The sequence below is a fragment of the Pseudomonas sp. NY15437 genome (assembly GCF_048068435.1).
GTDB classification, from domain to species: domain Bacteria; phylum Pseudomonadota; class Gammaproteobacteria; order Pseudomonadales; family Pseudomonadaceae; genus Pseudomonas; species Pseudomonas nitroreducens_B.
Genome location: NZ_JBLUQC010000007.1, coordinates 216332 through 272778 on the forward strand (window position 1 = coordinate 216332; position 56447 = coordinate 272778).

Genomic DNA, 56447 nt, shown 5'->3' on the forward strand with positions numbered 1-56447 from the left:
TTGATAAGCGCCTGGCCGGCGTCGGTCACTACGACCCGCAACCGGTCACAGGGCAGCTCAGTTCTTACCCCACTCAGGCGGTTCAGAAGGGTTTGAGCGGTACGTTTGCCGTTGGCGGCGTGCAGCAGTTCGTGAGCACGCAGCGCGGTGTAGAACCTGGTCCATTCGCGGATCACTGCCGGGGGGCGCTGAGGGTCGTCCTGCAGACTCGGCAGGGAGACTGAAATCTCTACGGTAACCTTAGGGTTCGAAATGGCGCAGCCGCCGTTGGCCAATTGCACGTAGTCGTAGGTTGAGCCGAGGCTCCAGACCGTAGCCCCGGAGTAGAACGTATTTCCGTTACGGGTTGGTGCCCTCTCGCTGATGGACTGCTGAATCTCCGTGATGGTCCTCCCTGTCACGGGGTAGTGCTCCACCTTGAAGACGACCACAGGCTCGCCGGTCGGGTCTCCCTGAGCTACGACAGGTAGGCTGCAGAGGAGCAGCGCCAGCACAATCGGGCGCGCCAGCGCTCCGAACTCAGTTGCCGCCATGTGCCAACTTGATTCCCAGCTTCTTGGCCTGGCCTTCGATGTCGCGGAGTTCCTGTTTCAGCTTGTGCCGGTTACCCAGCTTCTGGTCTCGCATGTAGGTTGCGAGGCGGAAGGCAAGATCTACTGCACCCTTGTGTCCTACCTGCCAGGCCTTACGAAGCAGGTCGAGCGCCTCCTGCGGGAGATTGTCGTTCATCCTTCTCTCCGCCAGATAGACGTTTGCATCTGGATCACCGAGCGCGGCTGAGCGGGTAAGCAGATCCCAAGGGTCGATACCTTCGAGGTGATGTTGCAGCACGAACACAGCGAGATCAGTCAGGGCTAGCGGGTACCCCGCCTCGGCTGAGGCTTTGAAGTGTTCCAATGCTGCCTTGTCATTCCCTGCAGAGAGCTCATCGTGGGCGAGTGCATAAGCGCTCAGCGGGTGGGCGCTGCCAATCTGCCTGTAAATCTGCAGTGCTTTTTCCCGCAGCTCTGGCTTGCCTGTGGCCTCGTAGCCACGCGCGAGGCCGATCCCGGCATCCAACACACCTTCCTCAAGAGCATGCTCAAGGGCGGCGATGGTTGCCTCGCGCTTCTCCGGCTCCTTGGGGAAGGCGAGGCTGTACGACAGCTTGACGCTTGAAGCCCAGACCAGCAGATCCTCGCCACCGCTCGGCATGGTTTTGAGCTTCTCGGCCCAAAGGTTGCCCAGGATCGCAAGGCGATTGGTTTCCTCATCGTGGGAGAGAAGCTGTCCTGTTGTTGGCTCAATGGCGAGATTACCCATCAGTCCAACCGGGATGATGCGGTTGAATGCCACCCCGTTGACTCTCTGGCCAAGGGACCAGGTAGAGGAGAGTCCGCCTTCCAAGCGAAGCACGGCAAGTGCTGTCTTGACCTGGCAGACGTCGACGTCGGTGTGGCGCTCACCACTGGCCGGGCAGAGCCTGCAAATGATGGCCCCCCACCCTCCTTCTAGCCCCAAGTCCGCACTGGAGATGCCAAATCTGTTGATCGCCGAGCTTCCGCGGCGAATCACATCCCCCAGCGGATTCAGGCGAAGCTTGGCATGGCTGAGAACGATGTTCTGACCGTTGAGATCGGTTTCGTTGAAGACGCCGGCGAAAACTGGGACAGCGGCGTACATGAGCTGCTGCGCAATGCGAAGGTGCTCTTGCTCGACCTCCGTATCGACCTCGGCAGCAGGGTGCAGCCAGAGCCCGACAGAGACGCCTGCTGCTGAGCCGCCCTGGATCTGTTCTGGAGTCATCACTGTGCAGTGCGGGAGTCTCAGGGCCTGGGCGATCGGGTACAGGCTGGTGATGGCTTGCTCGGCGTAGGTGAGAATGATCTCCACCTCTCCCGGACGCCCGATCATGTCTCCTGCCAGACTGGCCCAAACAGCGTGATCCAGACGGATCATCGGGTCGCGTCCAATCAAAAGTACCCGGATAGGGCCCGGCGCAGATGCCATACCGGTCTTCTGGATGACACTTGCAATGAGCGCTGCCGGGGCAACAAGCGACACGGTGTCCGCGACCGTCAATTTCACTGTCGAGGTGACGCCGGCCGTCTTGGCTCTTGCGGTGATTTCGCGAATCCAGGTTTGGGTCAGGTCGCCCAGGTTCTTGCTGGCCTGCAGTACGTTCTCAAGTCCCACGTGGGCGGACTCCATCCATCGAATGCCGCCTATGGTAACGGCTCCATCGCCGCGTCCAACTGAAACACGCCCTTGCGATTACCTGCTCCGGACGTCGACAGGGTACTCGATTGCACCGAGAAGGTGGTTTGCACTTTCCTTCTTCGTTTGGCTCGTTACAGTGCCTTCATCGACAGAATTGGTGCACAACAATGATCGAAGCCGGGACGTCCCTGACCGATGCCAAGGCCCTCGAGACTCTTGAAGAAAAGTGCAAGGGTCTGATCATTCAGCTCGATGCTGAACTGAAAGAGCTAGCCGCTTTGATCGCGAGATCAAAAGCGCATATCCGGATTGATGCGCTTTATACGATCCCTCTACGCGACGTTGGCAAGGTTGATCCCAACAAAGAAATCGAGGTCACCCGGCCGGAAGGAAGCGAAGCTGTTGATCTGGTAATCCATGCACTAACTCACATACTCCTGGCCCCGGGCCAAGACCCTAAATCGACATTCAGAACTCCAGGGGCGGTTGGTCTCCCGTCCCTGGTGCTTGAAAAAATCCAAGCCACCAATCAGCTGCGCATGCAGCTGTTCGAGAACATCAAGGTCGCACCGAGAGTGATGCGTACCCGAATCTGGAAGTCTCTGGACTTCCTCTCAAGCCTTCAGGCAATGCGTGTCACTCCGGTCCTGGCAGAGCCAAAATTGATCCGGTTCTATTGGGACACTGGCTCGGTAACGACTCGGTGGGTGGCTAGAGACTTGATGCAGCATTGGGAAGACCAGCTAAAGGAATTGCGTGGCCAGGTGCCAACCGCCGATGAAGTAATCGATGGCTCAGTGGAAAAGACCCTGCTGTTTTCGCTTGAACAGATGAGAGCCAAGCTGAAGAATTTTGATGAGCGGGTAGCAATTCACCGGCCGGGGACACCGCATGTGAGGGCACGAATCACTGACCCGACTGTGGTTGACGCCAAAACGGGAGAGATCAAGCCCTATCTCGGTATGGCCGCCGTGCCGTTCGTTTACGACATCGCGCTAGAACCTCCAAAAATCTCCGCACTCTCCTCATACAGCCCTTCTGAATCAAAGCGTGCGGCCAAAGAGGACGTGTTCGAGCCAGAGCCGCTAGTAGACCGAATGAAGGTTTACCGCTACGTCGCAAGCCGCCGTGAGTACGGCCCATTTGAGAAAAAGAGCAGTGCAAGAAACGTCCGTGCGTCCAGTCCTCTACCGGGAAAATCAGTTGAGCCGAAACAGTGATACCCAAGGTCAGGACGTTCTGATCAGAGTCGCCAGCCTGACACGTGATCTTTCCTCCGATAATGATCGCTGCCGCGGCAATGCCTACCGAGATCTGCTCCAGCTAGCCGAATGCGGCAGCAGTGATGCGATGTTCCAAGTCGCCCGGTGTCTGAATCAGGGCATAGGCGTGGAGGTGGATCAGATCAAGAGTGATCAGTGGCTGCGCCGAGCCTGCACGACCAATCCGCCATCGAAAATTGCGCTCTATTCCTTCGGTATGCAGAACCTGCTTCGGAAGCGCCCAGACGCCAATCCGGAGCTTGGGTTGCAACTCATAGAGCGAGCTGCAACTGCCGGTTACGTGACCGCGGTGATTGAGTTGGTGACAGTGCTTGAGAAAGGTACTGCTGACATCCGCCCTGATATTCGCCGGGCCTACCGCCTGCTTGCTGGATCGATCACCGACCGGGCCGATATGAAGCTTCATGAGGCCTACATGAGCTTTGTCGAGCGCAATCAACCCATCGCCAGCCTTCTGGACTCCTGACTGCATGTACAATATTCAGTGTAAGCGGCTGGTCGACCAGCTCGCCTTCGGTCTCTCCCTCCAGCAAGCCGAGGCTATCGTCGCCCGTGCGTATGGGCGCGAAAGCTACGACAGCACCCATGACGCCTTCGGGCCGGGCATCCCAGGCCTGCAGGCCATCCGCACTCCTGCTGAGATCCTTCAACTTGAACGACCTCAGCAGATGGTTGAGTTCATGCGAATGGCCCTCAACCTCTCGCTGCCAGGGCCTGCCCCTGTGAATCGTCAAATAGCGCCCAAGAATCTTGTTGCGGCGATGTACAACTTCTCCAACTTTGACTCCCTGGTGGCCTACGTCCAAAGCGATCCAATCGACCCCAATGACGATAAGCCGGAAACGCTGGTCAAGTTCAGAAATCGCTACGGTTACAGCGCCAACTCGCAGGTGATCATGGGGCGCGGCTATGCAGGCCACACCCTTGTCATCCAGCCGGATGCTGTCACAGCGAGCCGATTCATTGATCAGGAAGCGGTCCTGAACAAACTGGATGGCCTCCAGGCAGTGATTGTCCGTACTCGTAAAGACGGCGACAGCTTCCTGAACCGGTACACCAGGAACCTGCTGGTAATGCGGCACGCCCCTACCGAGGACCTCAGTTCGATGATCCTCGGTGAGCGGCCAAAGGACGCCTGCCTCACTCTTTCTATCGTGCCGGCGCAGCGCTACACACTCGAACAGATCGTCGCACCTCACGTCGCTGCTCTGGCCAAGGGCTCGCCATCTGGGCGCTCCATCATCCTGGATGGCCTCGATATCGCGGATGACCAAGTCAGCTTCGAGGCGGGCCTACGATTGGCATCGAGCCAGGGCATCAACGTGGTGCTTATCACTCCAGTGGTGAAGGAGTACCAGTGGCCTCTGTTTCAGACCCGGTTGATCTTTGGGTTTGACCTGCAGATGGCGGAAACCTCCAACATGGAGGTGAATCGAGCCATCGTCCAGGCCGCTCCCTATGTGGGGCTCCGTGGTGGAAAGATGCAGTACCTGTACCACTCGGAGGAGACTGGAACGCGCTACGGGGCTATCCCGCTGATCCCTGATGAGGAACAGCCTACTCCAGTCCTCAAGCGCATCTTTGGCAGACCTGCCAGAGCCTGACTCCCAACCGCCCTCCCCCTCCGAGGGCGGTTTAGCATGCGAAACTCACCTGCCCAGAGGAACTATTCTGCAGGGTGGTTGTCTATGCCCTGTCTCGCATTTAATAGGCTCTTAACCTGATACAGACTTAATGGTCACAAATGAGCCTTGCCGCATTCTGGAACAGCTGTTCCAGGTGAGGCACTCTGAGAACCCCCCACAATTTTTGCTAAATTGATGGTGTTTTCGAGGTAAATGGCCTTCTCAGAGGCGCCTCGTTCGGTAGAATGTATTCGATAGGGCAAGCTTTTTGCCTTCCGTGTGCTTCACTTGAGGCAACGAAACCCCTTTTTGGGGAAACGCATTAGGTCCCATTCCTAAGACACCCCCCCCCTCAACATCGTCTGTGGTGCGCGCGTTTCCCCGACTTATAAATGCCCGACTCATTGAGTCGGGCATTTCATTTCTAGAGGACCGGGCGGTAACGGTCCTGCAGTTCCTGAAGGAACCCCATCTCTTTTCGGCCAGAGTCGGGCTCGACCAGCGCAATGCCCAGTCGGAACTGCTTCGTGATCGGGTCCTTGGAGCAGTTGGCCACACTCCCGTCGAAGGTCATCTCTGCGCCATCCTTCTCCACCAGCCGCAACACCACGCGGTCACCGATCCCGATCTTTTTGTCGGTCAAGACCAGGGCACCTGCATAGGAGATATCCCGCACCCGACAGTCCCCCCAACCGACCAGCAGACCGAGGACCCCTTTTATCTTGATCTCCTGCTTTCGCATCGCGTGTTCGGGGATCGCGTACCGCGTATAACGACGATTGGCTGCCGTCATTCAAACGTCCTCATTGCTTGCTACATGGGGGCATCAGCGTCCGTGAGCCACAAGGGCAATTTGACGGGTAGCTGCTTATGAACCCCATAGTAACAACGGCTTAGCGGCGTTCGAGTCGAAAGCCAGGCCCGCATTTTCCAACAAAAGGACGCTTGCCAAAGTCCAGAGCGGCTCATTCTCTGACTAGGCGTGAAGGTGGCCTACGTGCTCGATAGTCCACAGGCCTGGCTAAGCTGATGGTCTACTGATCAGTGGATTTGGAAGGCTCTGGTTTCGCTTGGAGGTGGAATGAAATCGTGCTGGGCCACCTGAAGGTCTATTTCCAGCAATTGGTTTTGAAAGGACGTTCTCAGCAGTTCCAGATAAAGTGCAGGGCGCAACCTGGAGTGATGGAGTTGATGCCGTGAAGCTGCTCGAGTCTTGGAAAAAAGGCGTTATCGACGCCGCGGTCGATCGCCACAAGAAAACCTTGCCGGCGGTTTTGGAGATGAGCGACGCATCGTATCTGGATGCCTACGACCACCTGCTCGGGATGCTCACTGGCCCGCTGACAATCCAGATCAGACGTCGGCCGCGCATTCTTGATGTGCTTCGTATCCGGGGTAGCCAGCGTGCATTTGAGAAGGCTGTCTACCACGCGCGCAAGGCTGAAGCGTTCGATCAATAATTTCGACGAAAGCCAATTTTTGGGGCACTCCGTTTCCACTATTAGGGAAACAAACTGCCTTGAGAGGCCCGTCGAATGCTTGTGGAAGCCAAAACCCACACTGCCTGGGACCTAGCTTCGCCGAGAGCGAAACGCAGCCGGTTTCGCAGCGATAGCTTCTACATCGTCATCGACGGGCTCCGGATCGATGCCGTCCGCCAGGCTGCCTCGCAGATCAAGACCGCACTCAACTCTACTGAGGGTGTACAGGTCAAAGGTCCGTTAGCGCTGAAAACTGAACGCCGGCGTTACGTCTTCCTTCGCGAGGTGGTGAACAAGGGTCAGAAGGGTCTGCGTGTGCCAGCCGCACGAAGGCTGCGCAATGTCCTCCTGGTCATGAACCCCACGTCGATCGCTGTCGCGTCTCTGATCTCGCTCCCCCTTCCGTCTGGGGTGAACGTGAAGATCGAGCCGTACCAGGCGCAATACGAATTGAAGGACCCAGCATGCACAACAGCACAGCCCAGCGACCAGTGACTGTGTCGGTTCTCTCTACCCCCGAGCCGAGCTGGTTCAAGAGCTCTTCGCTGACCGCGGGGAGCTGGGCCAGCTGGTTGATGATGGCCCATCAGTACGGCCGAGTCGTGGATCATCCAGCTGGATTCGAAGTCGACGCAGAGGCAGGTGACTTCTACATCCTCCTGGCAGGCACGATGGTTGTGTCCTCTCTCCCCTTGGACCCCGCACTAAAGCCTCTCTTCATAGATACGCTGCGCCGGGGTGACCTGATCGTTCCTTCCCGGCATTCGGAGTTGAAGTTCAGCTATGTCGTACGGGGAAGCGCCAGTCTTTTGAGGGTGTCGAAGGACAAATTCCGGGCCCTGATGAACGACATGAAGAACAGCGAAGTGGTGATGATGGCGGCCGAGATCAATTTGCTCACCAAGCACGCCACTGCAGCCTCGACTGTGCAGATGAAGGACCAGGACAAGATCTGGCGCGTAGTGGTCAACCTGGCTTCGCACCCTGAAGTAGACCATCGTCAAGGTGGGGTCGAAGTCATGGCGTCGAAGGAAGAAATCCGTCGCCTGGCCGGCGTGGAGCGTCGATCAGCGACCCGAGCATTCAACATTTTCCAGGAAAAGGGTTTGGTCGTGTTCAGCGGCTACAAGCGATTCTTTTTCCCTTCTGGCAAGGAAGGCGTCGGTGGCAAGTGAACCCAACATTTCGGTAACCAAAATCGCCGCTTACGCCGAGTCTCCTGATGACTTTATCCGCGCCGGCGGCAAGGCCTACAACCTCAAGGCAACACAATTCGGTAACCGTGCCCATGCAAGGATCGGCAGGGCACCAAGCAAGCTGGTATTTGCGATCGCAGCAGTCCTCATCATTGCAGCCCTGTTCTACTTTCGAGTGATTCCATGAGCATGCTCGCGCTTCTGATCGTCGTCACGATCGCGGTACTGCTGTACCTGGCCCTGAAAGGGAAATCCCGAGACGACATCTTCAGCACGTTCGGCCTGTCAGCCTCTGAGTACGAACTGATCAGTACCGATCTGGGGAAGGGGCACCCGCGCAAGCGCATTGGTTGGCGTGGAGTTGGAGGGGAGCCCGACGCGATTTTCCAGCACAAGCGCAGCGGGAAGCTGGTGGTCGCCGAGTTCAAAAGCCGGCGCTGGGCAAAAAGGATTCGCCCCCGCGAGTATTTCCAGGTGGTCCTCTATATCGGCATCGCCCGGGCCGAGTTCAGGACCAACAACGTGTTCGGAATCCTGGCCTTCAACGATAAGTCCTTCGAGATCGAGCACCAGTCAGAGCTGTTCTCCAGCCTGATCCAATTGCGCGGTGAGGTACTGACCTCCCTGAAAAGGAAAAGGGCGCTCAACTCGCGCCCTCTCCTTTCCCGTGCTCGCTTCTCTCTCCCCTTCAAACTCGAAAGGTTCTGAGCCATTCGGCTCAGGCCACCTCGACCAGACGGTCTACCGCCGGCAGATAGAGCGCCAGCTTCACCGGCAGAGTGATCCCTGCATCCTGAACCGCCTGCTTGTACTCGCGCATTTTCGGGGCGTAACGGTTTGCCTCCCGGCACAGGAAATGATCCAGGGGCATACCCTCAGGGCAGTCCGGGGTTTTCCAGTCGACGATCCAATAGATGCCGTCATCGACGAAGGGACGGTCCAGATAGCGATGCACCCAGCGAGAGTTTCGGTAGGAGCTGATCTGTACCTCTTGGCCACCCTCCTCCCGGGATTTCAGAATCCACCGACCGTGCTCACTGTTGATCGTCCGCTCCACCAGGTACTGGATACGCGCCACACCTGCCGGTACGTCCATTGCTGGATACCCTTCGCGTTTTAGCAGGGAGGCGATGGCTTGGGCTTTGCTGCGCACTCGCTCATTGCTCCAGGCTTCGACACCCTCTTTCGAGATCAGCTCGATGATGCGGTGGTACACGATGCCAATGGTCTTGGCCCGATAGTCGTTACCCTCCCCTTCCTTCAGTTCATCGGTGAGTTCGCTTTCGGTTGGAATCTGGTCATTGCTTGCGGCCGGAACAAAGACACCACTTGGCAGGGCCACTTGGTAGTCCGATTCCAGGCGCGCCTTGGACGGCACTTCTACCGATACGTCTGCGGTGATCGGATAGCCAGGCTCCGCATTTTCGAAGATCTCCCCAACTTCCGGCCACAAGGCACTCAGAAGCGAGCCAGGTGCTACGCGGATCGGCTTATCTGCGTCGAATTTGTCGACTGCGGCGAACAGGTAGCAGTTGCGCTTGGCCCGCGTGGTACCTACATACGCTAAGCGTGATACCTCATCGAGGATGTCCTTCTTCACCTGACGGCCGAGGAACTTGAACAAACGGCTCTCAGATGAGGTTTCGTCTTGGTCGCCCATGTTCGGGGCCAATGCGAAGGTTCCGTTGAGGTTTCGCCAGTAGAACAGCGGTGTTTCATCAGCGGCGCCGGTGCGGTTCAGGCCAGGGATGATCACTGTGTCAAATTCTAGGCCCTTGGACTTGTGCAACGTGAGGACCTGAACAACCCCGGCCTTCGGGGAGGCGTAGAGGTTGTCCAGCGCGCGGAAGAATGCTTGCGGGTCCTGCAGGGCTCCGTTGGTAGTGTGCTGTGCAAGCACCCGGAACACTGTCTCGACGTCGGCCATTTCGACAGCATCGACGGTTGCGGGCCCGCCAAGGGCAACCCAGGCGGCCTTTGCGGCCCATACCAGTTCGGTCCCTCGGGCGGATGCTTCAATACGCCCCAGGACGTCCTTCAGGCGCGCTACACGGGCCTGACCTTCTTGGGTGAGGGCAGAGGTCACCTTTTCGTCGTTCAACGCGCCACGGATCAATTTGCCGCCTTGCGCGATGACTCGGCAATCATCCCAGGAGAGGCCTACGAACGCGGCGCGAAGCATGGTCAGCCAGGAAGTGCGATCTGCTGCGTGCCAAAGGGACCGGATAAGCGCGATGACCTCAGAAACCGGGGCTGACTCCGCGATCGGGTCGATGTCCTGGCCGGCTGCCGGAATACCCGCCTCCTTCAGCACCGGCAGGATGTGTTTCAGCCCGGAGCGGCTACGAACCAGAATGGCGATGCTCTGTTCAGGGTCCTCTGCCATTGCCTGTTTGATGGTGGCTACCACCTCCTCGGCTTCACCAATGGGCCCAGTGGTTACCGGCCGAACCTGCACCCCGCCTGCCATGCTGCGGAAGGGAACCGACGGCACGAACGGGAAATCGGATTCTGCGAATACCTTCAGGTATGCCTGGTTGTTCCACTCCACCACGCCGGGTGCCGAGCGGAAGTTGACGGTCAGATGATGCACTTCGAGTACCTTCGGGCCGAACTGCTGGTTCTTCACCATGTTGATGAACAGCTGAACGGTAGCGGCGCGGAACAGGTAGATGGACTGGAAGCCGTCACCGCAGAAGAAGACGGAGCGGGCGTCGTCGTGCTCCCAGTTTTGAACCAGGAGCTCCAGAAGCATGTACTGGGACGGCGAGGTGTCCTGGAACTCATCCACCATGAGGTGGGTGATTCGGTCCTCGTCCAGCAATGCATCACCAATCTCGTCGCCAATGCCCAGGGATTGAATCGCTCTCTGGGCAACCTCTGGGAAGTCGATACTGGCGGTTGCATCGAAGGTCACCGTCAGGTTCGCGAGGAGGTAGCGCAGGATCACAGTGAAGTGCTGGCACATCTCGATGCTACCGAGTGGGTAGGTGAGGTCCGGCAGAGTCTTCAGAGTGACCAGAGCCTCGCCGTAGGCCTCTGCACCCGGGTCGTCTTTCAGGTCCTTGAGTAGGCCGTTCATGTCCTTGGTAAGCGGCTCGCCGGCAGGGAAGCCGTTCTTCACGTTCACGGACTTGCGAAGCGTGTTTTCGGAGGTGAGCGCAAACTCAGCGAAGGCGCGGAGGTAGTCCAGAGATGGCTGATCGACGGCCAGGGTGGGGCAGTTCGCGGCCCACTCGAAGCCCGCGTAGATGCCGGAGGCGTGCTTCAGGATGTCCATTGCCTGGAACAGAGGGGAGCGCTTCAGGATGGACATGGCGTTCTCTGCGTGCTCGGCAACCATCTCCGCTACGGCACTCTCCATGAGCGGGATGTCCAGGGACATGATCTCGCCGGCCCATTGATCTCGCTTGGCCAGCAGAGCGGCGAACATCGGCACCAGAGTTTCGAAGCGGTTGCGCGCGAATGTCAGCACTGCCTCAAGCGCACTCCGAAGCTCCTCGGGGGTGTCATCCGCGTTCACTGACGTGAGCGTGTCCAGAATCGCCCGGCGATAGATCAAGGCCGGGTCTTCGGTCGTTTTGCCACCGCCCAGGCCGCTCATGATCGGGGTCTTGCCGGCCAGATACGCGCAGAACGCATCGAAGGTCATGATGCGCAGGCGCGCAGGGTTCAGGATCAGGTTCCAGCCGAGGAGTTGGTCACGCTCAAGCACGAGCCGGCCCAGTTGGTAGAGGGGCTTCTCGTGGGCCTCTGTTGGTTCCTCGCCAGTTGCCGCGAGGGCCAGGGCATTGGTGACGCGCTCCAGGATCTCGCCTGCGGCTTTGGTGGTGAACGTGATGGCCAGGATTTCTTCGGGGCGCTCTACCACAGTCAGGCATGCCAGCAGGCGGAAGAGCAGCTGGGTAGTCTTGCCAGAGCCTGCAGGGGCCAGCAGCGCCATAGAGCGACGGGGATCGATGGAGTAAGCGCGGGCCGCACCGTCATGCGGATTGGTTGCTGCGATGGCCGCGAAGATGGGGTCGAGGTGGGGGAGTTCGTTGATTGCGTGGAAAGCGGTCATCGGTGTGGCTCCATTCGATTGATGAAGCCAGATTAACGACCGCTCCGTGTGCCACCACCCTCAGGGTTGAAGCCAGAACGCCAGTTCGGGGTACTCGGGAAGTGGGTTGTATGCGGACTTCCGACGGACACAGAAGCCCGCGAACGCCAATCCGTTGATGCCGACGTAGGAGTGGCCCATCAGAGCCAGCCGGATTGCTTTACCAGCACCGTCGTACTCTCGGTTCTGAATGATCTTCTCCGGGGGAATCCCAAGGGCTACACCGGCCGCGTAGCTCCAGGCCGTCACTTCCGGGTCTGACGCTTGAATAACTGCCCGGTATAGAGGGCTGTCTGGTTCAGCAGCCAGGAAGTCTGGGTCATCCAACATCCGGTTCAAGCTTGTGTAGAGATTCCCATCCATCCACTCCCGATACCTGGAGGGCGTAACCGCAAGGTGCCCGCTTTCATGAAGTAGGCGGGAAACAGGGCACCTTGGGTCCACGCGAAGCGTTCCCCTTACGATGCGGATGTGATTGACGAAGCCTTTTGCACCAGGACTGATTTCTACTGAAAGGCCGATTTCGCGTAGAAAAGAGACTGCTTTCTGAGCGTGAGGGCAGTCCATCGCAATTGGTGAGGTTTGATCCACGATTAGTCTCATTGAGGCCGTGCCTCTAAGGGCACGGCTAGCAGTCATCTGGTGAGGACGCCCAGGTATTCGTATCCGATGGGGAGGGGCGTGCCATTTTGCAGCCAGGCGGTGCCATCGGTGAAGCCCGTGCTCATCTCATCCAGCTTTTCCGACCATGCGTCACGCTGGCCTTCCCAGGCTCCTTCGCTGTTCACTCCACTACCCTTGCCCGACTTCGGCACAATCGTGTCAGTGAAGTTTGAACGGGTGTGGAAACCAAGGCTTCGGCTGTTCACCTGTGCGAGCGCGACACCGTCGATTCGATGCGCCCCTTTGGTGTTGGAGTCGATCTTCGTCGCGTAGATCGGCAGCTGCGGCTCGGTCAACGTGTCAGCGTTCAGGCTCGTCATTCGCATAGTTGCGCCGGACTTGTAGTCGAGCACCAGTTCTCGGAAGTCCTTCTCGTCGTCGGACAGGAATACCCGATCCCGACGGTCCAGCTTCACCGTAATGCTCACCAGACCGACCGAGATGTCGTGTGGCTCTTCGAATCCAACTACCTCGAATTCGTGGGTGCGCTTCATCTCCAGGCGCAGCCAGTCCAGTACCAGCGACTCTAGGCGCATGCGCTCAAGGGCTATCACTCGTTTGCCATAGCGCCAGATCAGCTTGTTGAGGAGCTGTTCTGAGGCCTGGGCCACGCTGTCACGGATCTTCTCGGCGAGTTCGGCCGAGGCCATCTTCTTCAGGGCCTTAGAGGTCCTGACCTCCGTCCAGAACAGCTCCAGCACAAGGTGAATCATGGTCCCCTGAATGCGCGGGTCCAGGCCAATGACCGGCTCTGGGAACATCTCAGCGCGGAGCCTGTTGCGGGCAAAGGACAGGAACGGAGCCTCAGCGTAGTCCTTGAAGATGCGTACGCCCCCCTTGATCCATGTGAGTTCTTCTGCAGATACCGGCCCCACGGTCTCGGGGACCACCAGGCTGCGGTCGAGATGCCCCAGCAGTTGGTCGACAAACACACCGTGAGACTGGGCAGACGGCGTAGCCGCTGGCCAGGTACCAAACAGCTCGCTGGGGCTCACCGCCGCCCCCTTGTCGTTGTGCGCCGGGCACGACACAGTTACGTCCGGGCTTATGCTGAGGAGCGCAGCTACGACCTTGCTTGCGTAGTCCAGCGCACCCTCGCTGGAGGCTACCGGGATACCCGAAGAGATCTGCAGTTCGAGCGGGAGGAATGGAGAGGGGTCAACCCGCGCCGGAAGTACAGTGCTGGAAGCTCCAATGATCCAGACCGCGTCGAATTGCAGGCCTATGGCGTCCTCGTAACCGAGGATCGAAACGGGGGCCACGTGAGAGATTCTCGGCTGGAACTGTCGAGTATCGACGACCTCTCTCAGCCACATGAACGCACGGGCGTATTCCACGCGGCCCAGCTGGGTGTCCAGGGTCCGGAATAGGGCCAGGGCCTCGTCCCATGCCTTGAGGGTCTGGAAGTTTGCTGAGTCCAACTCCTTCGTACCGGGCCAGCCCATTCCCGTCAGAGCTTGGCTGAAGTGATCTGCCCACTGAGAGGGATAGCGCTTCGATTCGCCATTGAGCTGAGCTGCGAGCATGCCGGCGAAGCGCTCACGGAAGTCCGGAATCGCGTCCCCCTTGAAGACGCCGATCGCTCGGAGGAAGTCTTCACCACCCATCGAGAGACCCAGGTTGTCACGCAGCCAGAGGTCGACGAGAGCTCGGGAGTTGCCCTCTTTCACATCCCCGGCAATCCACGGCGAACGTAGCACACGGCTAAAGGCTTCAGTGTCCGCCTCCTTCGGGGTAATTGAGAGGATATCCATCGCCGCGCGGATCATCGGGCGGCTTCCCAGGGTTGCACCGCTGGAAATATCCCAAGGGGTCCGGCTATCGGCGTCAGACTCGCCAGGAATCAGAGATGCCGGGCTGCAGTGCAGAGACAGCGCCTCGATCAGCGGCGCTTGGTAGGTTCGGATATCCGGCACGAGGATGGCCAGTTGCGGGGCAGCGAGGGGAGTCGCAACGTAGGGCGACAGCTGCTGGTTCACCCATTCGGCAACCAGACCGAATTCGTCGCCTTGGTTGTTCGCCTTCATCAGCTTGGGAGTGGATTGGGAGCCGCAAAGCTCGACGTCCACGATCTCGGTCCCACCCTCGGCAATGGCATCGAACAGGGCCTTCTCGGCCGGGTTCATGTCGATGATCCCTACGATTACGATCTTCCTTGGGCGTTGAACCTCACCAGCCAGAACGGCCTGACGGAGCAACTCGGGCAACTGAGCGCGGAACACCAGCCCTTGGGACGCACACTCTCGATTGAGGATGTCTTGGATCTGCCAGAACACCTCCAGCTCACGCTTAAAGCGGAACCGATCTTGATCCATCGGGATGCGGTACTTGTGCGCTTGAGAGTAGGCGCTGCCGATGCGGCGGGAGGTGGCCATCGATGAAATGAGGGTTGCCGGCATCAGGCCGGACTGGTCCGCAATGCCTTTCACTACAGCCAACTCCTGAATCGGATAGAGCAACTGCTCTGCCGGCATCAGTTCGAGCCAGGTGTTTTCGATCCAGGACGACACGGTCTGGATGTGGCCTTTGTTGAACCATGCCTTCTTCCCGGTCATGGACTGAAGGAGTGCCGACTGGAGCCTGAGGTGGCGTGCCACGCGTTCGGTTGAGGTCAACACCAAAGTGCCGTCGTTCAGTTCCGCCAACTCTTTCAGGAATTTCATCTGATCTGATCTCCGCATTAGTTGGAGTCAGATTAACGTGGCATTTCTGTGCCACCACCCGTCGGAGCTGCCAGTTTCGCATTCGAATTTCGCACTCGAGATCCTGATTTGGAGCAGTCGCTGACCACTATTGGGGAAAGAACCCAAGCGATCCCTTCCGATGATGATCAGCCATCCCCGAAGTACCGCTGTTGCTGTGCCAGAGCTTGAGCTTGCGTTGGTTGTCCAGCCTGTGATGCGGGTTGGCAGTGGCCTCCCCCTGCCCGTCGCCTATGAGTGCCTGCTTCGCGTCGTCCAAGCGGGGGAGTTGGCTCCTCCGGCTCGGGTCATCGCCGCTGCCGAAGAGGACGGGTCAATCGTAGGCCTCGACATGTGGGTGGCCTCGCAAGCCGCCCGGATCGCTGGGGCCTTCCCCCACGCATCCCTGTGGGTGAACAGCTCACAGATATCCATCAGCGACAGCCGCTTCATCGAGCACGCAATCTCGGAGTTTGATCGTCACGGGGTCACCTCGCGTATGACGTTCGAGATCACCGAGTCGGCCAATGGTGACGCATTCAAAATCATCCAGGGACTCGAGCGCCTTAACCTCCGGGCAATGCCGGTGATGCTGGATGACCTGCGTGACGGGTTCGCAAAGCGGCAGCTGTTGATGAACAAGGCCGTCACCGGGTGCAAGCTTTCACGTCGAACAACTCAGGAGCTTGCTACGAGCTCCTCTGTCCGAGCAGATGTTGAAAGCCTGGTTCGATCTTGCAGAGCCGCGGGTAAGCGGGTGGTACTGGAAGGGATCGAGCATGCCGGCGAGCTTGAGCTGGCACTGAATCTCGATATTGAGTTGTGCCAGGGGTTCTTCTTCGGTCGCCCGGCCCGGCCGGAGATTTTCCTACACGAAAGGGGCTAGCCAGGTGCCCTTCCCTCCTCCGTGGCGAGTGAGCCGGTTCATTTTCAGCTTTGAATTGCCATCGGCCTAAGATCAGCAGCTTCAGTCGTCTCCCACATTTGGGAATGAGGGCGTTGAACTAGAGTTGCTCCGCTTCTGGACTTCGGTACTCAGCGGGCGATGGATGACGTCCATGTCATCCATCGTGCTGCAGGCTATGGTCAGATGTCGTTGATCCGGCCGCGGCGCTCCGTAAACTCACGAACCTCTTCGCGAGTAGCCTTTCCTTGGGATACTAGGGCCATCGCCGTTTCCGCCATCGACTTCCGACCCTGGCGTCTCATCTCGTTCGCCAGCAGGGGGATACTCTCGGGACCGCCTTGTAGAATCTGGCGGACTCCTGTCGTGACCTCGATCGACTCGATGACCGGGAGAGGATCACGAGTTCTATCGGAGAAGCGCAGGAGGTGCTGCCAGAACACTCCACGGAGAGTTACCGGGAGCAAGCGGGCATACCTTGGATCAACCAAGGCCAACAGACGGGTGTAGGTGTCCGGAGCGCCGTCGCTGTGGATCGTGCCAATCACGCTGTGGCCCGTCGACGCGGCAAGCACAGCAGCATTGGCGGTCTCGGGGTCACGAATCTCACTGACCATGATGGTCTTCCTGTTCTGACGGACGAAGTCACGGATGGCTTGTTCGAAGCTCTCGACGTGCTCGCCGACTTCACGCTGGATCACACCGCCCCCCTGGAACAAGTATTCGATGGGGTCTTCGCAGGTTCCCAGGAGGCCGCGCTCACGACGATCCATGTTCTCCAACGCGGCGAACATGGTGGTGGATTTGCCAGAGTTCATCGCACCAGCAAAGAGGGTCAAACCCGCTCCCTTCAGAAGTGGCTTGATGATGTTGTAGTCGATCTTCAGATCCTTGCTGAAGCTGGGGACCCCCTGGAGCAGCCGGCGCATTGCGATGACCCAGCCTTCATGGCAGTTGGACAGGTTGCAGCGGTACCTGAACCCGTTGAACGACTCGGTGAAATCTGAAGATTTCCGCTTATTCCCTTTCCCCTTCTCGGAGATCATTCGGTCGTAGAAGTCCCTCCACATCGGGAGGATGTCAGGGCTCTGCACCTCGCCAAAATTGTCGACCATCTCCATGACCCGCTCATAGAGCGTGATGTTGGTGGCCTCTTTCGAGAACGCCTCGGCGTTGAACTCCTTGGAATGGTTCTGCATGGGGCTCCTTATGCGGCATTCCAGTCAGCACAGGTCGTGGCTGCATCCGATGGCATGCTCGGTGACTTCTTCTAGTGGCTTGTTTGGGATCGACGTCATGGGCGTGTCAGCTCGACAGGTCGCCAAACTAACCAGCACCACTTAGCGGGTGGTTTCGCCCTGAAGGACTCGCTTCTGGTTTGTAACCCAGGCGGTTGTCGACTTACCCGCCAGCTTGGTAGTGATGATGATTCTCGTGTTAGCGCCTGCGGCCTCGGTCAAGTAGCCGGCGTAGTTGTCCTCCTTGAATGGCAGGTCGACACCCACGTAGCAGCGTTCAGAGTCGAACTTCACAAGGATGTCTGATCCAAGCGGGTTCTTTGCCGGGAGGCGGTAGTTCTTACCCAGGAGGCCCTGTAAAACGGACGTTTTAGACCAACTAGCGAGGGTACTGTAGGTATGAGTGGCCTGTAGGTTTGCACCCATCGTGGTGCCGGTTGCCCGTGTGCGGGCTATCTCACAGATGGGGACCAAGTTCTTTGCCTGCTCGATGGAGGAGAAGATCTTGTGATGCTGATAGCTCTGCATCAGGCTGGGCAGCACGGCGGCTGTGAGAACAGCCGCGATTGCCAGGCAAACCGCAAGCTCAATGAGGGTGAACCCCTTTGTCCTTCCCATCGCTTGACTCAATGTTTAAGCGCCGTGGAAAGGCTGATCAGAGGCAGGTAGAAGCCGATCGCGAACATCAGAATGCTCACTGACATAGCAGCGAAGCCGATCACTGATGACATCTGTGCCACTCTCTCGGAGTACCGGAGGTAGTAAGCCTTGAGGGCCTCGGCCATGTTGACGAGGACGGTGTCTCGCCCTGCAGGGGTTTGGTTATCGAAGCCTTGGAAGTTCTGGGTGATGAGCGGAGGCCATTCGGGGTTGTCGAACACCTCGGACAATTCTCGGCCCTCGTCAATGAGCTGGGTATACGCATCTTTGTAGAGAGCGTGTGCCCGGCCACGGGACCGTTGCATCATGAACTTGAAGCTTTGTGGGTTAGTGAAACCGCTACTGAGGAGCAGCTGGTAGGTCTGGACAAACTCGAGGCCCATCCTCACTTTGTTCCGCTCGTTCAAGAACGAAAACCCTGGAAGTGTCCGGACCATTTCCCACAGGCGGTTTCGGCCCAGGTAGCAGCCCACGGTCAGCGCGAGCAGGATGTAGAAATACTGGGTGTAGAGCGTATTGAGCCCCATCACCATGTGACTGAACGAGTTCAGCGTGAGGTCAAGGCGCTGAACGTTGATGAAGTCGTCGATGGTTCCGCCAGCCCATAGCGGAATACCCGTCAAGAACGACAGGCCGAAGCCAGTGTTGATCATCGCCTTGCGCATCAGGGCCGAGAATTCCTTCTTGGCTTCTAAGCGTTCCGCGATCGACTTTGAAGCTCGCCTGAGAGATTCCGCCAGGCGGCCAGTCTTGTCCCCAGCTTCGGCAAGCAGCACTGCGGTCTCATCGAAACGTAGAAGTGTCAGGTAGTCCCGCGGGGTCTGGCAGGCATCTACTTGGGCGAAGGTCAGCTTGAGCTTCTTGTAGTCAACAGACTCCAGAATTGCCTTGTCGAAGACCTTCCCTGAAGCGACTTTCGATGCGATCGCCGACAGCATAAGGACCTGCTCGACAAGGGGGAATTTCTTGTCCAGCAGTGCCGATTTCAATCCACCCAGGTGATCTATAGCCACGCTGTGGATGATCGACTGCGGGATACCCGACATGGCAATGGCCTGCTCTTTGGTTTCTGCCTCGACGCTGACGGAAACCACGCCACCCGACTCACCGAAATACTTCAGTTGGTAGTAGGCCATTGCCTTGCTCTCAGTTGCAGGGGTAGGAAACGGTGACTTTGGAGTTGCCGGTAGCGGTGGCAGAGTTCGGCACGATGTTGTTGCCCTGGTTGAGGGAAGTGACCATGTCGGCCGCAGTGTTGCTGTCGGAGCTCGAGAGCGTGTAGCTGATAGTGACTTGAGTGGCCGACACGGAATCAACCGTCCAGGCAGTGTTCCAGACAGTCTGCGCCGGAACGCCGCGGTCCTGGAGCTTCTGAGCAGTGATGGTGGTGGAGTTGCAGACGTTGGTACGTGCAACCTGGCGCGAGATTGCGCTGGGGAAGTCTTTCTGAAGTTGGCCGAGTGCGGTGCTGACCTTGGCATCATCGCGTTGCTTCAGAAACCCGGGCAGTAGGAATGCGACCAGAACAGCCATGATGGCCATGGCCACGCCCAGCTCGACCAGAGTGAAGCCTTGTTGGCCTTTACGTTTGAATTTGCGTTCGATCATGGATCGGAGTTCCTTCGTCTGTGGTGTATCGGGTGATTGATCTTGGGGGCAATCCGCCCCCGGGGTCAGGTGACTAGAGTTGTGCTACGAGGCCAGGCATGCCCTGATGGGACACTCTTGAACCCGCTGGTATTTGGGGACGGTCGGGTTTAGCGCCCATACGATGAGAGTTGTAGGGACCAAGCTCTTTCTCGAGCTGCTCGAACCCCACAGCGCCGTCAGCTACCAGTCGCAAACCATCGTCCCAGAGGTCCTTGAAGGTCCCCTCCAACAATTGTGAGCGTCTCAACAGGCTGGCCGTGATTCCACCCAAAACGGCCTCCTGAATTTCTGGGGTCAGTTCGAGAATCTCGATCACCCCACGGCGGCCCTTCAGTCCGCCGGACTGGTGCCCGCCGTTGTTGCAGATCTGACAACCCTTGGGGTTGGCCTTGTAGAGCTTCAGGTCGCCATTGCCGTTGAACACAGGATTCGAGCCGTACTGGCTGAAGCGTTGCTCGTCGGACCGGAACAGGTACTCCACCTTGCAGCTCTTACAAAGGCTGCGGACAAGCCGTTGAGCCATGATCGCCCTGGTGTTGCTGACGATGATGTCGGCCGGGATATCCATGCGCGCGAGACGGTCCAGAGACTCGTGAGAGTTGTTGGTGTGCAGCGTTGTGAGAACCAAGTGGCCTGTCTGGCCAGCTTTGAAGGCGTATTCAGCTGTCTCGTTGTCGCGCATCTCACCAAGCAGAATCACATCAGGGTCTTGGCGGAGAAGAGCGCGGAGAGCGGCAGCAAAGGAAAGATGCTCGCCACACTCGGTGTGGGACATCCCCTCATGCTGCATCTCTACTGGCTCTTCGATAGTGTGGTAGTTGCGGTTAGGGTCTTGGCCGTAGATGTCCAGCAGCGTGGCGTTGAGCGTGGTGGTTTTTCCCGAACCTGTCGGACCAGTGACGATGATCAGTCCGTTGGGCGAGTCGGCCACTCTGCGGATCAGTGCAAGGTTAGGCTTGGCCATGCCGAGCTTGTTGAGGTCCGACAAGCTGGAGTCATTGCCGAGGAGACGAATCACCACTTTGGGGGTTGCTTCGGAACCACGGGATACGGGCAGGGTGCTCACCCGTAGGTTGATTTTTTTGTGCGAGGACAGAGAGAAGCTGAACTTACCGTCCTGCGGTTTGTTCAGCTCCAATGTGAGGCCGCAGTTGCTCTCAATGATCACCCGCAGGATCGCTTCGTGAATGACGGTGCTGTAGCGCTTCCGGGTCAGAAGCTCGCCGTCGATACGGAAGCGCACCTGGATTTGGTCTCCCTGTGTGGGCTGCAGGTGGATGTCACTGGCGTTGAGCTTTGCCGCTTCGCGGACAAGGTCTTCAACCCGCTGCATAGCCCGGGCCTTTAGCTGCTCGCTATCCTGGACCGCACTATCGTCATCGTCCGTATCGATGGCCTTGATAGATTCAAGGCGTGAGTGACTGACAACGCCTACTTTCGGACTCGCGATATTGTTTGAACGAGCGAAACCGGTAGCCCGTTCGACCATTCTCTTGTGGAACGGGTTGGCGATGAAGATGGTGTTGCCGTAAATGAACCACGGCTCGCCATCCTGCCCCTGTGTGATCGTGAGACCTTCCTCCACTTCGTGGAAAACTTCACGGTTAACTGCTTTGCCGATGGCATGGGCGACGGCTTCATCGTCCTTACACACGCGCAAAATGTCTGGCACCACCTGCTCCATGGTGTCCGATGCCGGCTGGGTATCTGCCTGCTGCTGGGTGATCTTCCCAGCCTCGACCAAGTGGCGAAGAATCTTGCGTTGGATTCCGAGGATATGGGAGGACACGGTCACTCTCCGGCCAGGTGCTTGGAGTTGGTCCAATCAATCACCAGTTCTCTGGTGCCCTTAGGACCCTTGAGGTAGGCCTTGTCGACGCCAAAGCGCAGCAGGGTGTAGCCATTCACCTTCTCGCCGATGCGCACGACCTGACGGCCCTCATTGGTCACCACCACGATGGAGTCCGCCCGAACTTCCACTAGCTGCAGGCGCTTGGTCGATGGATCTTCTTCCGCAGGCTTCTCATCCTTTGCAGGGCCGCCAGGAAGAGCTGCTGTGGTTTGCGCGGGGGTGCTCGCCGCAGGAGGGGGCGGCGGTGTAGTCATGCTCGCCGGCGGCTGCTCCCCCAGGAAGGGCGGCGTCGTCGACATCGGAATGTTCGGACCAAAGGGCATGTCAGACTTTTCTGAACGGCTTCCTGCCGATCGCACTTCCTCGCCCAGAGTGGCAATGTCTTTAACGCCGAGGGGCTTACCGTCCTCATTGACGATGAATCCTGCGTCCGACATTTTCTTATAGGAGTCCGCCATCTCTGCCTGGAGCTTCAGCTGGTCACGCTTGTACTCCATGTCGCCCAATTGCCGATTCCGATTGCGATGAGTATCCGCGTCATCGGTATCGGCAAATGCATGCAGCGATACTGCAAGCTGCGCTGCCAACATGATACTCGTGAAGGATTTATTCATTATTAAATACCCACTACGACAATATTGAGCTTCATTACTCCGCTGGAAATGGAGTAATCATAGAGATAGATCGGAATTTCTTTCTGAAGCGCCCGGATACTTGATATTACAACCTGGGGGTCGCCACTTACTTGGCCCGGCCAGTTCGAAATAGGCCCTGTATAGCTATTGCCCATTTCAGTGATGTTCTTTCCCTCAAAGGGCTCAAACTTCAATCCGTCGAGTGCGAAGGTAGAGGAGGCTTTCCTCCAAGAGCCTTCGAGCTTTGGGAGCTTTTCTAGCTCCGAGTAATGCTGGAGGTCTTGCCTTGTACTTTCGATTACCGCGTCGATCTGCTCGTAATCGCTAGGGAGCTTCCGATTGTCACCGAACACGACGGTGAATCTCACAGACAGCAAAACCGCGGCAGCGATAGCCAGCAACATGAGGTTGGAGAAACCAAGTGAAGAAGCCGATAATTTGTGGCGCTTGAATTTCATCACTTCTTCCCTCCACTCTCATCACTCTGGGCAATGCGAAGTACATAGCTGAGATGAGGGGTCAGCTCAGACTCGATTCCACTTACTTTTTTGGCAGGGTCGAAGCTCAGGTTTTTGCTGGTTAGGAATCGATGAAAAGTCGTGAACCCAACTTTCGTTTCGCCTTCTGGGGCTGTAGACAGGCCACTGTCATAAGAAAGCAATGCACTAATCTTCGACAGAACTACCGAGTTGTCCGGCCACTTGGCCAGATGTTCCCGCTGAAGCTCTGAAAATTTTGTCTCGAGCTCGTCGCGTTGAACTTGTTTGGCTCGGTACGTAGCCATGTTGGCGTTGTACAGAGTAAACATGGCGTAGTTGTAGATTGCTGTGGCGAAGACAATTAGTCCGCAAATACTTGCAACGATGTACCACCGCTTTGTCTGATCGTGGCGTTGTTTCTCGAACAGTTCTTGACGGGTGTAAGCCGGCTTCGCAGGGAGCACCAGTTCGATGTTATCAACGGAGATCCGGCTCGCGTCAGCGAGGTCGTAATCCGGCAGTTCACTGATGAAGTTGTCGGCGTATTCCGAAGAGAGGCGGATGCTCCTAGGGTCGTGAAGATCCCCTTCGGGGTCCAGGCGCAGGAATAGACCGCGGTCCTGGCCCAAATCGAAAACGATGACATCAGTGCCGAGGGGGACGGCATTGTTTGCAAACAGAAGCTGCCAGAGGCCATAAACCTTGATGCCCGGGTAAGAGTCGCGCATCGACTTGAGTTCTTCTTCGTCGATGTAGATGGCCGGCCGGCCATCCTCGCGCGGGCCCTCAATGAGCGTGTAGACCTCGGACTCACGGGAGGTGGTCAACGCCTGCGAGCCGATAGAGTCACGGCAGATGATGACCTCTTCGCCACCAATCTCGATTGGTACGCCAAGAAGTAGCTTGGTCATCAGAGGGCACCCTCAACCAGGGTGGGGGTCACCACCAGTACCAGTTCACGACGGTCGAGCTGGTTGTTGATGTCCTGAGTCAGCGGGTTCAGCACTGCCTTGGTGACCAGGTTTTGCCACGGGAGACGACGCAGCGCCTCGTGCATCTTCTTGGTGATCAAACCACCAAGGTGAACTGCGCGGCCCGAACTGGTGATCAGTTGAGTGCTGAACTCCTTCAGGTTCACTCGCGGCGTCTGGAACTCGTAATCGCCAATGGCGATGGTGTCGTTACCACTGAGGTTCGAGATCACCGGCCAGATGTCGACGAGAAGTTGATCATCGTCCAGGACTCGGACAGTCACGCTCAGAGTCACGCCCACCTTCAGACGACCCAGCTTAGGAGTGACGGTGACATTGCCCGACTCATCCTGTGACTGTTCAACGTCTACGATGTAGGTCAACTCCTCACCGGCGTAGATCTGGGCAGGTACGCCGTTCCGGACGGTAATGTTCGGCTGGTCGGTCAACTCAACCCGGCCGAAATTCTCCAGGAAACGCACCAGAACATCGGCTTTGACGTGGTCCGATTCGTAGGTGCCCTGGACGTTCCAAAATGGATCGCTGGTACCTTCGCCTTGCGAGTTGAAGAAGTTCAGGCCCAGTGGGTTGCCGTTGAGGGTGCCTTTGACCAGAAGGTTCCAGTCGACGCCCTTCTGCTTGTCGTTGTTCAGGATAACGTCGTACGCCTCGACCTGAACGTTGACGATTTTCGTGGCTTCGCCGATCGCACGCTTCAGATACCGATCCAGGATCTTCATCTTGGCCGGCTTGCCGCCGGCAGTGATGATGCCGACAGAGCGAATGCCCTCAATGTACGGGGCGGCGCCATCGTTGAACGAAAGCATGCCGAGGTCTGCCGGTGAGGGAGCATCAAAGTTCAACCCACCCGACATGCCGTTCTGGCCTGCGCCAGCGGGAATTGGGTTAGCAGGTGCCGCACCACCGGTGCGCCCCGTCTTGCCAGTACCCGTGTCCTTCTCGGCCCCAAGGATGGTGCGAGCTCCATCCATAACCTTTTGCCACTCGTCTTCCGACAGCTGCAGGCCGATGGTGGTACCGGTGGCGACGTTGTTGTCTTGCTGACTGTTGGAGTCGGTGTCGCCTGCTTTCGCACCGCGGGTCTGGGTCGATGCGATGACGTTGTTAACGTTGCGAGTAGAGGCGAAGGTAGCAAGGTTCCATTCGCGGGTTTCGAAGTCGCTTACGAGTACACGCTTGCCAACAATCTCGATGTTCAGATCGCTGGTGCCTTCGATGTATTCAATGAAGTCCGCTAAGGACATGCCAGCAGACTGAACGTCTACCGGCTGATTCAAATCGACCTTTCCTTTGGGGATGATCGCGTACCCCGGCAGCGTTTCTTGAAGGATGCTCCGGAGAGGTTTTCCCTTTACTGTCAGAAAAACCGGTCTGGCTTTAGCCAGGTCTTCAGTGCGAATTTCCCGGACGAAGGTATTGCCACGCGCCGCCTGTAGCGCATCTTTCGCACCAGGTCGCAGCGGGGCATTCTTCGCTTCTTGGGAGATGTCGAAGGAGTTGGCGCAGCCCAAAAGGCCGGTAGCAACCAGCAGGGCCAATGAAATGGATTTCAGCTTCATGGTTGTGGTTGCCTTAGTTCGGGCGATCAGTGAGAAGGATCATGGGCGACGGGTTGCCCTGCTCGTCCTTTAGATCCCAGAAATACTGGTAGCGAACACGAGCATCGCGCACCGATGCGGTGAGCTTCCGCAGGGCGATGTCGCGGGCATCAGTTGAGATGAACTCGTAACGCCGGGTCTCTAGTTCAGGCTTGTTGTAGAACGCGGTCTTCACTCGCCAGCCAACCGGCATCATCCCTTCGACGATTTCCTTCAGGGTTGCCCCCTGGTATTCGGCTTCGACCGGCTCATTGATCACAACGGTGGGATCAACACGTTCTAAGGTGACCCGCTTGCGCGCAGCGGTTTCGATCATCTCCGCGTTGTTCTCGGCCATCATCAGGAGCTGTTTGCTCTCATGACGGATCTGCTCGATGTCAGTGAGCTGTGCGACTTGGACCTGATCAGCCTTCGCCTGCGCTGCCCTGTTCAGATCCAGTGCTTTGCGAATCTCAGCCTCCTGCGCCAGCAGGTCTTGCTTGCGCTTGGCGGCAGCCTCGATCGCCGTTTGTTGGGCTGCGATCAGGTTACGCTCCGCCTCTCCGCGCGCCGCGGTCAGCGCCTGGCGATTGCTTTCCAGGTCCTCCAGGGTCTTACGGTACTGACGCTCGGTCTCGGTTTCTTCGATTGAAGCAACCGGGTTGTCGATGGAAAGGTCCAGCTTCGCCGCCGGCACTTCTGTCGTGCGTTTGTAGTCGATAGGCTGCATGACCTGCTGGGCCCGGCCGGCTTCGTAGGTCCGATCAAACGGTGAAAGGTTTTCGCTCCGCGCGAGATGCGAGTCATCGTAGGCGGAAGCGAAAGAGCCCTGGCTCAAGAGGCTGATGCCCAGGATGAGAATCGGTTTTTTCACTGCGGAGTCCCGTAGAGGCTTCTGTTACCTCAATAGTGGGAAGGCAGTGCTCCAAATCCTGGCCTATGGGTTTGGTTGGAAAATCTTTTTTAAAACCCGCATCGTGACCTCGTGTTCAAAACGTCGAGATCGACATGTCTGCTACTACTCCGAAGGTCAAAGCCTCATCCGGGATCGTTGCTTTGATTGTCATGCTTGCCGTGGTGATTCTGGGGTACACGATCTACCTCGAATCCTCACATAAGGCCCTCGATTTCCAGGCTGAGGCGCTCTCGCCGCACCTGTTCATGTTCAAGCCTCATGTTGTCATCGCGATCATCGGCGCCGGCGGCTTTCAAGGCACACTGGTTGCGGTTCTCGTAGAGGTTCTTCACTGCATCTTCGCTGCTGCAATGGTCTACACCATCGCCAGGCTCGCTGGAGCTCAATACTTCCGGCCTCGGAACGTGGCTCCTACAGAGGTGCAACAGCAGGACCCCAACGAATACGAGTGCGCGATCCCAGGTTCCACCATGATGATCCTGTTGCGGGGCAACAAAGACCCTCGCACCGGGGAAGAGATTGAAGGTGTGACCGATACCGACCCCTACAATCAACGCTTCTTCCGTTGCAACCGAAAAAGCGTGGCTCTGAGCCGTCCGCCGGCCACGCCAATCGAACACCTTGAGTTGGCCGTCCACGAACTGCTAGCTGCCCATAACACGGTACCGGCCAGCGTCGGTGCCCATCACGCTGACGCTTCTCTGCGCGATCATTCTCTTGCGATCGCAAAAGAGGTCCGCGCCTACATGAAACGCCAGCAAGTTCAGGAGCCACTGGCATACCTGGCAGGCTTGGCCCATGACCTGGACAAGCTGCTGGCCTACACCGAGAAGTCCCCCGGTAAGTGGGCGAAGAACAAAGACGCGACGCACCACAACACTTACAGCGCGTACATCGTCAGGCAGCTTCCTGAGTTCAGGGCACTCTCTCCTGAGGATCAGAACGTCCTAACGCTCGCCCTGCGGTACTACCATCACCCAGCCATGTTGCCGGTCCACTCTGGGCCGCGCGTTGAGAAGCTGATCCAGGCTCTTCGTATGGCTGACGGGTTCGTGATCCGAGCCGAGAAGCAGGACGGAATTCGCGCTGCGAAAGAGAGCAACCAGACAGATGAGCTCATCAGGGAGGCTCTGCTGAAGCTCCTGGCTGAGGCCAACATCAACAACTTCCGAGAGACAGGGAATGCGGAGGGTTGGACCAAGGATGCAATGGAGTTCGTCATCATCCCGATGTCTGGCATCCTCGAGGCAATCGGCGCTCACCTACCCGTCGAACTCAGCCGGCAACTGCAGATGGGTGTGGACACTCGCACCTTCACTCATCCGGCGATTCCTCTGATGCTGGAAACGCTTGAGGGTATGGGGCTGCTGATCCATAGCTACAACCAGCATGACAGCTCGTCCGGGCTCTTTGACGTGAAGATTGGGGTGGTGAACTTCAATGCCTGCGTGCTGCTCGATAAAGAGACGATCCAGGAACTGGTGCCTGGCCTCGTAGAGCGCTGGGGGATGTCGACCTACAAGATCCACATTCGTCGGCCGACCAGAGATGGAGCGGCAGAAACAGAATCGGGCGGTGATTAACCGCCCGATTTAGCATGCGAAATCTGACTTGATGAGCCGCTCTACTCTGTGCCGAGTATCCGCAGAGCGGCCTCGGTACGGATAGTCCTCTCAGCGCGGTCTTCATTCCCGATCTTGTTCCAGCAGGCGTACGCTTCCGGGAAATGAGATTGCCGTTCCGCGAGTCGGCACATGGTGATCTGGTATTCATCACCGCTCAGATACGCCTTCGCAAACTGAGCAAGTGTCTGGTCCCGGCCGGTCTCCCAAAGCAGAGACACCACCGTGTCGATCACCATCTTGCGACTCTTTCCGTTCATCATCAATTGCGACATTTTGAGATCCCCTTCCGGGGTCCGGTACACGAACTTTGACAGGAGCTTCTCAGCGTCCTGGAACTGCCCTCGTTGAATTGCCTGTTGTGCCCCTACGATTAGGCTTCGATCCTGCAGGTCGGTCTCGGTGACCGGGAGCAGCGATCTGCCCCCAGAGCACCCCGCCAACACCAGGCAGGCGGCAAGTGCGAGAGTCTTCATCGCTACTCCTTGAAGTGGGTGACAAGCGTGAATGCATCGCCGGCACTGAAGAGCACGTTGTGTCGGTTCTGCAGCTGCCTCAGGAGCGAGGGTTTTACGCCGAACATGCGGCTGACTTCGCCGTAGGTGGTTTCGGGAGTCTTCAAGAGGAAGTAGGTGGCCACGTTCTTCAGGAGGTCGGGGGTTACCTGATCAGGCTGCTGGACACCTGCCCATACCCCAACACCGTAGCCACGGCCTTCCGTTGCAATCCGGTTTACTGGACTCAGCGGCGAGGACGAGATCTGTTTGACGTGTTTGCCTTCGTCGGCGATGAGGATATGGCTGGGGTACTCAGGGTTGTAGAGGCCAGTACGGCGGGTGTCCATCACGCCCATGGCGAATACCCGGCTGGCCACAATCCGCATGATGATCTGCTGATGCTCGGAGGAGATATCGGTGATCACGTATCGGTTGATCTTCCCCGCGGCCGATCGCGCCGGGTTACCCGTGAACAAGCGAGACTTCACCATCCCCTGGATGATGCTGCGAAGCCCGAAAAGCGAGTCTTTGGACCAGAACTCCCAGAAGGTGCCATTCCCTGTAGCCTTGTTCTGGAGAGCCTCAAAGTTCAGGTGCTTTACCGCGTACTCATGGAGCTTGTCTTCAAGGTCCTGGCGTATGTCGAGCACCTTCTGCTGAATAACCGTCAGATCGTCTCCCTCGGCTTTCATCTTGAAGATGGCTTTCTCAGCTTTCGATTTCGCCTGGCCGTATGCCTTCATGATGTCCGAGACGGAACCCGAATCCATGCTGGCAGAGATCGAGTTGAAGACCAGGTCGATCTCGTCCAGTACCTGGTCGAGAGTCGGTGAGGTGCGGGCCCAGGAGTCCATGTCATCCTGGGAAATACCAGCCTTCCTGTACACCTCGGTGAGGATCTCCTCGAGGTAGTCCAATTGCCGCTTACCGGTGTTGGGAGCAAACACCTTCACCAGCTGCTTCATACCCTCGATGGTCATGAGGACACCGCCACCCTCCTTGGTCCGCGGAACCTGCAGGGGGTTGAGAGAGCCACCACCTTCGAAGTAGTCGAAGGTGATGTCATTGAAGTCCTCAGGCCTTACCAAGTGACTGAGGCCGGCTTTCTCGAAGCTCTCGTAAGAAAAGTCACCCTTGATGTCCAGGACGTGGAAGGTCATGCCCCGCTCATAGACCCGCGCAAGCAGGTTCTGAATGGTGTGAGACTTACCCGCACCACTCGCACCCTCGAACAGGACATTGAAATTGCTGGACTTAGCTACCGTCCAATCTACGCTCTGGCCCTTGCTGTCGGCCCCGATTCGGATTGGATCGTAGTGCGAGAGGGAGCCTACGGCCTGACTCAACGCTGTAGGGATGGATGGTGCAGCTTGATACATTTGATCCCCTCAAGGAATTTCAGGTCCGCAGCTATCCGCTCGGGAAGCGCGGAGCCTGGAGTAAGACGGTGGTACGGGAACTTGCACAAAGTGCACTCAAGCTCCTCATCTCGAAGTTTTTGCGCGCTGCCAGTGGTGTCAGCGATGACAGCGATTCCATCTTCACCACCGCACTCGCACTCGACCGCCAGGCCACCCTTACTGAGCTTGACCGGCCTCTCGTCGAAGTTGCCTTTCACCTTCGCCGACGGGGTCGCGTCAGGGGCCAGTGTGAACAGCCATTCCTGCCAATCCTCATCGTGTGCTTTCGCTATCTCCTCATCCTTCTGCTTGGCATCCAGGGCATGAAGGATGTGCGCAAGCTCATGGGGTACCGCCTCGTTGACGATGGTCTCCATGTCCTGGTGCAGATAAAGGGGCTGGATGCGCATTACAGCGATGCCGTGGGCTTCGCCGCTGATCATCATCAAGTCGGTAGTGGATGAAGTGGGGTCCGTGATCGAGGGATCGAACCGAAGATCAAGCCAGACACGCTCCGCAGGGAAGTCGACACCGGTCAGCAGCCGATTCACCTCCTTTGCGACGTAGAGTTCGCGGGGGTACTCGGCGTTGTGCTGCTTGATACGTGTGAAGTTGGGGATATGGGCACTCATACCCCAATAGTGGTTCTGGAGTGCCCTTTTCAGCTGGGATGGCCAATGCTCAGGAGCGATTGTAGGTCGAGGCTATCCGATCCCATCCAGAGAAATCGCCGGCATTTCCCTCGCGGATTAGCGTGTCCATCACTTCGATGCTGGCGGTGTCCTGGATGAACTCGATGACATCACGTGATCCCTTCCACCTGCGGACTCCCACCGCAAAAATCGCTCTGCGGCATCTCTCCCGAACGGACGGGTCTGCATCCTCGACATCCCGCTTAGGTGAAGGCTGCGGCAACTGGGGGGCGATTGGCGGTTTAGCATGCGAAATCGGGCTGTCCGGTGGCGAGCACGGCGCCGACGCAGGATGCTTGCTCAGCAGGCCTTGTATGGCCACGTCAGAGAAGGTTGGGTACAGCAACTTGATCAGGCCCAAGCAGTAGAACTGGAGATGGAGCACATCGTCATCGGACAACCCTACTCGAATGTCCACCGAATCGGTCCCGTCCTGGCTGCTTTCCAAGGCACTGATCATTTTGCTGAACTGCCCGTCCAATAGCGTGAAACCCTTGAGGGTTTTGGGGGCCGATCCTGCCCGGACTACTTCGTATTCGCAGCGTGGTTGCTCGTCTGAGAGCCACCTGTATAGCTCCCGCACAGCGCCTGGTCCGAGGTTAAGGCTCAGCTTCTCAGGGTCGTCGTTGAGGAGATATTTCCCGCGACTCTTGTGTGTGAAAGTCAGACGCAGTGCCGTATGGACTGCGGTGCATATGCCTGCGGTATTCACGTCATTGCGCACGTAAATCGCGCAGTTCAAACCGTTGTTGCTGAACACCTGGTGTGCCGCCAGGTACTTCCCTTTGGCAGGCATCCCCGGATTAGCTGGAGTGAACCGAAACTCACCCCCTAATCTCTTGGGTACCAAGTGCTCCGCGTGGATGCCCTTGAAGTCGATCAGCATGGCCTGCGACCTCCCAGAATTTGCCCGAAAATTTGGTAGGCGAGCCGAAGCCCTCCGCGGGTACCGGTGGCACGCAGAGTCGTTTGGCATTGAGGGTGGTTTTGGCTTGGATCAGACATGGCAGGGCTTCTTGAGTCGATGCCCTAGAGATTACCGGGAGGCGCGATGCCTTCCAGTCAAAACTTGCGGGGAGAGCGCCAGGGGGCTGCAGAGCAACCCCCTTCAGCGTGACCAGGTTCACGCGCGTCCCTTATCCGAGTCGTGCTGCCGCGGCAGTTACCGCAGCAGCTGAACATTGGAGTCGAAGTCCCACAGTGAAGTGAGTACGTCAATCTTCTGGACGCCGCCCATGAAGGCTTCGAAAAAGGTGTCATCGGCGAAGAGAACCAGCACGTGGTTCCCCGGGTTTGCCATCTCATCCATAGGACTGAAAGCGTAGTAGCCCATGCCAGGGAACTGCTGCTGCAGCTTCTGATTCCAGCCCTCGATGTGATCGCGAACGAGTTCAAGCGGCATGGAGTCTGGAAACATCAGCTTCGGCGCAGTATGGCGGGCTACATTGCCCTCAACCCCTCGGGGGAAATGACTCTCGAGAGTGAGACCTTTGAAGGATTTCAGCTGGTCAAAGGCTCTGTTCGATACACCGTTCATGATTCACCTCTCGATTTCGGAATAGGGCGGGCGCCACCTCCAAACGCCCTCATTGAGGAGGCTTGGAGGTGACGCCCGCCCTCCCCGAAAGGGAAAGGCGGTGTCACTGCAGGTTTAGAACATGTTGAGCACCGCTGTAACCAGTCCTTCGACGGTTGCAGCAATGGACCAGCCGATACCGGCCATGAACAGGTACCAGCCGAGCGCGCGGGCGCTGCGACTGGATGCGTCGTGGTCGGTGTACATGTGGAAGTATTCGCGGTCACCGAGGTTGGCTTCGCCAACGATCAGGTCCACGGTTTCTTCCTTGGAGATGCCCAGAGCGAGTTTGGCGTCGTAATCGAGGGCCACCGAATCTTTCTTCAGCGGACGGCCCTGATTTGCACCCATGGCGTAGAGGATCACGAAGTGACCATTCGCCGGGTTGAACACCTTCACCAGCTTTTTACGGCCGACGATACCCGAGGGTTTGTTCTCCGATTGGATGTGCTGCCAGCCCAACCGAACAATCGACTGCCCAACGTCTGCATCAGGGAGACTGAAGACGTTGGTGAACATCACCCCATTTACCGGCGGGCGCGCAGCGTAGTGCTCCTGGATCGGGCGCGGGTCAAAGACCTTTACCAGCTTCCAGATGGCACCAGCCACAGTGAGAACTACCGAGTCGGCAAAGTGGGTGAGTTTGGATTTCAGGTTGGCTTTCAGTACATGAGTCATGGTGTATCTCCTCTGGGGGCCGGGCCCAGCTCGCACACTCGAAGGTGGCTGAATGAATTTGCAGATCCCCGCCGGCGCTGGGGTCTGTTCACAGTGAGTTACTCAATGTCGTCAAAGGTGAAGTCGTCGCTCTCCATGTCGCGCATCAGCGCTTTGGAGACCGGTTTGTCCTCCTTCGTTTTCCGCGCCGCGGCACGCTTCTCCCGCATCTGGTCCCTTCGGGTCAGGTTGCGGATCGTTTCCCCCTTGCGGGAGTTATCGATGAAGTCGTGTTGCGTCATGACCTGCAAAAACGCCTGCAGGCATGCAAACGGATCTTCGTCCTCATCCATCATGCGCAGCCGAATCGACAGCACGTAGACGGAATTGGAGATCAACCAGCAGCAGGGGTCGGTAAACATCGGCTCCAGTGCTTCCCTCGCAGAGGACAGCACGCAGTTCCGATTGAGCTCCCAAACCATGGAGCCCCGTTTGCCTAAAACACGCTTCCCCGTGAAGGGCTTTCCAACGCGGCGATACACGTATCCGAGCTCATCGGTTTGCCACTTGCCATCCTTGATGACAGGCGACATCCCTAGTGCCTTCTCGAGTCGCTCGATGGTGGAGTTGTCCGAACGAGTGTCAGAGGTCGTAGTTACCTCAGCCACATCATCGTCCTCGTCCAGCTCCTTCAACCCAGCCAGATAACCGGAGGTCGACCAAAGGGCCTTCCTGTCGATCACTATCTTGGTGGTTGGCTTCCGTACTGCTTTGGGTTTCTCAACTGTGGGATTGCTGATGGCGTTGCCAAACAGATCAACCTGAGCACCCATTTCTGGTGTGCTTGTGTCGACCAGGTCGGCGTAGCCAAAGAGATTTGCTTGCATCGTGCGCTCCATAAGGGCGCACCACTCCCCTGACGGGGTGTGGTGAGCCCGTCAGGGGTGGGAGGGAGGTAGTTCTTAGAGGAACAGCGAGAAGTTCTGCGTCATGGAGTCTTTCGACTCCTCTTCCACAACAGGCGTGGACTCGACCTCGTCCGGGACCGAGGTTTCTTCCACTTCGTCAGTAGCCTGAGCCACTACGACCGGAGCCGAGGTGGTTTGAGCTACAGCTGCTGCGGGAGCAGCAGTACCAGCCTGAACAGTGCTGACAGCCGAAGCTGCCGGCACAGTTGCCGCGGCCGCCGGAGCGGTCGAGGCAGGCTGGTTCGAAGTTACTTGTTGGGGTTGAACCGGGGATGCCCCGGTGATCGCGAGAGCTTGCTGCGCGGTGTTGCTTGCCGCAGGGGCGGTGGTCACCAGTACCAGCGCTTGGCCCTTCTTCAAGCGATCCCAGACAACGGTCTGGTCACGCATGGATTTCAGGCATTCGCACAGATTCTGGAACTCCACACCGGTGAGGACGCCAGTGGTCGGCACCTTGTCCAGTCCGCTTTTCAGGGCGTCATGGAGGGGCCGAATCAGCGGGTGAATGAACGCCAGAGAATCCAGCTTCACGCACATCGCTTGAGCACGACGGACGGTGCGGGGGTTAACCTTCACCTCGCCCGAGTTGCTCCCAGCTTCCTTCGTTTCCAGGGTCTCCATAATTTCCTTGGATTCTTTGCAGACATGCTGAATGACTGCACCCAAGACCCCTTCCCGCAAAGCCACAACGCTGTCGCGCTGGGCTTCGTACAGATCAGCATCGAACTCGTTGTCCTCCATCGTTACCGGAGTGACTACAAATGCGAATTTGAACCGTGCGGCTACCTCTTCCCAGGTCGGTTGGCGCTTACGCAGATGCTCCACCAGCAGATTAACCTGCATCGGGTCGGCACCTTTGTTGATCGCCTTTTGGCTTTCATCGAGCAGATGCTTGTCGCACATTGCCTGATAGCCAGGTTCATCTGCAGCGAGTTGCTGAGCCCACTCTTCCTCAATTTCTTTCAGCTGGCGAATCTTGATAACCGCTTCGCTACGGCTCATCACGGCCCCAATGGGACACAGGACAGAGGCGTCTTGCTTCAGAATGGTCTCGCCGTTTTCACGGAGACGAGCGTAGTTACGGAGGAACTCCTTCGGAAAGATTTTCCCCGATACCAGTTTGCGGATCTCATCGTGCAACTCTTCAACCTTGATGTTCAGCACATCGAAGTCGACCTGACGGTCGGCCGCCATGGCGGAAACCAGGAGGTTGATCACTACAACTTTGTTGTCGCCTACAGCGTTGATTACTTGAGTCATGGTATTTCCTCGCACCCGCCGCGCACCGGGGCAATGTTTTGAACACCCGGGCGCGGAGCCGGGTGGTTTGAGATCAATGACCTCGAGCAACCACCCGGCATGAGCCGGATGGTTGGTCCAGCTCACTGAGCAAGGTTTTGCCCCCGAAGGGGCGTTACAGCAGACGCAGAATCGTGCCCTCTCCCAGCGGTGTACGTTGGGAATAGCCGTACTCTGTTTTGTCCAGCACGTAGGAGTGGGTCTGACGCATCCAGACGAAGCTCAGGATGAGGGCGTTGCCCTCCTCCCGAAATCGCAGGTCGCGTGCAAACGTCCCGACCTCGTCGATGTATCCCTGGAGCTCAGCTTGGGTAAGCCGAACACCAGTGGATTCCCGGCGAAAGTGAAGAACGCTGTCTACTGACTGCCCATTGACTTGAGTTTCCATTGAATTGCCCTCCCCCGCCGCGCACGGGGTATTCGTGAGAACACCCGGGCGCGGAGCCGGATGGGTACCGGCCGTAGCGGTGAGAGGAACCGCCCCGAAGGGCGGCTTCGATGGTCACATCAACAGCTGTTTGGCTTGCTCCAGCAGAGCTGGGCCAACGTCATCAGCGGTTGCTGCTTGGGCGAACGGGATACCTTCCTTCACCAGCCAGTCCGTACGGACGTGCTCACCGATGAGGAGGTACACCACCTTGATTCCAGCTTCGACTGCAGAAGCGGTCTGCTGGACAGCAAGTTCTACACACGAGGGTGCGCCATCGGTGAGGACGAACATCAGTTTCCTCTGTGCCGGATGAGCAGCCAGGCGTTGAGCAGCTTGGAAAACAGCTTCGCCGATGGGGGTGTGATTCCCACCGGTAATGCTGTCGAGCCCGCCGATACGTTCCACCGCAGTCAGGTGCGAGTCCCCGAAGGTACGCACCAGGGTATTGAGGTGGCCAGTTTTTGGAGCGAACCCCAGAAACTCACGGGGCGTGTTGATACGTTCAAACACCTTTTCCATTACCAGCATGGACTGCTGGATGGACTTGGCCACAGTGAGAACCTCGAACTGCTTCTCATCGATCTCCACTCCGGCCTTAAGAGCCTCAGATTTCTCTTTGGCTTTGGCCTGGAGTAGTGCCTCGTCAACATAGTTCGTTGAGCTCGACAGATCTCCGAGTACGGAAACAGCGGCAGTAGGAAGGATCGCCTCTTCTTTACGTTCAAAGATTCGACCATCCCCCATTCCTGCACGGTAGAGGTGCGACTGTCCGAGTGTTCCGCGGCGCGCCGAGTAGACGTCCGCTTCCTCTCGGTTCAACAGGTAGGCCTGCAGCTTCGTGGCCAGCACGTTGACCTTGCGGTCGAGTGCATCAGCCAGTTCGCGAGCACGGTCCTTGTTGGAAGGACAAACCAGCATCCCCTCAACCAGGCCCTGTACCTTTCCTGCCCCAAGTGAGGGCTTGAACTCCACGTCACCAGGCTCGACCTCGAAGGCCGGGACCGGAACAGCATCCTTGTAGTCCGGGTTGGTCCCGTTCTGAATGCTGGCCGCGAGTTGTTGGAGAACTTTTCCCATGTCCATGACTTCGGAGTCATCCCCGCCATCGCTGCTGAGCATTTGCTCAATCAGTTCAGCCAGGTCGACACCGGTTTTCCCCTGGCCTTGGCCCTGGGAGTCATCGGACGTGTTTTCTGCATCGCCATCATTGCTACCCTGACTTCCGGATTTACCGTCGTCAGGTTCCTGATCGTCATCTTGGCTCTGGCCTTGACCAGCACCTTGATTCTGATCTTCTTCCTCATCGCCCTCCCCTTCTCCTTCCGGATCAGGTTGAGCGTCCTGGTCTTCCCCCTCGTTTCCCTCCGACTGTTCGTCTTCAGGCTCGTCTTGGGGTTGATCATCCTGCTGGTCACGCTGCTGCTTCAGCATCTCAATGAGCCGAAGGGTGAGAAGCCCGGCGTCCTCAGTGGAGCGAACGTTCGGGTACTCAGCCAACAGAATGGTTTCCAGGTTTTCGCGAATCTGATCGGCGTGCTCACCGAAGTGAGCATCAAAGTTTTCTCTGATCAGCTCTACAGCTGGCAGGTACTCGCTCCACCGGCGACTGCGTAGGAAGCACAGGGTGTAGCTTGCGAAGGCTTCTTGGGGGCTTTGGCTACCGTCACGGAAGATCTGACGATCAATCATGATCGCCGCTCCACGACGGAAGTAGTGCTCAGAACGGCGTGAAGCAACCGTCTGCGCATACTCCATGTACACGTCGTCTACCGCGTTCAACAGCATGCCCGCGAACGGACCATGCTCGGCATTGAACTCCTGGTAGTACGGGACATTGCTGTGCATGCAATGCCCTACTTCGTGATAGCCCGTACGTTTGAACAAGGTGAGATCGTCATCAGTCAACTTTGCCGGCAGAGCAGGCAGGTAGATAGTTTTTCCGTCCGTTCTTGGTGCTTCATTTGGACGAACGACGAATTTCAGCCCTGAGTTTCTGGCCAGTACACGGAGGAACGAAATCCAACCGTCCTGGAACTTCTGTGTGGCGCGCTGCAGCTTGCTCATGATCAGACTCCCTTCCGGATCGCATAGGCTTTCTGGGTGTGCTCCTCGGCTTTCTCACGCAGGTCACGGAGATCCTGAGTGGGTACTTCGAAGCGGGTGTAGATCACTTGGTCTGCAACGTAAGCAGCCCGTTTCAGGTACAAGCGGGCGGCAACCCGGTGGTACTTGATAAGGACTTTGTTTTTGGCTGCATTGATCGCTTTCTGGAACAGGTTCATGGGTATTTCCTCGCTCCCGCCGCGCACGGGGCATTTGAAAAACACCCGGGCGCGGAGCCGGGTGTGTGTGAGATCGATGACCTCGAGCAAACACCCGGCTTGTGAGCCGGATGTTTGGTCCAGCTCACTGAGCGGTGGTGACTACCCCGAAGGGCAGTCATCTTGGGATCAGCAGGATTTCCCGCGGATCAGATCGGCTTCCAGGTCATGACGCAGGACCTGGTGGCGATGACTCCAGAACTGCTCCTTGCTCCGCACGTGGATCGCGGGGCTCTGGCGCTGTTCATTGGCGCGAGCCAACACCTTTTGGGCAAGCCTCTTGGCCTTGCGGCCGTGGAACTTGCTCATCAAGCGGTGGTACGCATGGAGCACGTAGCCAATCCAGAACATGTCCAGAGCAGCATCAGCTTTTGCGAAAGCAGCTTTCATATGAAGTACCTCTCACCCGCCGCGCACGGGAAATGGAGAAATGAAGCCCGGGCGCGGTGCCGGGCTTGTTGGTACAAACCCAGCTAAGCCGGATCAGATCCAGCTCTAGTGGAGGGATAGGCCGAATGGCCTGGCTTATAGGAACAGGGACATTCCGAGGTCGATCACCGTCTCGACTTTCATCTTGACGGGACCGAGCAGGTCGGCATTTTCAAGAACCTTCAGAACCTGCGGCGCCCGCCGGTACCAGTCCATCTCTTCGATGTGCTGGCGTTGGAATGGGCGCAATGGGTCCAGGGTGTACGCAGCATCACTCTCCACCTCGAATTCCGCTCCAGCTTTCTTGAGCTCGGCAAGAAAAGCCCGAACACAGACATCTAGAACACTCTCCTCGGTTTTGAGTCTCCACAGCCCCTTCCCGCTCGGAAGCAGTATTGAACTGTCGATGAAGCCTCGTTCCTCGAAAATCTCACGCGCCTTCGGGGACATGGTTGCCCACTCCCGTTCAGACGCGATGCCTATGCGAATGGCAGTCCCATTGAAGGCAACCTCCACTGCATTACCTGCCATCCGGAAACCAAGGGGAAATCCCGCATCGATCAGCACCCGAACAACCTCCTCCAGCTGGGCAAGCCCACTGTTGAATTGACTGGTCGTGCAACTGTTGACGCGGGTGTATATCCCCCGGTGCTTTAGAGCGAACTCCATGACTACTGCGTTGGCCAGGTTGAGCTTCAGCTGGGAAGTCTCAATCGGTTGAGGCGCATAGCCATTGCTGCGAGCTTCGGTGACCTGGGCACATACGTGATCCCAGGCTTCCTCAGCTGAACTGCACTGGAGCTCTTTCTTTCCGGAAACACCATGACCGACGTTCCCCTCCCACACTGTCGTGAGGAAGGAGTTGACGTCGGCCTGGACTGCTTTGAATCGACCGGCTTCGTTGGTCAGGTAGTACATCTTCTGACCTCCTTAGGCCACCTGAGCGGCAGGCTTAACTGCCGACGCGATTGCATCCAGTTGATCCGCCACCGAAGTGGTGTACTCCTCTGGAAGTTCAAGCTTGCAACCGAACGTTTCCTCAAAGAGCTCGGCAGCAAGCTGCTGATCCGCTTCTTCAAGGTTGGCGTAGATCGCGTCAGTGAACGACTCGTGCAGGTCCCCATAGAGCGCAAGTTTGTTGACCCAGCGCTTCAGTTCGCGGAAGGAGATGTTGTCAAACGCCTCCTCTTGCGAGAACGCAACGCGGAACCGGAATGCGAACTCAACCATCATTTGGATGTTGAGATCCTTAACGGTGGTGTTCAGACCGCGCAGTGCTGCCATCTCCTTCTCTGCCGACATGAAGTTGGCTTTGAACGAGGTGAAGCGGCTGCGAACAGCAGCGTTTTGTCCCTTCGTTCCGGCGTACCGGGGATCACGAGAGGACTTGCCACCAGTGTTATCGGTTGCGAACAACCGGAACGACGGGTGACGAACGATGTTCATCCCACCTTCGAGGCCAAGCAGATGCTTGGGGTCCATTTCAGGGTCAATCCCATGGTGCTTCAGCGTCACGACCTCATCGCCTTGGATGATGTCGTTCAGACTGAGCAGCACGCCGGGAGTCAAACTGCAGATTTCGTCGATGGTGCAGGTCAGACCATGCCGGTAGGCATAGCTCAGAACACCATCTACGCTCTTCACCCCGTCCTTTCCGAGGGTACGGAACCCTACGAGATAGCCCTCGTCTACGCCGGGACCGGCGTTGATTGCAATCGAAGGACGGTTCAGTCGTCCATTGATCTGATTGATGAGGGAAGACTTACCAGTCCCCTTCTCACCCACCAGCATGATGGAGTCCTTAGTCGACATGCTCAGCAGAATCCGGCGAACCAGGCTCTCGTTGAACACGTAACTGCTGTCGATGCTCGGCGAGAGCGGATGACGCTCTGCCGGTACCGGAATCGGCTTCTCAAAGCCCTTGAGAGGCTTATCAAATCCGAACAGCTCATGGACCATGGCCGACTCAAATTTCTGGCTAGTAACAGCCTGAATGTGAGCCTCTTTGATCTCTGCGACGGTGATGATTTTGTTGGTTACGTTGGTCATTTGTGTTTCCTCGCACCCGCCGCGCACGGGGCAATATTTGATGACACCCGGGCGCGGAGCCGGGTGTGTTTGAGATCGATGACCTCGAGCAAACACCCGGCCGTGAGCCGGATGTTTGGTCCAGCTCACTGAGCAAGGAAGGCCCCTTTCAGGGCCAGGAATTAGACAGCTACACGCATGTGCATGGGGACCGAGTCCGGGTCGAAGAACCCGAAGATCATCATCCGCTCACACAGCTGCTCTTCCGACACTCCAGCTCGCCGAGCGAGCTGGGTTACCGTCAGGCTGGAATCGATCTGCAGGTTATTCAGAACGGCCCAGAAGGACCGCTCAGGAAGCACTTGCACCTCAATGGTCGGCAGGAAGCCGATCATCTCGATTTTCTCAACCACACCTTCAGATTTCTGGTCGGTGACTGATCCATGCACAAACCCCTTCTTCCACTCATCGTGGTTGACGGTGTCTGGTTCCTCTGGGTTGTCCCCTAAGGTCATCCCGCGGAGCGCAGCCAGGCGGCCTTGCTCCCACGTAGTACCGAAGTAGATCCCATCGATAACCATGAGCAGTTCACTGTCTTCGTATTGGCGATGTTTCATTGCAAAGCTCCTACCCGCTGCAGCCGGGAGATTGAATTGAGAACTCCCGCCTGCAGGTCGGGAGGTGCCGACCTGGCTTAGCCTGGTTGGTCTTCGTACCGGCGGGCGATGTCGGACCAGTTGCCTGGTTCCTTCGCTACCAGCCATCCCATGCTCCAAGCCCTGCCCTCTTGGGACATGGCTGGATATGGGTTTTGCTGACTGGTAATACCGGCTTGAAAAGCTTCTTTGCCTTCTTGAAACGCCTTCATTTCTGCTCTCCGCCTGAACCCGTTTGCCGGGCCGGCTCACCGATGTCCTTCATCTCCACATGACTGGCCGCAAGGGCCAGGTCCAACGCAAACCTCGTTACGAGGAATGCGATACCCAGAGGGGTATGGAGAAGGATCGGTTTGAGCAAGTTTCTTATGATGTTCGTGGTGCTCAGCACGCGGTCAGCCATACGAACCGACCAATACAGCGCCGGAACAATTGCTTTGGGTGCAGGCACATCTCCACCGCATCTAACAAATAGAGCGAGCCCTATCGAGAGTCTTAGGTTGGAAACGAACTTCGGTTTTTTCTTCATGGTGTTCACCTTTGAGTTGTTTGTTAGGACATAGATTTCTCCTGTGCTAACCCCGAAGGTGATTCTTCCCCTAGGGGAGTTCACACCCCCAGGGTTATCCATGGAAAGTTACATCGTGCTGCTTCGTGTTCCGCCCACGTGTTCTCCGGCATGCCGGCGTTCAACGTAGTCACAGACCCAGTAAATGGCGAATGCCAACACCAGTATTCCGATCGTCACACTGAAAGACATAGTCGCATCCTCGCGATAGGGAAAAAGAGTTTCTTTCGAACCTCATATCACCTTAAGGGCTGCGTGCACGTTTCTTAGCTCGACGCGATTTTCGTTTTACCGTGCGCGTCGGCGTCTGTTTCGGACGCTTCTTTCGACCCTGAACCGTTGAGTTCAACGTAATGAGTGCAGTCATCAGTATGGAAACCATAAAGACTATGCGGAGTTCATTAGTAGACCATCCTACGAACAGAGAAGAGGCAGAAGCACCCATGATGGACGCGATGATCACGACCATCAGGTTTTTGATATAGCTCATTTTGCCTCCAAAGTTACGCCGTCGCGTGTTGGGTTAAAACACGTCCAGGGCGTCCCGCCGGAAGTGTTGAACTTCCGGCCCGGGAGGGCTGGAAAATTAGCCCTCCGGTTGGAGGAAAAGCGGCGGTTGATCGTCGAAGCCCAGGGAGAAATCGAGTGCGCCTTGCTTACGCAGTTCGACTCGTTCTTTGACTCGTGCTTCTAAACGACATTTGATTTCGTCTCGAAGATCCTCGTGTTTCCACATAGGCATCGAGCGGGACCAGGAGCCAAGATAATGCGCACCGTGAAACTCACGCCGAATCCTCGGAGAGAGCAGCCTGTGCGTCAGTACCTGCTTGTTTGAGCCCCAAACCACATTTACGCCTTCTTCCCCATCGGAACTGATGATCAGCTCGGAGGAGTTGGCGATGAATTTCAGACGCTCGTGGTGGGATAGATTCGAATACTCCTCGGCGAGCAAGGAGCCCTCGGCCAGATAGTTCTGCATGAGGAAGTTGCCAATCTTGCGACTGGCCAGATCTTCAGCTTCCTTGGTCTGACGTATACCTACTGCACGTTGAGCGTAGCGCTCCATTCGATAAGACTCACGCATGTAGCCTCCTCGAGGGCGCACCAACCCCATCGGGGCTGTTCCGCCCCACAGGGTTGATTTCTATTTCAGATTAGGTCTGCCAATGTCAGACCATTCTTGACGCTGTATCCAGACAAACAGCCTTCGAGGCACACGTCCGCCATGTCGCACCGTTTGGATTGACTTTCGCAGGGTGAGTCGTAGGCCATATGGGGGGCTCTGAAGAACTCTCCAGCACGCAGCCGTTTGGCTACAACGCGGGCGAAGTCGAGAGCCTCCTCAATGTCAGCTGCCGTCCGCTTCACCCAGGTAACCGGGTGCCAGATGGCGTTTACAACTTGTTCGGAGTCCGGCTTCGAGATATTCGGCTTCCGCCCGGAGGCAAAGCCGCATAGCTTCGGTTCCTTGATTCCCAACTGAGCACAAGCCAGTTTCACGGCCAGCCAGTAGTAGGTCAGCTGCAGCGAGTAGCGTGCAAACATCTTTCCTTCTGGTTGTGCCGCGGTTTTCCAGTCCAGGATCACCACGTCGCCTACATCGGCCAACATCTTCCCGTTAGGGTCGAATATCGGCCTGGTGCATTCACCGACGAAGTCGATTACTAGCTTAATGAAGACTCGGTCAGCGATTTTTATCCTGAACTCTCCTTCGATAATCAGAGGCTTGAGGCCAAGATTTCGGAAGTAAGCAGGAAAGCCTGATGCCAATTGTTTTCCGATCACCTCAGCCGTTTCCCGAGACTTTGATTTGGCCATGCAGATGAGCTTGCCCGACGATGACTCGTCAAACTTGCTCATGAACGAATTAGCCATTTCATCGTCCGAGATATACCCCTTAATGAAACCCTCAATCACCCAGTGCAAGGCAGTGCCAAACAGCAGGTTCAGTGGAGTCGCTTGGGGGGTTACACGAGCTCGGTAGTATCCCAACAGTCGTGTGCAAACCATGGCTTTCATGATTTGCGTTGGAGACAGCGTTATTTCTTCAGATTCCGGGACCGGATTGAAGATGTAGTGTGGATTCACGAACGAAGTCATGTAATCACCTTTTCAGGCGCACACGACTACCCGAGGGCAACGTGTCGCCCTCGTGGGTTCTTGAATGGATTAGAAGTCTACGACTTCAGGTTCCTTTTCAGGTTGGTCATCTTCTCCCTTGAGAAAACGCTCGCGCGCTTTTTCGAGGGCCTCTCCTTCTGGTTGTTCCCACAAGGAAGGTGCGTTGAGAAGTTCAACTTGGCCTGACATGGTATTTCCTCCTATATCCCCGCTGCACCGGGAATAAGCTCACGAAGAGTTCCCGTGCAGGGGTAAGCGCTAGCGCTGGAGGTGTGCCTTGGAATGGGTAGCGTGAGAACACACTGACCTATATGGCGGTGAGATACACGTTCCTGGTAACACATCTACCCCGCTGAGTTCAGCAAGGGACGTGCCTGGTATCTCGAGAATGTGGACAGGTCAGAAGACCGTCCGATTTGTTCCAACGATGTCTGTGCTCATCGGACTCGAGTTCGAGTTTCGATTAGCACCCCGGAAAACCTCAGTGAGTTCACTGACGTAGTCTGGGTTTGCTCTTTCAAAGAGAAAGGCAATTAGGACGGCACATTTTTATCTGACCCCCTCCCCTCTCGTCAAGTGATCTTGATGAAATCGATTCCACCTCAACAATCTCAGTTCCGCATGCGAAAAAAAACCCCAGACCAGCAAACGCTGGGCTGGGGTTTTTGTGCGCTCACGCGCAGGCCTTTTCAAAACCGGTCATTTCGGCTGGCTTGAAACCGACGAAGACTCCCCCGTCACAGGCTTTCGCCCGAAGCAGGTGGAACCGATCAGGTAATGGCTGCTCAAGGACCTTCTCCGCCACGATGATGTCTTCCCAGTCCTGGCCCTTGGCTCCAGGAACGTGAATCACATCAGGCAGCATGAAGGCAACCTCGAACCCCTTGCGAGTCAGCTCAACAAAGAGCTTCCACGCGTAGGTTTGACCATCACCATGCTTCCCACGCGCTTCGTTGTACGGGTCGTTATCTGACCAGATAACGACTCGGTCGAACTCAGCGCGATCGACATGCAATGTCGCCAGAGTGGTGCAGGCATGCGCCACTCGAACAGACTCACCAGTGGCCAGGTGGATCGACCATCCTTTCTCTACGCCTTCGGTCACATGCAGCGTCCTGCAACCTTCGACGTTAGCTACTCGGATCGAGGAACCATTAAAACCCGACAACGGGGAATCGATCTTCTTCACTTTCGACACACCCTCCAGCTTACGGCCATCCTGGGTCAGGTAGATCTTGTGGACGTTCACCACTCGACCTGTTCTGCTCCGGAATGCCGACACAATGGCCGGGAAGCGACCGATGAACTCTTTTACCTTCTCACCCCCTTTCGTACGAGTTTCGTAATACTCAAGGGCAGGATGGAATTTCACGTCACCGATGTTGCTGTTCAGCGGGATACCACGGTGTTGAAAGTACAGCCGGCCTGGTTCAGCAGCTGGATCGGTCAGCTCGATCAGACCGCGAACGGTCCTCAGGTGCTTTTCCTTTCTCTTCTGCTCATCCTCCGGGCTGATGCCACGCCGTTCACTGACCACTACAGGAGTGATCTTGCGGGTGTGGTTATGGCCAGCTGTGAGCGCGTTTCTGACCTTGAACATGACGTCGGTATAGTCTCTACCAACGCCGTCCAGGATCAGCAGGCTAATCGGATCACGGCCTCCGTCCTGCAAGCAGGAGCAGATTGCCCGATCTTCATAGCCAGCCTTGTTTGAAAACCTGAAGTCGTCTTTCCCTCCCCCATTCCGGTGACGGTTTGGGAAAGGGCAGTCGACCAGGTGTCCATGGTTCTTGAGCGCTTCATCGAACGAGCTGGTCATACGTGGGATCACGTTCAGCCAGCCGCCATTCTGCTTCACCAGATCCAGGACTTCTTCAGACAGTTTCGGGCGATTATTGTCTTGACGATCCATAGCTACCTCCAAAAACGAGACAGCCATGTCCCCTAAGGGATTGGCTTGCCCTTAGGGTGGGATTTGCGCGAGCGCGAGTTTTTAAAGAGCCCATCTGCAGAGTTCTGCGGACGGAACCTTTTCCAGACTTCCGAGCGGAATTTCGCATGCGAAAGTTGGCGGAAAGATCACCGTCAACGCTAAGGATGGCTCTAGGGGAAATCAAGGACGCAAAGTCCACAAATGCAGAAAGGCCCGACGCCGCGAAGCGCCGGGCCTTGCTGTTTGTTCCGTCGAGGGCACCTCTAATGCTGCCGGCCTAGCTGGAAGCATTAGGGGTGCCCTAGACAAAGTCATAGGGCACATGATTTAGCAATCAACGCCGGCGGCAGCAAAAGCAGCGCAACGGTCGTGGTTAGCCTTCGTCACAGCGTTACGCGCATCATCTCCCTGGAACAGGAAGAGAGCTGCAGAAACGGCAATGGCAAAAGTGAGTGCATATTTCATCGTGTGGTCCTCAATGTGAATTGAGACGACCACTACCCTCCCGAAGGCGATGTGGATCGCCCAAGGGGTCGAGTGAGAAAGCTTTGGAAACACTCTGCGACGGAATAGCGAATGATGAGGCCAAGGGGGCACACACCAAACACCAAACCGAGCGAATGTCACCACGTAGCAGCGACTAGCTCAGCAAAATGGCGAATGGATGTGTTCACACCAAAACGCGAAATCGCAGAGATGAGTCCATTACGAACCCACTCAACACTGACTTGTTAAAGAACGGTGGTACGGATTGAGCTCGATGAGCAAGATGCAATGCACCTGGAACATCGAAACGATGAACCAGGAGAAAAGCACCAGGTTCATCGCAAAGCAGGTGATCAGAACGACGACTGAGTTCAGTCGTTGAACCAATCTCCCACCAAAACCCTTGAATACAAGAGTCGGGGCGGGGTGTGATCAGCTATCAGTGAGTTCACCAACAGCGGGAGATCACGAGAAAACGCCCTCACGATAGGTCTGGAAAACACTCCATTCAAGTACATGGTGTCCTGAAATGAAAAGGCGCCTCAGTTGCCTGAAGCGCCCTTACATTGATGAACTGATGGGATCAGTTGGTCTCGGCCATCGCTGCTACGCTTACGATCTCGATCTGATCAACCTTAACTAGCTTCTGTTGCTGGCTCCCTCCGACCAGCAGTACGGTCCAGGCTTTGGACGGATCATCGTGGACGCGATCGTTGGCCAGATAGCCGTTGACGATGGTGTCGTCCATCGCTACCCGAATGCCAATCACCTGCCGATCAGCAGAGATGGGGGTATACCCCTTCCCGTTTGCCTTTTTAGCAGCTGCAGGGGCTGGAGCTGCTTGAGCTCCAGTTGCCGGCTGGCTTTGGGGCGATTGGGGTGGCTGATGACCGTTGCCATTGATCTGCACATCTTTCGCTGCCGGTTTAGCATGCGAAACTGGGGTTTGATCTGGAGCCGCAGGCGGAACTGGGGGAACTACCGCGCCCTTCCCTGCCTCTTTTCCACCTACTGGCTTACCCTTCGCTAGCCGAACGGCATCTCGCACCAGTTGACGGCTGATCGAACCTTCGGCATTTGCTTTTTTGATGAAAGCGTCGAAGGTCTCCGGCTGGAGAGTCTTCAGCTGCTTCATTTCTCGCAAGACCTCTGGGTCAGAAGTAATCCCAAACTTGATGAGGTCAACCAGCTCCTCTGACAGATCCGCAAAGCCTAAATGGATCGATACAAAGGACTCGCTTCTGCCGAGATACTTGGCAATTGCCTGGTTGCTCAAATGCTCTCCCGCTGCCTTTGCTTCTGCTTTAGCGTCAGCGATTGCACGGCCCATCTCGTAAGGATTCAGACTTTGGCGCTGATCGTTTTCGATAACTTGAGCCAGAATGCCCTTGGCCTTCGAACGTTGCTTTGCATCCACGATAGCCTTTAGCTTGAATCCTGGACGAAGCACCGCCGCAGCATAGCGTCGGCCACCCATTTTTAGAGGGTACTTTCCAGTGTTCGGGTCTTTAGGCCCAACAATGATCGCTGTCTGCTGCCCTTCTTCGTCAAAGCTAGCAGCGAGTTCCTCGATGTCTTTGAAGTCCTTTCGGACCTGAGGTTTGACCTCAATCTGGTCAACGGTCAGCAGAATGACCTGATTTTCTTGCGAGGCATCAGCGAGATCGGTGAGATCCTTCAACCGCTGCAAGCTCGACATATCAAGGCTTTTGACCATTAGTTAATCCCCACTTTTTTCGCGCGTGCTTTGCTTTTGGTTGCGGGCGCTTTGGTTGGCGTCTTTGCAACCGGAGTGGTCACAGCTGGCTTCACTTCTACACCCGCCAGGTGTGCCATTTCCTCCATCAATTTTCTCATTTCTTTGCCCGCTTCTCGGTCAGCCCCCGCGCGCCGTAACGTCCAAACGGGGCGGCACTGCTTCAACGCTTTGTCGATAGCTCCTTTAATGGAAAGGCTGCTCTGAAGGATCTTAGGCCCAACTACCTTGCGAAGGTCCTCAAGGGACTCTCGGTGATCTTCCAGTCGAGTATTGAATTTGTTGCAGATGATCCCGGTTGGCGAGATTCGGGTGCCCATCTGCGGGCCCACCATGTCGAAGGTCTCGATTAGCGAGATCACACCATCAACGGCAAAGGCTGCCAGTTCTACCGGGACAAAGATGTGATCGGAGATTACGGAGGCCGCAATCATCCGGACGCCGTTAGTCGGCGGCGTGTCGATGATTATGTAGTCGTAGTCTTCCGCCAGCTTCTGGATGTGTTTGGCGAAGTTCGGCACTACAGACAAGCCCATTTGCTCTACCGAGCTCAGTGCGTCGTCCTTGTTAAGGGCGTAGATCAGATCAATGCCGAGCTCGGTTTTGAGCGGCTGCAGATCGGGCAGCTCCTCCTGGAACAGGTAGGCGCTACGCAGACCACCTACACGTCCATCGCGAGAAAAACGGCTCGAGAAGTTACCTTGAGCATCGAGGTCGATCCCCAGCACTCGATACCCCTCTTCAACCAGGTACAAAGCCCAATGGAAATCAATTGTTGTTTTGCCTACGCCGCCCTTCTGGTTCGTTACCGAATGAACGTCGGCGGGTTGCTTTCTCTTCTTAAACGGGACGACGACGGCCATTTGTGGCTCCTTATCTGAGATGGAAACCACTCTAACCGCATTGCTACCCTTTTCAAGTCAAAACGTCTGCTTTGCGAAAATAAATCTACGGCAAGGATGCAATGCAAAAGGGGAAGGATTCTCACCCCTCCCCTTTCGCTTGATTTCGCATGCTAAACCAGATCCCGGTTACCCCTACATCGCAACCTCTTGTGGATGCACGGTGGCGTGGTTGGTATTTGTTGTACGGTTGAGGAAATCAACGCGTCGAGCGGCTCCAAGCTTGTCGTAGAACCGCCCCATGTAGAGGTAGAAAGATCCATCCTTGTGGACCGGCTCGTAGTCGTTGATCCCATAGGCCTCCAGATAGCGCTGGAATTTCCGCCAGCTCCCCTCGTCCTTGTAGACGTATAGGACGTCGTAGATCATCCGAGACTTCGGTGCCACCACAATGGGAGCTGGGCTCTGGACTGAGGTAGTGACCGGGCCCCCTGCAAGCATTGCACTGCCGGTGTCGGAGCCACGCTGAATTACGACAGGAGAAATCTTCGGTTCGAACTTGCTAACCGTTGCGATCGCCTCTTGTTTGACGGGGGCGGCAAAGGGTTTCGCAATCGATTTCTGTTGTGGGGGATCTACCTTCACAAAGGTGGTGGGCTTCTCGCCATATGAGCCTGCGTACACAGCGCGGCCAGTCACTACTGGCGCGACTACGCTAGCCTTGTTGATCTCGGAGCCAGCGGTAATCCCGGCGACCTCGGTCCGCGCCCTGTTGGTGATCTCGGTTTTTTCCTTAGCCAGCCTGGCCTTGATTTCGGCGATGCGGGCTTCAGTCTTAGCATCAAGACTAGGTTCGTTTGCGCTAGCAACCACCACTGGAGCCTGCAGCTGCTTAGACAGATCGGCCAAGCGCTGATGTTCCTTCTGGGCCTGGGCGAGGTTTGCTTCCAGGCCCGCAAGCTGACCTTTCACTTCAGAGATTCTGGCGTGTATCTCTTCAACGGTCTCTGCTGCCTTGCGCTCAGCTTCAGCATTCGCAACGGCCATTGCGAAACGTTGCTTTTCTAGTGTACGTGCACTTTCCGCTTTCTCGGCTGCGGCTTTGGCTTGCTGAGTTGAGGTGGCGAACCTCAATTGTTCGATTTCAGCAGCAGCCCGTGTTTCTGCCTCGAGGACAGCCCGGTCGCGGTCGTTCTCAATGATGGACTGTCGGATCGTTGCCTTGGAGTTCTCTTCTGCTACGCGCGCTTGAGAAGCCTGGGTTGCCGCTTGAAACTCCTGCATGCGGCCGGCTTCAGTGGACGGGGCATGGCCAGAGTTAATGTCCTGCTCATAAGCAGTCGTGGAGAGCGATGCTTCAAGGGCTTTCTTCTGGCGCTCAAGCGAGTCGATCTGATCTTTGAATTCGTTCAGCCGCCTCATGTAGAGGATCTGGGATTCGGTGTACTTCTGTGCACCTAGGCTGTCCTGCATGCGCTGATCGTATTGAGACGTTGGCTCGATCGTCGCCAGCTCTGCCGGCTCATGTGTAGAGCTGCAGCCGGACAACACCGCGGCCAAGGTTATGGCCAGCAGGGTAGGTACCGGAAATGGTCGGTTTAGCATGCGAAATTTACCTTGAGGCCCAATGCACCCCGCGAGCACGCGGTCAGGAGAAGGCAGGGCCATGAAAATGGCTTTCTGACTAAATAGTGGGAGGGGAGTGCTCAATATCGGGAGTGAGGCCAATCACTCGTCGACTTTGATCCCAAGGCGTTCGATGAGGCCGACAAACTGGTCGTCGCCAGTCATGATGAATCCCATCTGCCAGTTGCCACTCGGTGTCTTCTTGATCACGCAGGGATAGCCGGTGTGCTCTGAGATGAGCCGGGTAAGACGCTCAATATCAGCGTCCTGACGTGGAAGCCCTACCTTGGGTTTGGGCTTACTGAGGTGGCGGGAAACCTCATCCTCGATCCGCTTAACGCTCCAGCCAAGTCGGACTGCCTGGGTGGCAATCTGGCGCTGTAGGGCTTTGGCCTCAAGCGAGCAGAGCGGACGGGCCTGGGTAGCGGTGAGCTTTCCGTGAATCAGGAAATCCTTGACTGTGAAATCGAGGGAAAGCAGGCGGATGTAGTTGGAAACATGGGACCGGCTTTTTCCCAACTCCTTGCCGATCAGGTCATGCGAAAGGCCGGTCTCTTGGATGTCCGCGTAGGATTGGGCTTCTTCGATAGGGTTCAGTTGAACCCGCTGGAGATTCTCAACCGCGCAGATGAAGCGGGCTTGGTCATGCGTGTAGTCGCCGATGATGCAGCGGAGGCGAGGGATCATCTTGAGTTGGGCGGATCTCCAGCGCCGCTCGCCACAGATGATGTAGAACCCGCCTTGAGCGCGAGGGCACAGTACCAGCGGGATGGCGTTACCGCCGCCTTTCACCATGCTGTCGCCGAGCTCTTCCAACTCAGCAGGATGGAAGCTGCGACGGGTTTGCCAAACTCCAGGGTGCATGAGGTCAACATCAACATCCCGGTGCTCTACCGGGACCATGTTGATGCCTAAGCACTCTGATGTTTCTGGAGTGATTCTGGCCTCAGATTGATACACGTGAAACCCCTCGCGTCTGCATGAAACATGATACACGAGGGATAACATCCTGCACCTGTTTTTCAATCCCCCAAGGATCGGGAGGCCCGAATCGTCTCTTCCGATATCAGGCCCCAGGGGTGCTCGGTCGGCCGGAAGGAAATCACAAGCCCAGGCGATTCCCCTCGCTCAGTGTAGGGCAGAGGCTGGGCAATGTGCTTTTGATCGTCATCTGGAAGAAACCCGTTGGATACGAAGGCATCAATCACGGGTTTGCAAGCAGCCGTGACGCTCTCATGGTCAAGTAAGCGGGCTTCGCCGGTGATGTAGATCTCCTCGACGAGTAGGGGGTAGACCGCTGTTTGCCGCCACTCGTCGTAGATCTCCCGGTTCTCATACATCAGAGCTTCGATGCGCTTGAACCATGTCGCCTTGAGGCTGGTGGCTTTTGCATCGTGAAGCCTGAGCATGGTGTTGAGTGAAAGCAACTTTGCCCCCGGGAATGAAACGGTCAGCACACGGCTACCCCTGTCGAGCATCACTGAGTCGAGCCTCCCGTCTTGGTTCGCATGCTGAACTCGCTTGAGCCGCTCTGCAGCCTTGCTTGGTTTCCGCTCGGTAGCCGGTGGCTGATCCGCTACATCTTTCGAAGGCAGGGACGGAGAGTGGGCTCCCTGAAGTTGACGCGCGATGCGTTCCTGAAATTTTGGGTCTTGAGCAAATGCAGCTCGATGATTTGATCTGCGCATTGGTCCTCCTGTAGGGCAGGGGACCATAACCGCTGTGCTTGAAATGCCCAGTTGCATGGCTTCCAGGGCGTAAAGGTACCCACCTCCCTGAAAGGGAGCACCTCCTGACCACTATTAGGTCAAGAATCAGGAGTTGCTCCGTATGACCAATATTCGATCCGTCTGCATCGTCGACGACTCCCCCGGCATGCGAAAGATGGGGGCCAGCTTTCTGCAGAAGTCGGACATCGAGGTCCACCTGGCGAAAGATGGCTATGAGGCGTTGCACGTAATCCGTGAGGCGCGACCAGACGCCTGCTTCATCGACATCGAGATGCCAAATCTGGATGGGCTGAAGCTCGTCTCAATTCTTCGTGCATCGCCACAGTTCAAGTCCATGCCGATCGCCGTGCTCTCCAGTGCCAGCTCCCCGTTTGACGTTCAGAAAGGGTTGTTGGCGGGGGCTGATCGCTATCTGACGAAGCCTTTCACTGGGGACAAGATCGCCCAGGCGCTGGCTGATATGGAAACGATCATCGATGAGCAATGACATCAACAGCGGGCGGTATCGCTGCATCGGATACCGGATCGGAAGCACTTACTGCTTGAGCCCTTCGCTTGCGGTGAACGCCATCACTCAGGTCCCTGATAGCCCTACGCAGGTCCCTGGAACCAAACCGTGGCTGCACGGTGCAACCAAGATGGACGGAGACATCATCCCCTTCGTGAATATCTCCAGGTTCCTCTCAATCCCCCAGCAGGGCGGAGCAGGGGAGTTGAACAAGCCTGTGGCGTTGATCGTTCGCGGGGGAGTTGACGTTGGGGATGTTGGAGTGATCGTGGACCAGGTGGTGGGTTTTATCCCATCTGGAGAGCTAGAAGATGCCCCCAACGCAGACCTGAAGATTCCTCCCGGCCTTGGGGCCTGCCTTGTCGGTGTAGTCGCGGACTCCGAGAGAGCCTGGGCTGTTATCGACATTCAGGCCCTGATAGCTGACCCCAAAATGCAATCGATTGACCTCACTTGAGACAAGACCGCATGAGCAACAATTTTTCCTTCGTTCCCCTTACTGCGGTCCTTCTGATCGCAACTGGTGGCGCGGCTGGGTGGACGGGGTACAGCCTTCTCCAGGACAGCAAAGCCGACTCCTTCTACATGTCCGAAAGCTACGAGTTGAGAGCGGCGGCCATGCAGACGATCTATCTCTCAGACAAGGCCGCGGCCGATGGTGCATTTGCCTCGCAACTCTCTGACGCCGAAAGTCAGGTAGAGCGGGCCTTGATGCACCTTCGCAATGGTGATCCTGTGAAAGGGATTCCCGGTGCTCCTGAGTCTGTTCTCCGCAGTCTCGAAGCGCTGAGCGTGTCCTGGGATGGCATTGCCCCGTCGATCGCCAAGCTGCTCAGCGGTCAGTCCGGAACCGAGGCATTCAGTCGTGCGGCCAAGGACGCCAAGGTCTCCATCCAGAAGGCCATCGACACTGGCAGGGCGGCGGAGACTTTGCTGGCTGGCTTGAATGCATCCGCGCAACAGAAAGGACAGCTGACCCAGGCCCTCAATGATCTTGAGGCTGATGTTGCGGGGGTGACCTCCGCGACGGTTGTTGACGCGGCCGCACTGCAGAGTGCAGAGGCCGGGGTTGGCAAATATCTGGGGGCGCTCACTGCATTCGGAAACTCGTTGCCACGTGACAAGGCAATGATGGAAGAGCTGGTTAAGAGCTACCGCGGCGCAACTGCCGCCCAATCCCTGATCGACCAGGCAAGCCGACTCTCCACTGGTTCAGCTCAGAATCTTCCGCATGCGAAAGAGATCTGGCAGGCCCGTGACAAGATTGTGTCCGCCACCGATGCACTGTTGGCTTCAGTGAAGGCATTGCCTGATTCACGGGCAATCACGCCACTTACTGTTGCAATCCTGGGCACGCTGACGATCGCTTTGGCCATCCTCAGCATGCTTCTCGTAACTCGCGTTTCCGTGTCACGTGCACAAGCCGTCGAAAACCGCGGTAGCACCATTGAAGGAAGCCAGCGTGAGCGTTCGAAAGACCTGAGCTTGCTGTTGGCTGAAATCGAGCGGGTAGGGCGGGGCGAACTCGACCTGGAGTTGACCGATGATCGTGATTCCACGAAGGACATAGCCCAGCGTCTCAACACTGTGTTCTCCCGTTTCCACGAGATCTTCACTGAGACCAGTGAAACGGTAATGGGCCTGGCCGCAGCTACCGAGCAAACCATCACCACGGCTCAGAACGTTGATCGTAACCGTGATGAACAATTCCGGGCGATCGAGCACATCAGCTCGCTAATCGCAGACATGGGCACCTTCATCAATCTCATCCAGCAGCTGATGGGGGACACCCAGCGAGTTGCCAACGGCGTTGCCCATAAAGTCCATGCCGGGAGCGAATCGGTGAACGGGGTGCACGAAGGCATTCTTGTCCAGACCCAGCACCTCAACCAGATCCAGCATCGCAACAAGCACCTGATCGAGCGCTTCCAGATGCTTGAGCGCATCAGCGAGTTCGTGAAATTGGTTGCCACGAAGTCCCAGATCGTGGCCTACAACGCCTACCTGCTGGCGGATCAGATCGAAGGGAACTCTGAGATTTCACGTGCGATGGCAAAGAGCGGTGAGGCTGTCCAGGACCTCAGCATTCAATCCCAAGCGGTAGTCACCGAAATCGCTCAGCTGCTCAAAGACATGAACGAAGCCGCCCGCGATACCCAAGTCGCCGTGGATATTTCGCTTAATGAGATGCAAAGCCTCCAGCATCGATCTAACGCGGCACTTGCCTCGCTGAAGGACATCCAGGTGATCACTGAGAGCCTGACCACCAACGTCGATGATGTGAATCAGCGGACTACGAACCTGATCGCGCAGTCGTCCGAGGTTGCAGACACGATGGGTTCGATTCGCCACTACGCAACCGAGAACTCGGCCGCAAGTGAGCAAACCGCATCTGCCATGAATAACCTGAACCGCCAGGCGCAGAACCTTCACACCGGCATTCAGACTTTCTACAGCAAGCGCGCATGAACACACTCGATGATCTTGATGAGGAGATGGCCAGCTCTTGGATGAAGATCATCGAGGAGCGCTTCGCCATTGAAATTGCAGAGCACCGCCAGGCTGCTTTTGCCAGGGCTCTCTCCAGTTTCGCATGCGAAACTGGAGAGACCCTGGAAGGTCTCTTGGGGCTCTTTGTCAGCGGTAGGTTGGATGAGGCTCAGCGATTCCAGATCCTCCACTTGGCTACCAACCACGAAACACGGTTCTTCCGGTACCCGCCATCACTGGAAGCTATTCGTGAGGTTTGCTCCGGTATTCGTCATGCCCCTCGGGTCTTGTCTGTCGGGTGCTCCACTGGGGAAGAGCCCTACAGCATCGCTTGCACCTTGCTGCGAGCAGGTCGGGCAGCGTTTCAGGTGCACGGGTCCGATGTCTCCCACCCATGCATTGAAACAGCTCGCCGGGGAATCTACCGCAGTCACCCGGACCTACGGAGCGATGTCTGCATCCCACGGGGTGAGAACACCATCAAGTTCCACTCCTGGTTCCGGGACATGGTCACCTTCGAGCAGCACAACATTCTCTCGGATAGACCGGTCGGCTTCACGAATCCGGACCTGATCATCACGCAGAACATGCTCATCTACTACCGCGTGGAAACGCGCCACCTAATTTTGCAGAAGTTGGCAGCGATGCTGCCGGTGGGGGGCCATCTGCTTACGGGCCCAGCCGAGGACGGTAACTGGAACCCGATCGGGCTCAAACGCCTGCCCAATCATCTGCTCAATCTCTTCGTAAAGGTCGCCTAGGTAATGCCGAAGAATGTTCACGCTGCACATCTGTCTTGGATTCGGCCCCCGGTCATCCGGAGCGTTGAGATAGCAAAGGCGTCCATCGACAGCTATTTCAAAAGACACGCCGACCTCCAAAACCCTCCTGCTGGTGCCCAGCCTGAGTGGTTTGCGAATCAGAGAAAAGCGATGGAGGAGGCATTCCAGATCGTCAGTGAGCATGCTCGGCTCATCCACTCGGCTCTTACGGTCTGTGGTAGCACTGGCGGTTCTGCTTTGTCGCTTGAGATGCAGGTGGTTTGTACCGGCATTCAAGAGGGACTGATCCAAGAGGAGCGCGCCTCTGCAGCAGTCCTTGCCATGATGTCCGGCATGGTGATGCTGCCGAACTACCTCAAAATGGTCATCGATGGCGCGCCTGATGCCCCAGGCATCCTGGCGAAGCAGATCAATGAGATTCGCGAGATCCGTGGCGTTCCCTTGCTGGTCGAAGATAGCCTCCCGCCGACCATGCTCTCCTTCGAGTTTGTCGTCCCCCCGCATAAGAATCTCGCCGTAAGCGACGACCAGCAGCAGGAGGTTTTCTCTTCCGCTTCCCGTCGCTTCCAGTCGGCGTTCAGTTCTTACATTGGGACGCAGAACAAAGCAGCTCTGGCAGACATGCGCCAAGTCCTGCGTGAATTGCAGGAGGTCTCCCATAAGCCGGAGGTAGGCGACTTTTGGTGGGTTGGGGAATGCCTCCTCGAAGCACTCTCAATTGGGGGGCTGAGGAGCGGTGGTAACACGGTTTCCCAAATCCGCATGCTCTCTGTAGCTGTCCAGAAGATTGGCCTGGGAGGGGAGGAGGCCGCCTTGGAAGTTCTTGGTGCAGAACGTTTCAAGTCCCTTCTCTATGTCCTCAGTCTCTCGACCAAGAGTGCGCCCAGCATCGAGGCA

57 protein-coding genes (2 of these 57 running past the window's edge) are annotated in these 56447 nt (G+C 56.9%); 15 read left to right on the top strand and 42 right to left on the bottom strand.

All coding sequences use genetic code 11. The annotated features are described in order from the left end of the window. Both ACNFIA_RS17825 and ACNFIA_RS17830 read right to left on the bottom strand, forming a co-directional pair. Nucleotides 1-533: the 5' portion of a DUF922 domain-containing protein gene (locus tag ACNFIA_RS17825; protein WP_416787189.1), read on the bottom strand. It extends 88 nt beyond the left edge of the window; the window shows 533 of its 621 coding nt (coding positions 1-533); it begins with the start codon at nt 531-533; its stop codon lies off the left edge, out of view. After that, the gene (locus tag ACNFIA_RS17830) at nt 520-2175 is read right to left on the bottom strand and encodes a hypothetical protein (protein ID WP_416787192.1); all 1656 of its coding nucleotides are present in this window, start codon (nt 2173-2175) and stop codon (nt 520-522) included. The genes ACNFIA_RS17825 and ACNFIA_RS17830 overlap by 14 nt, the downstream gene beginning before the upstream one ends. A 191-nt stretch (nt 2176-2366) precedes the next feature. On the opposite strand from ACNFIA_RS17830, the gene ACNFIA_RS17835 reads away from it, so the two are divergent. From ACNFIA_RS17835 to ACNFIA_RS17845, 3 genes are read left to right on the top strand one after another with little or no spacing between them, the layout of a single operon-like run. Continuing rightward, the gene (locus ACNFIA_RS17835; RefSeq protein WP_416787194.1) at nt 2367-3419 is read left to right on the top strand and encodes a DNA replication terminus site-binding protein; all 1053 of its coding nucleotides are present in this window, start codon (nt 2367-2369) and stop codon (nt 3417-3419) included. Then, a complete protein-coding gene (locus ACNFIA_RS17840; protein ID WP_037008357.1) occupies nt 3403-3948 on the top strand; it encodes a tetratricopeptide repeat protein in 546 nt (181 codons plus the stop codon). The genes ACNFIA_RS17835 and ACNFIA_RS17840 overlap by 17 nt, the downstream gene beginning before the upstream one ends. 4 nt (nt 3949-3952) lie before the next feature. Further along, a complete protein-coding gene (locus ACNFIA_RS17845; RefSeq protein WP_416787197.1) occupies nt 3953-5086 on the top strand; it encodes a hypothetical protein in 1134 nt (377 codons plus the stop codon). A 445-nt stretch (nt 5087-5531) separates the two neighbouring features. Here ACNFIA_RS17845 and ACNFIA_RS17850 read toward each other — a convergent pair whose 3' ends face one another. Then, entirely contained in the window at nt 5532-5900 is a 369-nt protein-coding gene (locus ACNFIA_RS17850) for a PilZ domain-containing protein (RefSeq protein WP_416787200.1), read from the bottom strand. Nucleotides 5901-6303: 403 nt separating this feature from the next. On the opposite strand from ACNFIA_RS17850, the gene ACNFIA_RS17855 reads away from it, so the two are divergent. From ACNFIA_RS17855 to ACNFIA_RS17875, 5 genes are all read left to right on the top strand, one after another. After that, a complete protein-coding gene (locus ACNFIA_RS17855; RefSeq protein ID WP_416787203.1) occupies nt 6304-6567 on the top strand; it encodes a hypothetical protein in 264 nt (87 codons plus the stop codon). Between the two features lie 75 nt (nt 6568-6642). Then, nucleotides 6643-7083, top strand: coding sequence for an uS10/mL48 family ribosomal protein (locus tag ACNFIA_RS17860; protein ID WP_416787206.1), 441 nt, complete (start codon nt 6643-6645; stop codon nt 7081-7083). Further along, nucleotides 7053-7763 carry a Crp/Fnr family transcriptional regulator gene (locus tag ACNFIA_RS17865; RefSeq protein WP_200890655.1) on the top strand — a complete coding sequence of 237 codons (711 nt, stop codon included), beginning with the start codon at nt 7053-7055 and terminating at the stop codon, nt 7761-7763. Before ACNFIA_RS17860 ends, ACNFIA_RS17865 begins: the two co-directional genes overlap by 31 nt. Beyond that, nucleotides 7753-7971, top strand: a complete 219-nt coding sequence (locus ACNFIA_RS17870; RefSeq protein WP_416787209.1) for a hypothetical protein — start codon at nt 7753-7755, stop codon at nt 7969-7971. Before ACNFIA_RS17865 ends, ACNFIA_RS17870 begins: the two co-directional genes overlap by 11 nt. Further along, nucleotides 7968-8492 carry a hypothetical protein gene (locus ACNFIA_RS17875; RefSeq protein ID WP_416787212.1) on the top strand — a complete coding sequence of 175 codons (525 nt, stop codon included), beginning with the start codon at nt 7968-7970 and terminating at the stop codon, nt 8490-8492. Before ACNFIA_RS17870 ends, ACNFIA_RS17875 begins: the two co-directional genes overlap by 4 nt. A gap of 10 nt (nt 8493-8502) precedes the next feature. Here the strand turns inward: ACNFIA_RS17875 and ACNFIA_RS17880 are convergent, their stop codons facing one another. Genes ACNFIA_RS17880 through ACNFIA_RS17890 form a run of 3 tightly spaced genes read right to left on the bottom strand, consistent with a single transcriptional unit; the run spans nt 8503 to nt 15212 of the window. Then, entirely contained in the window at nt 8503-11847 is a 3345-nt protein-coding gene (locus tag ACNFIA_RS17880) for a UvrD-helicase domain-containing protein (RefSeq protein ID WP_416787214.1), read from the bottom strand. 60 nt (nt 11848-11907) lie between these two features. Then, on the bottom strand, nt 11908-12477 hold the full coding sequence (locus tag ACNFIA_RS17885) for a hypothetical protein (protein WP_416787217.1): 570 nt from the start codon (nt 12475-12477) through the stop codon (nt 11908-11910). 44 nt (nt 12478-12521) lie between these two features. Further along, nucleotides 12522-15212: a PD-(D/E)XK nuclease family protein gene (locus tag ACNFIA_RS17890; RefSeq protein WP_416787220.1), complete on the bottom strand. Its 2691-nt coding sequence runs from the start codon at nt 15210-15212 to the stop codon at nt 12522-12524. A 160-nt stretch (nt 15213-15372) separates the two neighbouring features. Here ACNFIA_RS17890 and ACNFIA_RS17895 point away from each other — a divergent pair, with 160 nt between their 5' ends. Continuing rightward, nucleotides 15373-16116 (top strand): EAL domain-containing protein, encoded by a 744-nt coding sequence (locus ACNFIA_RS17895; protein WP_416787223.1) that lies wholly within the window; start codon nt 15373-15375, stop codon nt 16114-16116. A gap of 200 nt (nt 16117-16316) precedes the next feature. Here ACNFIA_RS17895 and ACNFIA_RS17900 read toward each other — a convergent pair whose 3' ends face one another. The 10 genes from ACNFIA_RS17900 to ACNFIA_RS17945 form a co-directional block, all read right to left on the bottom strand. Next, nucleotides 16317-17333 (bottom strand): ATPase, T2SS/T4P/T4SS family, encoded by a 1017-nt coding sequence (locus ACNFIA_RS17900; protein WP_416787226.1) that lies wholly within the window; start codon nt 17331-17333, stop codon nt 16317-16319. Nucleotides 17334-17474: 141 nt separating this feature from the next. Then, nucleotides 17475-17990, bottom strand: coding sequence for a pilus assembly FimT family protein (locus ACNFIA_RS17905; protein ID WP_416787229.1), 516 nt, complete (start codon nt 17988-17990; stop codon nt 17475-17477). Between the two features lie 8 nt (nt 17991-17998). Next, on the bottom strand, nt 17999-19168 hold the full coding sequence (locus ACNFIA_RS17910; RefSeq protein ID WP_416787232.1) for a secretion protein: 1170 nt from the start codon (nt 19166-19168) through the stop codon (nt 17999-18001). A 10-nt stretch (nt 19169-19178) separates the two neighbouring features. Further along, on the bottom strand, nt 19179-19640 hold the full coding sequence (locus ACNFIA_RS17915) for a type II secretion system protein (protein WP_416787234.1): 462 nt from the start codon (nt 19638-19640) through the stop codon (nt 19179-19181). A 73-nt stretch (nt 19641-19713) separates the two neighbouring features. Further along, on the bottom strand, nt 19714-21471 hold the full coding sequence (locus ACNFIA_RS17920; protein ID WP_416787237.1) for a GspE/PulE family protein: 1758 nt from the start codon (nt 21469-21471) through the stop codon (nt 19714-19716). Between the two features lie 2 nt (nt 21472-21473). Next, on the bottom strand, nt 21474-22148 hold the full coding sequence (locus ACNFIA_RS17925) for a hypothetical protein (RefSeq protein ID WP_416787241.1): 675 nt from the start codon (nt 22146-22148) through the stop codon (nt 21474-21476). Nucleotides 22149-22150: 2 nt separating this feature from the next. Beyond that, a complete protein-coding gene (locus ACNFIA_RS17930) occupies nt 22151-22627 on the bottom strand; it encodes a hypothetical protein (RefSeq protein WP_416787244.1) in 477 nt (158 codons plus the stop codon). Beyond that, a complete protein-coding gene (locus tag ACNFIA_RS17935) occupies nt 22627-23559 on the bottom strand; it encodes a hypothetical protein (RefSeq protein ID WP_416787247.1) in 933 nt (310 codons plus the stop codon). The genes ACNFIA_RS17930 and ACNFIA_RS17935 overlap by 1 nt, the downstream gene beginning before the upstream one ends. After that, on the bottom strand, nt 23559-25199 hold the full coding sequence (locus ACNFIA_RS17940; protein WP_416787249.1) for a type II secretion system protein GspD: 1641 nt from the start codon (nt 25197-25199) through the stop codon (nt 23559-23561). Before ACNFIA_RS17940 ends, ACNFIA_RS17935 begins: the two co-directional genes overlap by 1 nt. Nucleotides 25200-25212: 13 nt before the next feature. Beyond that, complete coding sequence (locus ACNFIA_RS17945) at nt 25213-26091, bottom strand: hypothetical protein (RefSeq protein ID WP_416787251.1); 879 nt, start codon at nt 26089-26091, stop codon at nt 25213-25215. Nucleotides 26092-26225: 134 nt separating this feature from the next. Between ACNFIA_RS17945 and ACNFIA_RS17950 the strand changes: the two genes are divergently transcribed. Beyond that, on the top strand, nt 26226-27716 hold the full coding sequence (locus tag ACNFIA_RS17950) for an HD domain-containing protein (protein ID WP_416787254.1): 1491 nt from the start codon (nt 26226-26228) through the stop codon (nt 27714-27716). A gap of 41 nt (nt 27717-27757) precedes the next feature. Here the strand turns inward: ACNFIA_RS17950 and ACNFIA_RS17955 are convergent, their stop codons facing one another. The 26 genes from ACNFIA_RS17955 to ACNFIA_RS18080 all read right to left on the bottom strand — a co-directional run bounded on the left by ACNFIA_RS17955 (nt 27758) and on the right by ACNFIA_RS18080 (nt 51728). Continuing rightward, entirely contained in the window at nt 27758-28231 is a 474-nt protein-coding gene (locus tag ACNFIA_RS17955; protein ID WP_416787257.1) for a hypothetical protein, read from the bottom strand. A gap of 2 nt (nt 28232-28233) precedes the next feature. Beyond that, the gene (locus ACNFIA_RS17960) at nt 28234-29631 is read right to left on the bottom strand and encodes a helicase HerA domain-containing protein (RefSeq protein ID WP_416787260.1); all 1398 of its coding nucleotides are present in this window, start codon (nt 29629-29631) and stop codon (nt 28234-28236) included. After that, nucleotides 29595-30284, bottom strand: coding sequence for a hypothetical protein (locus ACNFIA_RS17965; protein ID WP_416787262.1), 690 nt, complete (start codon nt 30282-30284; stop codon nt 29595-29597). Before ACNFIA_RS17965 ends, ACNFIA_RS17960 begins: the two co-directional genes overlap by 37 nt. Before the next feature lie 49 nt (nt 30285-30333). Next, complete coding sequence (locus ACNFIA_RS17970) at nt 30334-31230, bottom strand: hypothetical protein (protein ID WP_416787263.1); 897 nt, start codon at nt 31228-31230, stop codon at nt 30334-30336. A gap of 276 nt (nt 31231-31506) precedes the next feature. Continuing rightward, nucleotides 31507-31881 carry a hypothetical protein gene (locus ACNFIA_RS17975; RefSeq protein ID WP_017519787.1) on the bottom strand — a complete coding sequence of 125 codons (375 nt, stop codon included), beginning with the start codon at nt 31879-31881 and terminating at the stop codon, nt 31507-31509. A 114-nt stretch (nt 31882-31995) separates the two neighbouring features. Next, nucleotides 31996-32598, bottom strand: a complete 603-nt coding sequence (locus ACNFIA_RS17980) for a hypothetical protein (RefSeq protein ID WP_416787266.1) — start codon at nt 32596-32598, stop codon at nt 31996-31998. A gap of 98 nt (nt 32599-32696) precedes the next feature. Continuing rightward, the gene (locus ACNFIA_RS17985; protein ID WP_416787268.1) at nt 32697-33464 is read right to left on the bottom strand and encodes a hypothetical protein; all 768 of its coding nucleotides are present in this window, start codon (nt 33462-33464) and stop codon (nt 32697-32699) included. 75 nt (nt 33465-33539) lie between these two features. Continuing rightward, entirely contained in the window at nt 33540-34805 is a 1266-nt protein-coding gene (locus ACNFIA_RS17990; protein WP_416787270.1) for a DUF3150 domain-containing protein, read from the bottom strand. A gap of 154 nt (nt 34806-34959) precedes the next feature. Next, the gene (locus tag ACNFIA_RS17995; protein WP_017519791.1) at nt 34960-35232 is read right to left on the bottom strand and encodes a hypothetical protein; all 273 of its coding nucleotides are present in this window, start codon (nt 35230-35232) and stop codon (nt 34960-34962) included. Between the two features lie 114 nt (nt 35233-35346). Beyond that, nucleotides 35347-37338 (bottom strand): hypothetical protein, encoded by a 1992-nt coding sequence (locus ACNFIA_RS18000; protein ID WP_416787273.1) that lies wholly within the window; start codon nt 37336-37338, stop codon nt 35347-35349. A gap of 2 nt (nt 37339-37340) precedes the next feature. Beyond that, nucleotides 37341-37556: a hypothetical protein gene (locus ACNFIA_RS18005; RefSeq protein ID WP_416787275.1), complete on the bottom strand. Its 216-nt coding sequence runs from the start codon at nt 37554-37556 to the stop codon at nt 37341-37343. A gap of 168 nt (nt 37557-37724) precedes the next feature. Next, nucleotides 37725-37985 carry a hypothetical protein gene (locus ACNFIA_RS18010; RefSeq protein ID WP_416787277.1) on the bottom strand — a complete coding sequence of 87 codons (261 nt, stop codon included), beginning with the start codon at nt 37983-37985 and terminating at the stop codon, nt 37725-37727. A 135-nt stretch (nt 37986-38120) separates the two neighbouring features. Next, nucleotides 38121-38942 carry a hypothetical protein gene (locus tag ACNFIA_RS18015; RefSeq protein WP_416787279.1) on the bottom strand — a complete coding sequence of 274 codons (822 nt, stop codon included), beginning with the start codon at nt 38940-38942 and terminating at the stop codon, nt 38121-38123. A 12-nt stretch (nt 38943-38954) separates the two neighbouring features. Further along, nucleotides 38955-40073 carry an AAA family ATPase gene (locus ACNFIA_RS18020; RefSeq protein WP_416787281.1) on the bottom strand — a complete coding sequence of 373 codons (1119 nt, stop codon included), beginning with the start codon at nt 40071-40073 and terminating at the stop codon, nt 38955-38957. A gap of 161 nt (nt 40074-40234) precedes the next feature. After that, on the bottom strand, nt 40235-40669 hold the full coding sequence (locus tag ACNFIA_RS18025) for a hypothetical protein (protein WP_416787284.1): 435 nt from the start codon (nt 40667-40669) through the stop codon (nt 40235-40237). A 247-nt stretch (nt 40670-40916) separates the two neighbouring features. After that, nucleotides 40917-41237: a hypothetical protein gene (locus ACNFIA_RS18030; protein ID WP_416787286.1), complete on the bottom strand. Its 321-nt coding sequence runs from the start codon at nt 41235-41237 to the stop codon at nt 40917-40919. Between the two features lie 625 nt (nt 41238-41862). After that, complete coding sequence (locus ACNFIA_RS18035; protein WP_416787288.1) at nt 41863-42360, bottom strand: hypothetical protein; 498 nt, start codon at nt 42358-42360, stop codon at nt 41863-41865. A 65-nt stretch (nt 42361-42425) separates the two neighbouring features. Next, a complete protein-coding gene (locus ACNFIA_RS18040) occupies nt 42426-43376 on the bottom strand; it encodes a PD-(D/E)XK nuclease family protein (protein WP_416787290.1) in 951 nt (316 codons plus the stop codon). Between the two features lie 69 nt (nt 43377-43445). Then, entirely contained in the window at nt 43446-43586 is a 141-nt protein-coding gene (locus tag ACNFIA_RS18045; protein WP_157791854.1) for a hypothetical protein, read from the bottom strand. A gap of 484 nt (nt 43587-44070) precedes the next feature. Beyond that, entirely contained in the window at nt 44071-45309 is a 1239-nt protein-coding gene (locus ACNFIA_RS18050) for a toprim domain-containing protein (protein WP_416787293.1), read from the bottom strand. 348 nt (nt 45310-45657) lie between these two features. Continuing rightward, complete coding sequence (locus ACNFIA_RS18055) at nt 45658-45795, bottom strand: hypothetical protein (protein WP_416787295.1); 138 nt, start codon at nt 45793-45795, stop codon at nt 45658-45660. Between the two features lie 604 nt (nt 45796-46399). After that, a complete protein-coding gene (locus tag ACNFIA_RS18060; RefSeq protein ID WP_416787298.1) occupies nt 46400-47533 on the bottom strand; it encodes a ParB/RepB/Spo0J family partition protein in 1134 nt (377 codons plus the stop codon). Further along, nucleotides 47533-48435, bottom strand: a complete 903-nt coding sequence (locus tag ACNFIA_RS18065; RefSeq protein WP_316866195.1) for a ParA family protein — start codon at nt 48433-48435, stop codon at nt 47533-47535. Before ACNFIA_RS18065 ends, ACNFIA_RS18060 begins: the two co-directional genes overlap by 1 nt. Before the next feature lie 174 nt (nt 48436-48609). Beyond that, on the bottom strand, nt 48610-50019 hold the full coding sequence (locus tag ACNFIA_RS18070) for a hypothetical protein (protein WP_416787302.1): 1410 nt from the start codon (nt 50017-50019) through the stop codon (nt 48610-48612). A 123-nt stretch (nt 50020-50142) separates the two neighbouring features. Then, a complete protein-coding gene (locus ACNFIA_RS18075; protein ID WP_037012551.1) occupies nt 50143-51000 on the bottom strand; it encodes a ParB/RepB/Spo0J family partition protein in 858 nt (285 codons plus the stop codon). 62 nt (nt 51001-51062) lie between these two features. After that, entirely contained in the window at nt 51063-51728 is a 666-nt protein-coding gene (locus ACNFIA_RS18080) for a hypothetical protein (RefSeq protein ID WP_416787305.1), read from the bottom strand. A gap of 142 nt (nt 51729-51870) precedes the next feature. Between ACNFIA_RS18080 and ACNFIA_RS18085 the strand changes: the two genes are divergently transcribed. The 5 genes in view from ACNFIA_RS18085 to ACNFIA_RS18105 are tightly spaced (at most 11 nt apart) and all read left to right on the top strand, a layout consistent with a single transcriptional unit that may run on beyond the window. Further along, complete coding sequence (locus tag ACNFIA_RS18085) at nt 51871-52257, top strand: response regulator (RefSeq protein ID WP_037012547.1); 387 nt, start codon at nt 51871-51873, stop codon at nt 52255-52257. After that, nucleotides 52247-52735 carry a chemotaxis protein CheW gene (locus ACNFIA_RS18090; RefSeq protein WP_037012545.1) on the top strand — a complete coding sequence of 163 codons (489 nt, stop codon included), beginning with the start codon at nt 52247-52249 and terminating at the stop codon, nt 52733-52735. The genes ACNFIA_RS18085 and ACNFIA_RS18090 overlap by 11 nt, the downstream gene beginning before the upstream one ends. Before the next feature lie 11 nt (nt 52736-52746). After that, complete coding sequence (locus tag ACNFIA_RS18095) at nt 52747-54747, top strand: methyl-accepting chemotaxis protein (RefSeq protein WP_416787308.1); 2001 nt, start codon at nt 52747-52749, stop codon at nt 54745-54747. After that, on the top strand, nt 54744-55529 hold the full coding sequence (locus ACNFIA_RS18100; protein WP_416787310.1) for a CheR family methyltransferase: 786 nt from the start codon (nt 54744-54746) through the stop codon (nt 55527-55529). The genes ACNFIA_RS18095 and ACNFIA_RS18100 overlap by 4 nt, the downstream gene beginning before the upstream one ends. 3 nt (nt 55530-55532) lie before the next feature. Beyond that, nucleotides 55533-56447: the beginning of a response regulator gene (locus ACNFIA_RS18105; protein ID WP_416787313.1), read on the top strand. 4845 nt of this gene lie beyond the right edge of the window; only the first 915 of its 5760 coding nucleotides appear in the window; the start codon lies at nt 55533-55535; its stop codon lies beyond the right edge, outside the window.

Bases quoted from the DNA above. Each gene is read 5' to 3' on its own strand.
- ACNFIA_RS17835 (WP_416787194.1), top strand. From the start codon at position 2,367: ATGATCGAAGCCGGGACGTCCCTGACCGATGCCAAGGCCCTCGAGACT.
- ACNFIA_RS17845 (WP_416787197.1), top strand. From the start codon at position 3,953: ATGTACAATATTCAGTGTAAGCGGCTGGTCGACCAGCTCGCCTTCGGT.
- ACNFIA_RS17850 (WP_416787200.1), bottom strand. From the start codon at position 5,900: ATGACGGCAGCCAATCGTCGTTATACGCGGTACGCGATCCCCGAACAC.
- ACNFIA_RS17860 (WP_416787206.1), top strand. From the start codon at position 6,643: ATGCTTGTGGAAGCCAAAACCCACACTGCCTGGGACCTAGCTTCGCCG.
- ACNFIA_RS17865 (WP_200890655.1), top strand. From the start codon at position 7,053: ATGCACAACAGCACAGCCCAGCGACCAGTGACTGTGTCGGTTCTCTCT.
- ACNFIA_RS17875 (WP_416787212.1), top strand. From the start codon at position 7,968: ATGAGCATGCTCGCGCTTCTGATCGTCGTCACGATCGCGGTACTGCTG.
- ACNFIA_RS17880 (WP_416787214.1), bottom strand. From the start codon at position 11,847: ATGACCGCTTTCCACGCAATCAACGAACTCCCCCACCTCGACCCCATC.
- ACNFIA_RS17890 (WP_416787220.1), bottom strand. From the start codon at position 15,212: ATGAAATTCCTGAAAGAGTTGGCGGAACTGAACGACGGCACTTTGGTG.
- ACNFIA_RS17895 (WP_416787223.1), top strand. From the start codon at position 15,373: ATGATGATCAGCCATCCCCGAAGTACCGCTGTTGCTGTGCCAGAGCTT.
- ACNFIA_RS17900 (WP_416787226.1), bottom strand. From the start codon at position 17,333: ATGCAGAACCATTCCAAGGAGTTCAACGCCGAGGCGTTCTCGAAAGAG.
- ACNFIA_RS17905 (WP_416787229.1), bottom strand. From the start codon at position 17,990: ATGGGAAGGACAAAGGGGTTCACCCTCATTGAGCTTGCGGTTTGCCTG.
- ACNFIA_RS17910 (WP_416787232.1), bottom strand. From the start codon at position 19,168: ATGGCCTACTACCAACTGAAGTATTTCGGTGAGTCGGGTGGCGTGGTT.
- ACNFIA_RS17915 (WP_416787234.1), bottom strand. From the start codon at position 19,640: ATGATCGAACGCAAATTCAAACGTAAAGGCCAACAAGGCTTCACTCTG.
- ACNFIA_RS17925 (WP_416787241.1), bottom strand. From the start codon at position 22,148: ATGAATAAATCCTTCACGAGTATCATGTTGGCAGCGCAGCTTGCAGTA.
- ACNFIA_RS17930 (WP_416787244.1), bottom strand. From the start codon at position 22,627: ATGAAATTCAAGCGCCACAAATTATCGGCTTCTTCACTTGGTTTCTCC.
- ACNFIA_RS17935 (WP_416787247.1), bottom strand. From the start codon at position 23,559: ATGACCAAGCTACTTCTTGGCGTACCAATCGAGATTGGTGGCGAAGAG.
- ACNFIA_RS17940 (WP_416787249.1), bottom strand. From the start codon at position 25,199: ATGAAGCTGAAATCCATTTCATTGGCCCTGCTGGTTGCTACCGGCCTT.
- ACNFIA_RS17950 (WP_416787254.1), top strand. From the start codon at position 26,226: ATGTCTGCTACTACTCCGAAGGTCAAAGCCTCATCCGGGATCGTTGCT.
- ACNFIA_RS17955 (WP_416787257.1), bottom strand. From the start codon at position 28,231: ATGAAGACTCTCGCACTTGCCGCCTGCCTGGTGTTGGCGGGGTGCTCT.
- ACNFIA_RS17960 (WP_416787260.1), bottom strand. From the start codon at position 29,631: ATGTATCAAGCTGCACCATCCATCCCTACAGCGTTGAGTCAGGCCGTA.
- ACNFIA_RS17965 (WP_416787262.1), bottom strand. From the start codon at position 30,284: ATGAGTGCCCATATCCCCAACTTCACACGTATCAAGCAGCACAACGCC.
- ACNFIA_RS17970 (WP_416787263.1), bottom strand. From the start codon at position 31,230: ATGCTGATCGACTTCAAGGGCATCCACGCGGAGCACTTGGTACCCAAG.
- ACNFIA_RS17975 (WP_017519787.1), bottom strand. From the start codon at position 31,881: ATGAACGGTGTATCGAACAGAGCCTTTGACCAGCTGAAATCCTTCAAA.
- ACNFIA_RS17980 (WP_416787266.1), bottom strand. From the start codon at position 32,598: ATGACTCATGTACTGAAAGCCAACCTGAAATCCAAACTCACCCACTTT.
- ACNFIA_RS17985 (WP_416787268.1), bottom strand. From the start codon at position 33,464: ATGCAAGCAAATCTCTTTGGCTACGCCGACCTGGTCGACACAAGCACA.
- ACNFIA_RS17990 (WP_416787270.1), bottom strand. From the start codon at position 34,805: ATGACTCAAGTAATCAACGCTGTAGGCGACAACAAAGTTGTAGTGATC.
- ACNFIA_RS17995 (WP_017519791.1), bottom strand. From the start codon at position 35,232: ATGGAAACTCAAGTCAATGGGCAGTCAGTAGACAGCGTTCTTCACTTT.
- ACNFIA_RS18000 (WP_416787273.1), bottom strand. From the start codon at position 37,338: ATGAGCAAGCTGCAGCGCGCCACACAGAAGTTCCAGGACGGTTGGATT.
- ACNFIA_RS18005 (WP_416787275.1), bottom strand. From the start codon at position 37,556: ATGAACCTGTTCCAGAAAGCGATCAATGCAGCCAAAAACAAAGTCCTT.
- ACNFIA_RS18010 (WP_416787277.1), bottom strand. From the start codon at position 37,985: ATGAAAGCTGCTTTCGCAAAAGCTGATGCTGCTCTGGACATGTTCTGG.
- ACNFIA_RS18015 (WP_416787279.1), bottom strand. From the start codon at position 38,942: ATGTACTACCTGACCAACGAAGCCGGTCGATTCAAAGCAGTCCAGGCC.
- ACNFIA_RS18020 (WP_416787281.1), bottom strand. From the start codon at position 40,073: ATGACCAACGTAACCAACAAAATCATCACCGTCGCAGAGATCAAAGAG.
- ACNFIA_RS18025 (WP_416787284.1), bottom strand. From the start codon at position 40,669: ATGAAACATCGCCAATACGAAGACAGTGAACTGCTCATGGTTATCGAT.
- ACNFIA_RS18030 (WP_416787286.1), bottom strand. From the start codon at position 41,237: ATGAAGAAAAAACCGAAGTTCGTTTCCAACCTAAGACTCTCGATAGGG.
- ACNFIA_RS18035 (WP_416787288.1), bottom strand. From the start codon at position 42,360: ATGCGTGAGTCTTATCGAATGGAGCGCTACGCTCAACGTGCAGTAGGT.
- ACNFIA_RS18040 (WP_416787290.1), bottom strand. From the start codon at position 43,376: ATGACTTCGTTCGTGAATCCACACTACATCTTCAATCCGGTCCCGGAA.
- ACNFIA_RS18045 (WP_157791854.1), bottom strand. From the start codon at position 43,586: ATGTCAGGCCAAGTTGAACTTCTCAACGCACCTTCCTTGTGGGAACAA.
- ACNFIA_RS18050 (WP_416787293.1), bottom strand. From the start codon at position 45,309: ATGGATCGTCAAGACAATAATCGCCCGAAACTGTCTGAAGAAGTCCTG.
- ACNFIA_RS18055 (WP_416787295.1), bottom strand. From the start codon at position 45,795: ATGAAATATGCACTCACTTTTGCCATTGCCGTTTCTGCAGCTCTCTTC.
- ACNFIA_RS18060 (WP_416787298.1), bottom strand. From the start codon at position 47,533: ATGGTCAAAAGCCTTGATATGTCGAGCTTGCAGCGGTTGAAGGATCTC.
- ACNFIA_RS18065 (WP_316866195.1), bottom strand. From the start codon at position 48,435: ATGGCCGTCGTCGTCCCGTTTAAGAAGAGAAAGCAACCCGCCGACGTT.
- ACNFIA_RS18070 (WP_416787302.1), bottom strand. From the start codon at position 50,019: ATGCTAAACCGACCATTTCCGGTACCTACCCTGCTGGCCATAACCTTG.
- ACNFIA_RS18080 (WP_416787305.1), bottom strand. From the start codon at position 51,728: ATGCGCAGATCAAATCATCGAGCTGCATTTGCTCAAGACCCAAAATTT.
- ACNFIA_RS18085 (WP_037012547.1), top strand. From the start codon at position 51,871: ATGACCAATATTCGATCCGTCTGCATCGTCGACGACTCCCCCGGCATG.
- ACNFIA_RS18090 (WP_037012545.1), top strand. From the start codon at position 52,247: ATGAGCAATGACATCAACAGCGGGCGGTATCGCTGCATCGGATACCGG.
- ACNFIA_RS18095 (WP_416787308.1), top strand. From the start codon at position 52,747: ATGAGCAACAATTTTTCCTTCGTTCCCCTTACTGCGGTCCTTCTGATC.
- ACNFIA_RS18100 (WP_416787310.1), top strand. From the start codon at position 54,744: ATGAACACACTCGATGATCTTGATGAGGAGATGGCCAGCTCTTGGATG.